The following is a 57,671-nucleotide window of genomic DNA, read 5'->3' as shown; positions in this document are numbered from 1 at the left end:
GATATTGGTGGCCTAGACGATGTTGCAGTAACGCGCATCGCAGGCGGACATTACCGCCGGATTACGACCGCGAGGCTCGCGCGGCCTCAACGTGCTAAAGGGATGCCGAGAATGATTGCTCTCACCATGCGTTGAAGTTGGTGACGAGTTGCTTATCCAAGGACAAGCTTTCCATGCCACTTGAAAGCAAAATACCGCTTCGGTTATGGTGTCCACTCCCGGGCATGTTTCGTTTGTGGTGCAAGAAGTGCCCGATCTCGTGCGCCATTACACCAATGAACGCTTCGCCAAGATCGAACACGGGTGGATTACCTTGGTCAACAACCACGAATACCTGCTCATCAGGCGGATACTCCCCAGCCGCCTCAGTATCCATTGCATCATAATCACCGACGAGAAAGCAGGTGAGATCGGCGCCGCGCCTCTTCAATGGTACGATATCCTTTCGAAAAACATCCCGCGAGATTTTTGGTGCTAAGGCTTTCTGGACCGTAATCCATTTGGCATCGACCAGCGTGAAAATGATGTTCGTCTGAGCCCCGAAGACCCAGTTCAGCCTGGTGAGGAATCAGGGCACGTCATCCGGCGTCCATTTCGTGGCGTTGATGACGTTGCCTGACTGATCGAGGTGCTTGAGGAATCTGAACGCGATCGTGAAGTCTTTGCGCTGCAGAATGGCGACCTCCAACTTGATGGCCGTGTTGCCGCGCGCGGCTTTGAGTTCCGGAATACCGACACCTTTGGCAACGACCTTGAGGCCGCGCGCACTGCCATCCAATCGCGCGGTGCCATACAGCGCTGTACGCAGGCGCAGCAATTGATCATCGCGCTCCTGGCTTTTTTGCTTTCCATAGCGGCTGTTGATGTATTCCTGAGCGACGCGTTCGACTTGCTCGAAGCGCACATCCTCAACCTGTAACCGGTTGCGATCATACGATAGATGAACGTCCTTGCTGTCGCGCAGGCAGACCAAGTTGAAGCCTCCCCGAGGAACGATCATGAAGCTTTGCGCCGCGTACACACCGGAATCCTGCAAGAACTGAGCGAAGCTTGCCATAGCTTTCCCAAACCTTAAATCACGATAGTGTCGCGCCCGGACCACCGCGCCCGGGATAACCATCCGTGATCATTGCTCGCCGGTTGAGCCAGCAACATACTGGAAATTAGCCATGCGGGGCAATGTGCTGGCGTCGATTTTGCGGTCTGGACTTCGTTGGCGGCTGCGAGGGCGAGCGAGTTGTACGTCGAGTGGAGGCTATTCTGACTGCGGATGTCGCTAGCTATTCACGCCTTATGGCGGTGACGGGCGCGGCGCGCTAGCGACGCAGAAACCGTCTGCCAAGACGTCGTAGACCTAACGATTGCGAGCCACGGCGGGCGCATCATGAAGAGCACCGATGACGAGTTGCGGTTCATTAGGTATACTGGAGATGCGTGCCGCCTGCTCTTCGACGGAACCATGCCTGGACACGCAGCAACACAACTGCCGATTTTCATCGGGGAGCATCATCCGCTTCCGGCTGGATGCCGGCCGCACGTGAAGGAGATCCTGGCAAATCTTCCCGACTACACCGACCGAAGTCCAGTTAGGAGTAACCTGCCGTTTCTTTTGCCGGAGCCTAGCCGGACGACTATTGCTCAACCACGCAAGGAAGGTAGGTCATGCCACTGACCGAAGGCGACGTCCTGGACACACTCAGTGACTCGGTTGCGCTTGGCATCGAGTTTTACGTCGACAAGATCCATATCAAGGGCGAATACTTGGCGACAGTTCGCGATCACATTCGTGCCGGTAATATATTGGTGAAGGGCGGCACTCAGGATCTCGCCTTCTACGATCAGGCCACGGATATTCTGTTGACGCAGAAGAAGTCGCCTCCCGCAAATGATGGCGATCGGGCGCTGCTCCTGCATGAATGCGTCCACGCCATGATCGACGTCTATGATCCTGACGGCACTGTTACGCGCCACATGGGCGAACTGGCGGCCTACCTCACTCAAACGACATATAGCGTTCGCAGGAATCCGTCGTCTAACCGCAACGGCACGGCCCCCTGGGACAAATTCTGGGGCGACCTCTACGCCACGGTGCGCGCCAACAAGCTCGACACCAGCGCGGGCAACGGCGTCCGGATCCCGTCGGCAACGCTCGAAAATCTGCGCAGGCAACTCGCTGCGCTGCCTTTTGTGAACTATGGAAAGTTCGCTAAAGAGGCGACCGGCGTATCGGATGGGCTGATCCGCAGGAACTTGTTTCTGTCGAGCGATGAACCCGTATCCATGCGATCATCGAGCGTTTCCCACGAAGCTTATGTTGATCCGAGCGATGACTATTTGATACGCACCCTGATGGAGGCCTACGCGAGCACCGATGTTAGAGGTTATGGCAGCCGCATGCGCCGGCTACGTCGTGATTTTCTCTATTGCTCGCTGTCTCGCGCCCATGAGCTCCGGAAGAGGTTCTCGGTGCGGAAGCGTGGAGACCGGCTCTCCGAACTGTTTCACGATCGCCTGTCGCATGGCGGCCGCGCAATTCTTCTCCGTGTGCTTGCGCTGCGAAGCTGACCAGCACGCTGGACAAGTCGGAAAAGTGCTCTCGAGAGGAAGAATGCGCTACCGCACCGCGTCGAATTCTCGGTGTGTTGGTGCATCATTAAGTAGACTCCCGACCACTCCTTTGCAGCGGATTCTAGTCCAGGTGCCTTGCGCGCAGATCTTGAAGGTCCTTTTTCAATGCGACCAGATCCAGCCCGCGAGGAAAAGTGAGGCGTCCAGAGCGGATCACGAGCCGGACATACGGATACCGTTCTTCGGCAAGCATCGGAGAACTGATCTTGTACTTGTGCCAATCTTCGACGATGTGTGCCTGTTGTTCGACGTTGTATGAGTCCCAGCTATCCCCGGGGGTGTAGTCGTAGCCGGCACCGATCGTCTGCGCCCAGAAGGAGCGCGCCATCGTCCAGTTTGAATCGTTGAACGCCTGCCACACGTGGGTCATTTCGTGCACGAAGAGGTCGCAAATGCGACCGAAGTTGTCGCACAAGAGGCCGAAGGTGGGGCTAGGCGATGCCAGATTACTGAACGCGACATTGCCAAGATTGATGGCATACCGCATGCTCGGCACCATGGGATTGCTTCCTCTAAAGAACGGTCCATCGTTCGTCCACGGTCTTCCGCCTGCTCCCAGGCCATTGGTAATCGCGATTGTCTCCCACGGCGGCAACGTCGGGCCAAAAACGTTGCGCGCGAAATCCCGTTCGCTGACGTCCAGCACGCGCGCGAAGTCGGGTCGGCTTCCTTCACATTCCGGCGGGGTCGGAGCCGCTGGGGTGGGCGCAACCGGTGGAGTGGGCGCAATCGGCGGGGGAGGCGGCGTACCTGGCGGCAGATAGATGAATCCCCCTCGCCATCCACCTTTCCCGCCGGTCATACCGGAAGAAAACGCAAAATTCTGCCGGTCGGGCGACATCGCGCGGCAGCCTACATACTCGGCCAGGTACCAGTTCACCTGCCGTGTGGCTTGTTGGAAATCGCGCTGTTTGACGAGCTTGATGCCCGGAAAATTGAACTCGATGAGGTCCCAGGGGTCGATGCCGATCCGCTTGGCGAGGGATATCCAGGTCTCGCCTGCCGTCACCGCATGCCGGATTCCTGCTGGCGGTACATAGCTTTCGACGACAGGCTTCAAGGGCCTTTCCTGGTTCGGCAATGTGAGACCTCCCCTGCTGATTCCTGCGGAACTACGCGTTCTCGCGACCAATATCTTGGTCGCCGCTACCTCGAGGCGGTTCGATAGTTCCATTCATTCGGGCCACGAACTGGCAGTGGCAAATCGAGGAGCCTCATTCGTAGCTTGGAGGCATAGACACGGAGCAATGCCGAACGAGCATTGTCCGCTTTAGCGCCTGCCTTTCGACTTCGAACCGAGCAGATCATGCGTTCCGCTGATGCTCACCGTTCCCGAGCACTCGAAACCACCGAAAATTCCGCAGGAGCCGGTGACCGTAACGCGCAAGTCTTTGCGTTGGTACATGTCGACCGAAATGCCCACGCGCGAAAAGTCGTTCGCGCTGTTGGGCAGGATCAGATCGATGTGCTCTGCGGCCCATTGCGGTATATGCTTGTTGCTCTTCCAGAACAGTTCATTGCCGGCGTGATGCACGAAGTTCGGCCCGACCGTAAGCGCACCGTCCACGCCCTCGAACACGAAGCCCGTTTCGTCGATGTGCACGTTCACCCGATCAGGTGCTACTGCGAAATGCAGCGAGGTGATGTCCTGGGGCTGCGGGTCCTTGCCGAATTGCGAGCTGTAGGCGTCGCTCCATTGTCCGCGGTCGCGCCCGAGCCCGAAGCCGTGGCGGCCCGGGAGATCCCGCGTTGAGAGCGGCCTGTCCGACAGCTTTGGGCGCCAGATCTCCCGAAACCCCTTGCCGATCGTTGCCGCCATCGACAGATCGAGGGCCCAATGCGACGCTTTCTCCGGGCTTTGCCCTTCGGCGAAGGCGTCGAATCCGTCCGTCGTCTTGGCAATGCGCAGCTTCTTGATCAGCTCTTCCCAGTCCTTGGGCAAGAAGGTGACGCCGTCGAGCGTGGTCGTCGCGGCAGCGACACCATACTTCTCGAGTTGGTGTCGGATGTAGGGCTTCTCGTCATAAAGGCGCACATCCGGGTTGGGGCCGGCAAAGTAATTCTTCAAATCGATCTGCGGCCGAAGCATGGTCAGTCGCGCCGCGATCTTCCGGTAAGTGTCGGTCGTCGTCGGATCAGTCGTCGTCATGGAACGCCCTCCGATCCTCCCCTCAGATTGGTCTCACCCGAACGGGCTCGGGTTCAATGCCGGCTCGTTCGATCAACCTGCCGCCCGGCCCAGGTCATTCGAATTCCTGTCGCGCCAGCGCAGTGACTGTTTGAACCTGCCGATCGGAAACGGCGACCACCATCCGTGGGGTAGTGTGAACAACGAGGACGATCAAATGTCACTGCGGAGCAGGGTGTTAGACGTACTCAATGGCCCGGCGGTCGCACGCATGCGGTTCCGGTTTCCGATCCGCGGCAGCCATGTGACGATTGCGCCGCAAACGTTCCATCACGTCGCCCGCGCTATCCGGTTGGGGCAGGTCACCGTCAGACCTCCGACGGATCTCGCGGCAGGCGTTGCTGCACAATACAACGATGTCGCGAGAACCAGGGCGGACGGCACAGCGGTTGCGGCGAACACGCTGGAGGTCGTGTCGGCGACGGGGCGGCTGGACGAGGCCTATATCGTCCACGAAAGCCTGCATGCGGCATATGATCTGTTGCGTACCGGCCTTGATGCCAATGCGGAAGAGGCGTCTGCCTACGTCTGCACGGCGCTCTATTGCCGCATGACAGGCCTGCCCCGCCCTCGCTGGGCCAACGGGCCGATCTACGCCAATGCCGCAGAGGTCGCCCGAACGCTGCTGTCCCAGTATCAGAAGGGCGATCCCGGGATTCCCTGGGTCGGCGAGCATGAATGGAAGATGCTGCGTGCAGGTGTTGGCCTCGATCCGGTCTATGCCGGCGGACCCGGCGGTATTCTCACGGGATGGCTCCTCGGCCAGCAATATACCCACGACGGCTAGAGTGACGGGGGCCGCATCCGTTTCAGGAAATGGCAGGAGCTTCCAACTCCTGCCGTTCATCGCCAACGGAGCCGACGCACTTGAGCGCGTCATGCGACCAGCAGGCCCAGCTTGCCGACCATCGCAAGCGAGCGTTGAACGCTTTCTCGCGTTGACAGCAACAACGGATCGGCAGGCTTCCCGGCACTATCCTTCTGGTCTACCTGGATGGTCGGGCCGAATTTTTCGGTCATTTCGGCCGTGATCTGGTCGATGGTCCGCGCACCGTCGAGCAATTGCAGGAAATCCCTGGTCCGGTCGTCCTCCAACTGTACCGTCTGGTGGAGGAGGTTGGTGACGAGCGGACCTGTTTGCGCTTGTCTTCGTGCGAGCAGGCTCGCCTGCGGATGCTCGGTAGCTTCCTTCAACAGAAATGGGCGCGACAGCAGGAAAGAAACCTCGCCGCTGCAAGCCAGGATGAACATTGCCTCCGTCAGCACCTTTTCGGCATCATCCGAGTGGCGGCCGCCCAGCAGCGCGCGGGCGCCATCGAGCAACTCGCCAAATGATAATGCGCGCGGCCAGGCCCGGCCGAGACATAGATACGCAGCCTTCAAGAGCGGATTGGTTACCGTGACCCTGCTGCCGTCCTGGTTCTCGAATTCCATCGCGGAATCGTCGGTCACGCAGGCGCCGGGGTCAACCGGGTTGGTCGTGCTCAGCAAATGGAACCTGGTGACGAAATCTAGGTCGATCTGGCGGGATAGCGAAATGCTGTCGTGGCAGAGCAAGGTGCGCCGAAAGCCGTTGCCGTCGATGAAGTCCTGATATTGATCGCGCGCCGTGAACTCGCTTTCCGGGAAGCGCTGCAGCGTCGCGCGAACCTCCTCGGAATAGCCGGCAAGATAGCGTCGTGAAAAATCAGCGTCGCTCAGATATTGCAAGCCGTGGTGGCTTGCGTCTTCGGCAACCTCATGCAGCAGGAAGGCCTCGGCGCCATCATCGAGATCGTCGTGAAATAAAAGTTCGTCGGGGGACTTGAGGACGCGGTTGTACTGGTCGCGCATAACTGCGCCGTGCACCGAGTTGGCCTTCGAGCCGTCGCTCAGGAACTTCAAGATCGCGCGGGCCTGTCCTACCTTCTCCTTCATGTCGGTGAGACGGCGGGTGTGATACCGCATCATGTCGCGGACCATGTCGCGAAGATGCGAGAACGGGTGCGCGTTGTAGCTGACGTAGCAGACCCCGCGCGGAGCCAGGTTCTGCTTGAAGATCATCATCATCTTGTCGCGCACCGCCGGCGGAACCCAGGAATACACGCCGTGCGCTATGATGTAGTCGAATTGCCCGAAGCTTTCGTCGACATTCATGATGTCACAGTGCAGGAGCTTGATGTTGCTGAGGCCCAATGTGGCGATATTTTGCTGGCCGCGCTCGATCGTCACGCCGCTCAGGTCGACACCGACGAATTCGCTGTTTGGATATTGAAAGGCCATCGGCAACAGGTTGCCGCCAACGCCGCAGCCAAGCTCGAGCACCCGGCAACGCTCGACCGGAGCCGCCTGCATGCCGTAGACGGCAGCAATGGTAGCGAGATGGTTCGGATGAGTGAGCCCGTAGACGTGGCCAGGGTAGTAGACCTCGTCGTATGGCGTGGGACCGGTGCTCGGGTGGCGATGCTCGGTTTGAATGTTCATCGTCCTCAATTCCACGAATAGGCGAACGTGTCGTTCTCGATCGAGACCCGTGCTTGCTTGACTTCTTCCTTGGCAAGCGACTTGCTGAGGAATTCGCGCGACAGCTCCGGGAGCAGGGTGTTGGTGATGATGTTGTCAATCATTCGCCCGCCGGAGTCCGGGTCGTTGCAACGTGACACAATGTGCTCCACGACCGCGTCATCGTAGCTGAATGCCGCGTTATGGTTGTCACGGAGGCGTCGTCCGATCCGGTCGAGCTGCAACCGAGCGATCCCGGCGAGCATCTCGTCCGATAGCGGGAAGTACGGTATCGAGACGATGCGTCCGAGCAGCGCCGCCGGAAACACCTTCAGCAATTCCGGCCTCAGCATCTTGGCGAGCTCTTCCGGCTCGTTGCGATACTTTGGATCGCGCGACAGGCCCATGATCAGATCGGTGCCGACGTTGGTGGTCAGGATGATCAAGGTGTTCTTGAAGTCGATCCGCCGCCCGTTGCCGTCCTCCATGGTTCCCTTGTCGAACACCTGGAAGAAGATCTCGTGGACGTCGGGATGAGCTTTCTCGACCTCGTCGAGCAGGATGACGCTATAGGGCTTGCGCCGGACAGCCTCGGTGAGGCGTCCACCTTCGCCATAGCCGACATAGCCGGGAGGCGCTCCCTTCAAGGTCGAGACGGTGTGCGCTTCCTGGAACTCCGACATGTTGATCGTGATCATGTTCTGCTCGCCGCCGTAGAGGGTCTCGGCAAGCGCCAGGGCGGTTTCAGTCTTGCCCACGCCGGATGGACCAGCCAGCATGAACACGCCGATCGGCTTCGACGGGTTGTCCAGTTTGGCGCGGCTGGTCTCGATTCGCTTGGCGATCATCGTCAGTCCGTGAGACTGGCCCACGACGCGGCGGTTGAGGATCTCCGGTAGCTTCAGCACGGTTTCGATCTCGTCGCGCATCATCCGGCCGACCGGGATGCCAGTCCAGTCAGAGACAACGGACGCCACCGACTGCTGGTCTACATGGGCGTAGACCATCCGCTTTTCCGGATTGATGTTCTCGAGCGTCTCGAACTTGCCGCGCAGCTCCGCGCGCCTGGCAGCCGGATCGTCGCCTTCCTTGGGTTCGGAAAGGATCTCTCGAATGCTGCGGATGTCCTTGACGAGCTCTTGCTCTGCGGCCCAATCGGCTTCGAGGTTCGTCAGCTTGTCCTTCAGTGCTGCGATGTCGTTGTCGATCACTACGATGCGCTCGTCATCCTCAATCCCAAGATCGCCGTCGCTGACGAGTGCCGATCTCTCAGCTTCACGGGCGGTAATCGCAACGCGTGCATCCTCGATCAGGGCCGGCGTCGCGCTCTGGCTGATCGCCACGCGCGCCGAGGCGGTATCAAGCAGGCTGACCGCCTTGTCCGGCAACTGCCGTGAAGGAATGTAGCGGTGGGACAGGTTGACCGCTGCGACGATCGCGGCATCCGAGATGCGAACGCCGTGGTGCTTTTCCATCGGACCGAGAAGTCCGCGCAGCATGATACAGCAGGTCTCCACGTCCGGTTCATCGATCTGGATCGGCTGGAAGCGTCGTGTGAGCGCGGGATCTTTCTCGATATACTGGCGATATTCTGCCCATGTGGTGGCGGCGATTGTGCGCAGCGTGCCACGCGCAAGGGGAGGTTTCAGGAGATTGGCTGCATCACCGGTGCCGGCCGCGCCGCCGGCGCCGATCAGTGTGTGGGCTTCATCGATGAACAGGATGATGGGGGTGGGTGAGCTCTGGACCTCGTCGATCACCGACCGCAAGCGCTGCTCAAACTCACCCTTCATGGAGGCACCGGCCTGCATCAGGCCGATGTCGAGCGCACAAAGCCTTACACCGCGGAGCGGTGGCGGCACGTCGCCGGCGGCGATACGCTGCGCGAAGCCCTCGACAACTGCGGTCTTGCCAACGCCAGCCTCGCCGGTGAGGATTGGATTGTTCTGCCGCCGACGCATCAACACGTCGATCAGTTGGCGGATTTCTTCGTCCCGGCCAAGGATCGGATCCATCTCGCCCGATTTGGCCTTGGCGGTGAGATCCTGGGAGAACCGATCGAGCGGCGTCGTCCCCTTGGGACCCGCTTGGGCCGCGCCTTCCGTGCCGGCGCCGACCAGGCCCGAACCGTCCATCGGCCGCATGGTCTCCTCGTCGGAGCCGGCCCAGACGGCGCGGCGCTCCGCGGCCAGTGCGTCGACGTTGACCTTGGAAAATTCCTGCGAGAGGTTGTTCAGCGTGCGACGAATATCGTTCGATTTCAGGCCTGCCACAAGCAGATGACCGGTACGGATCTGGGTTTCGCCAAAGAAGAGCGTGGCGTAATGCCAGCCCCGATCGAGCAGATCGATGACCGAATTGGCGACGCCCGGCATGTCGGTTTCGTTCTTACGAAAGCCATTGATCACGCCGGCAAGGTCCGACAACAAGCGTGCCCGGTCGAGCTTGTAATGATCGACCGAGAGGCTGAGATCGTTGCGTTCCTGCTGCAGGATATGAAACAGCCAGTGCGCAAGCTCGACGTTGCGATTGCCGGCGCTCTTTGCGTGGCGCAGGGCCTGTATGAAGGCATCATAGCCGGCCCGGTTCAGCTTGCCCGTTACAGCTTCAATGCTGATATCGGTCACGGCGGCTCCTCCTGCTCAATTCCTCCGCGGATGCGTGCCATCACGCAGAAATTGCTTCGAATTCCATAGCATTAGGCGATCAGCGCGATGGATAGGTTCAAATCGCCGCGGCATTGGCTGCGGCACTCCGGCGGGCTCTCAATCGTTCGCCGAGCTGAAAGCGGGCATCGCGGCGATATTCTTCCGTGGAGGCCCAGTTCGGCGAGACCCATGTGGTCCATCCAAGTCGCCCACTCTGTCCCAGCCTGACCGGCACGACCTCTCCCGCAGGAATGGCGAGCTCGACCTCCCATTCCAATTCGTCGCCGATATAGAAGAAAACGGCGTCGGCCAGTGGCGCCGACAGGTTGGGTGTTTCGGTCGGCAGGAATTGTTCGTACTGAGCAAAAGTTCTGACAAAGACCCGAACTCTGATCTTGTCCTCGACGCTGAACACACGCGAGCCGAGAAGGGCGTCCTGGCCGAGCCTCGCATGCGTTCCGCCGAGCCGGCTGCAGTGACTTGGGTCGAATGAGAGCCAGGTGCCGACGAATTCGTCGATCTCGACTTTGACGTCGAACAGTCCTTGCAGGAACCGCGTCAGCCGTGATGCACACTTCGCCCTGGGCGCGACCAGTCCAGCGAAGCTGAGCTTCGCCATGTCCGGAACCGCATCGCGATCGGCGAAAACATCGGAGCCCAAGCCGGCGAAGGAGCCGACATAGGCGATGAAGCGATCGTCCGCCGGGCGGTCATGCTGCGCGATCGGGCGCGCGTCGGCCCAGGCACGAAAGAAGAGTTGCAGGAAGCGTCCGTTGAGGAGGTCGAGAAAGCGCGGGAAGGCGTCATCCCGCATCAGCCACCAGCCGAGGCTTTCATCGGTGGTGGCAATGGGCAGGGCGCCCTGCGGGCCCAGGAGGCCGAGAAATTTGACGAGTATCCTGAGCCGGCCACCCTGGTCGTCCACCGCCGCGAGGTTTGAGGCGGGGAACTCCAGATAAGGCACCTGGCCGAGGTCGATATATTCGTCGCGACGCGCGGCACTGTCGCCGATCCGCGGTCGATCCGGGTTGGCGCGCTCGAACTGGCGTAACGTATGGAAGAAATCGAAGCGCCAGGGCTCGGCCTTCATCTGGTCGATCAGCGTCATAGCGGTCTCCGCGTGCCCATGCGCGGTGGCCACCGCATGATCTCGCCGCGCTCCGGCGTCGAGATGACCGTCTGAGTGAAGGTGTTGAAGCCCGAATAGTCGGCGAAGAAGCGCTCCAGTACCGCCCCGAGCAAAAACACGCCGCTGCCCTCAAATGCCTTCTCGTCGAGCGTAACGGTAATCTCCAAGCCCCGTGCTGCGCCGCTGCCCGTGCGCTCGCGCACGCGCCGCACGACAGGTCGGCTTTCTATGCTGCGCACGCCGCGGATCTTGCGCTCCGTGGCGTCGTCGAACTGATCGGCGAACAAGGCCAGCATCTCGCGCAGCGCTCCGGCGTTCTTGCCGCCACCGCGTTCGACGAGGCCAAGATAGTTGAGGCTGAGCATATTGATCAGCCGCCAGCTGACAATCCCACTGTTGGCGATTTCGCTGCGGCTGCGCAGTTGGGCGACCACCGGCTCGCGTGGTGGCGTGGGACCTGCGACGCACATCAGATCAAGGGAGGTATCGTCCAGCAGACGAAAGTCGGCGCCACCCTGGCCGACCGGCAAGTGCTCGGTGAGATGGCGATTGGAGCACAGAGCCCGGACGCTCAGTTCGGCGACGGAGCCTCCGCCACTCAGTTCACCGGGCTCGAGCAGTGAGAGGAACATGTCCGTCCCGGTGTAGTCGGAGGAAGCACCGTATGTCTTCTCCTCCACTGTGCGGCGCCGGGGCAAGCGGCGGACGGTGAAATAGAGCCCGTCGACCGATCCGCTGGTCCGGTCGACGGCGGCCGAATAGAGCGGGCGGACGGGCCGCTTGTCCTTCTCTGCCGGAAGGTGCGCGTAGACTTCGAGCACCTGGTGCGGTTCGTATTCCAGATAGCGGCTGCGATCTGGCACCACATGGTACTCGTAAGTATTCGACTTGACGGGAATGCGATCGCTCGTTTTCTCGAACAGATTGATCGCCGGTGCAGTATAGAGCCTGAAGGTCTCGGGGCGCACCGAGGCAGCCAGCCGCGAATTGTGTTCATCGAAAGCGAAGACAATATCGATCGATTTGCTGCGCAGTCGCGACATCACGCTGCGTAGTCCCGTCAGGTTGATGCCGAGGAACTTGCGTGGAAACATGAAATATTCTCGCAGCAGCTCCGAGCCGCGAAAGATCCGATTGTCGTTAGGAAACAGAGACTCGTTCTCGTCGAAGCCAATTTGCTGCACGCAATCATGGGGCGCACGGGTCACCACCGGATCGCCGAAGTCGTCGAGATGCCGGAAGTAGACTCCCCTGCAATTCGAGATCAATTGCTCGTAAAGCGCGATCGCGTCGGATTCCGCGCCTGACAGGTAGATCGGAAGTTCGCTCACGCGGCAGCCTGCAAACCAGGTTTCCGACTTGGTCCGGGCTTCTGCGTCCGACAGCTCCTCGTCAAGCCGGGCCGCACTACGATGGGTCAGCGACAGCCTCAGCCCGGCGATGACGTCGCCGCCGACCGGGATCCCGAGCGCCTGCAGAGCGCCCGCCGTCGAGAAATACTCGGCGCTGGTGACGTCAAACGGCCAGAGCACGATGTCGCGGCAAAGTCGAAATCGGCAGGAAAGACTTCGTTCTCTCTCGCGGTAGGTCGCGTCGAAATAGGCGCCGCGCGCGATCTTTCTGCCGTCGCGTAGCGCCGGGTCGGCATAGGGTGGCCGTGCGGTGACCAGCATGGCCGATGGTGTCGGCGCAAGATAGTTCGGTACCAGCTGCTCAAGCAGGTTTGCAGTGAATTCCGGAAACTCGTGCTTGAGCTTGAGCTGAACGCGGGCGGCAAGAAACGCGGCGCCTTCCAGCAGTCCTGTGATCATCGGGTCCGAGCGGTCCCGGATGAGGCCGCCGAGGCGCTCCGCGATGCCAGGATATTCTTCGGCGAAATCTCCCGCCTGCTCGTACAGCAATGACAGTTCACGATTGTAGAAATCGAGGAATTCGCGATTCATGCTAAAGTCGATTGATCTGGATATCGCCGCTGTCGAGGTCGACGTCGGCGATAAATTCCACGGGGACGTTGAGCGGCTCGGCCTTAAGGTCGGCATGAACGATGAAGCGCAGTTTGAGCTGCTCGGGACCGACGGAGCCGTCGCGGCGGACCCGGATCGTCTTGCGATCGAGCCTTGGTTCGTAGGTCGTTAGCGTCTCGCGCAGGGCGTCGGTGAGTTCGTCGTCCGTAACCTCGTCGATCGAACGGTGGGCGATATCGGGGAAGCCGTAGTTCAGGATCGAGGTTCGAACCCTATCCCGCCCGCTCAGATCCAGGGTCGATTCCAGAGCAATGGTATTGAGGAGCGTTTCAAGGTCATGGGAGACCTCCCGCCGCAACAACGCTTCCGAGATCGGAAAGCGGCCTGCGCTGCGCCGCCCGGCAATGATCCGCTCACCGAACTCATCGCGCAGATTGAGCTTCTTGCGCGCATCGCGTGCTTCATGAGCCGAGCGAAAGGCCAGCATCAATGGAGGAGAAAGCCGGTCCCTCTTTGGAGCAATAGTCATTTACGGTCCCCAAGATGGCCGCCCGACTCGCTATTCTATTCCGCGGCGCATCAGCTGGTCTCCAAGATGATGTCGTCTCGACAGGCGGTCGGGCCCACAAAGACGTGCGACCGCAATTGCGTCGCCTGGCGCCGGTTCGCGCTTATCGCAACCGGCGCCAGGTAGAGCCGACAATCAGGCCCACTCCTTGTTGGCGGGAACGTCCCAGCCAAACACCGGCGCAGCTCCAGCGCCGCCTTTTTCCGTCTGGGTCTTGTAGGTCATCTTGACCTTCGCGAAGTTCAGACTCACGTTTTCGGTGAGGCGATCTTCACCGTGCGATCCGCCCGTCGATACGCTGGTGACTAGGATGTGCTTCATCTCGATCTTGAGATACTCTAGCGGATTTTCACCCGCTTTGCGGACCGTAAGGATCGCCGTATCAATGTGCTTGCCGTTCGCGCAGACCTTGAAAAGCTCCGGCGTGGCCTTGTCGACGAAGTGTGTAAAGTGGAGATCCTGGACGCTGACCTTGCCGGCGCCGCCGCCCGAACCGCTGTGGAAAGTGCCTGACTGGCTTTCGCCGAAAGACCAGCTCAAAATATCGATTTCGTCCTTGTGCTTGTCGTCCAGCGACTCGCCCTTGATCGGATCGAGTTTCAAGAAGATGTCGACAGCCATAGCGTAGTCCTCTCAAATTTCTGCATGTTTACGGTTGCGATGTCGCGGCGTCAGGAACCGGGGCCGGGCAGGCGTGAAACCAGACTGAGGCCGACGTCCATCGCCTCCAATTGAAAGTGTGGACGAAGAAAGAAGCGCGCGTTGTAATATCCCGGGTTCTCCTCGTTTGCGATGACTTCAACCTTCGCAGCGGCCAGCGGCTTGCGCGCTTTCTGAGCTTCTGACGAGAGAGCTGGGTTGGCATCAACGTATTCGTTGATCCAGGTCTGCAGCCAAATCGTCAGCTCATCCTTCTCCTTCATGGATCCGATCTTGTCGCGAACCATGCACTTCAGATAGTGCGCAAAGCGAGACACTGCGAACATGTAGGGCAGTCGGGACGACAGGTTGTCGGACGCGGTGGCATCCACGCCCTTTTCGCCGAAGTACTTCTTCGGCTTGTAGAGTGACTGGGCGCCGATGAAGGCGGCCTTGTCGGTGTTCTTGCGATGGATCAGCGGGATGAGGCCCGCCTTCGCAAGTTCGTGCTCGCGGCGATCGCTGATGGCGATCTCGGTCGGGCATTTCAGGTCGACGCCGCCGTCATCGGTCGGGAACGTGTGCGTCGGCAGATTGATGACCTCGCCGCCGGACTGGACGCCGCGGATGCGCGTGCACCAGCCAAACTCCTTGAAGGCACGGTTGATGTTGACGGCCATTGCGTAGGCGGCGTTGATCCAGCCGTATTTGTCGCCGGTGTGTCCGTCCGTCTCCTCTTCGAAGGCGAACTCTTCCACGGGTTCCGATTTCGCGCCGTAGGGGAGGCGGCCGAGCGCGCGGGGCATGCACAGGCCGAGATAGCGCGAGTCGTCCTGATCGCGCAGCCCCTTCCATGCGGCATATTCCGGCGTGTCGAACACCTTACCGATGTCGCGAGGGTTGGACAGCTCGGTCCAAGAGTCCATTCCCATCAGCGTCGGCTCGGCGCCGCTGAAGAAGGGAGCGTGCGCGGCGCCGGCGATCTTGCTGAGATCGCGGAGCAACTGTACGTCGGTCGGGAGGTGGCTGAAATAGTAGTCACCGATCAGGCAGCCGAACGGCTCGCCGCCCAGCTGGCCGAATTCATACTCGTAGATCTGCTTGAACAGGGGACTCTGGTCCCAGCGCGCATCGGGGTAAAGCCGCAGATTCCGATACAACTCGGTCTTGGAGACGTTCATCACCCGGATCTTGAGGTTGGCGTCGGTCTCGGAATTGAAGACGAGGTAGTGGAGGCCGCGCCAAGCACTTTCGATTGCCTGGAACTCAGGTGTGTGAAGAATTTCGTTCATTTGCGCGGTCAGCTTCTGGTCGATCCGCGCGATCATCTCCTCGATGGTGTCGAGGACGTCCGACTTGATGACGCTCGTGTCCTTCAACGCCTCTTGAACGAGCGTGGATACCGCGTTTTCGACTTCGGTCGCTGCGCGTTCAGTGCGCGGTTTGAAGCTTTGCTTCAGCAGAGTGGCAAACTCGTCAGCTTCGACGGTCTTGACCTGGGTGGTGCTCTCTTTGTGAACAGCTTCTTTTGCCATGGTCCCCATTCCTTCCTTAGCTCTCGGTGCCAGGTTCGGTCGACTGGCTTGTCGCGCGTTCCCGAAGCGCCGCCATCAGTTGAGGATCGGCGAGAAGTTTTTTGAGCTGGTCCTCGGCGGCCACCTTGCCATCCATGTAGCGCAGCAGGTTGGCGAGTTGTTCGCGCGCCTCGAGCAGCTTGGCAGTAGCCGGCACCTGGCGGGCGACGGCCACCGGCGTGAAGTCTGCCATCTTGTTGAAGCGCAGGTTGACCGAGATCTTTTCGTCGGATCCATCGTTAAGGCGATTGGCGACACGCGCCGTCACGCCGGGCTGGATTGCCGCCATGCGGTTGTCGAAATTGTCCATGTCGAACTCGAGGAACTTGCGCTCCTCGACCTTCGTCTTCTCGACGCCGGGGTTATTGCCGGAGAGGTCGGAGAGGACGCCCATGACGAACGGCAGTTCGATCAGCCGCTCGGCGTCGTAAGGATCTTCGTATGTGATGTGCACGCGTGGTGCGCGGTTTCGCCGAATGAATTTTTGACCGCTGTCTGTAGCCATGGTTCCCTCACTACGAAATCGCATTAGACGAATTTGCGCGACGCAGATGGAGTAGGGCGCTTCAAGTTGCTGCGGTCGGCAAACATCCTTGTGTCAAGTTAGTGCCCTCGAGCGAAAGCTGGGTTCAATGCGATCTGTCGATTGTTTTGAGAGCACCCTCAGGCAGGACATCATTCAAAAGGCTGAGGAAATCTCGTTGTGCGAGGTCGCGCGCGCGATCGACCAAAAAGGGGATGGGGCTGGACGGCTCCGCGGTTCGGAAAAACGACGCCACCTTGGTCAGCAAGCCCAAGGCCTGTGCTCTATTTTCCACTGAAAACACAATATCTTGAGCGCTGTCATCGGTCGTCGATGAGAGCGAGGTTGCGAGCTCGGCCATCCGTTCGATCGGCAGGTCGAAGACTTTGTCGCGTCCGATGTTGATCGCGGCGCTCTCCACGTGGGACGGCACCAGCATCCGCATCACTTCAATGAATGATTTGCCGACCATCTCCTGCGCTTGACGCACCAACAACAGTGCCGGGTTGGATGGTTCCATTCGGGCGAAATAATCGGCCGCCGCTGCAAGCGCTGCAGATGCCTGTGCGGATGAAGCCACCACCCCGATCGTGTCCGACGGCACCTGTGTATCGACAGGACCGGCATCTTCCGCAGTTCCGGCGATTGCCGTAGGATCCCGCAACGCAACAAGACCCGCAAGCCAGGCAGCCATCCCGTTAACCAAGCCCGAGAGCCTGTCGAGGCTGATCGGTTGCCCCGAGTTCAACTTCTCACGCCAGGTCGCCTTGATGCCCGCGATTTCAGCCGCAACCGCGGAGCACCGCGCGCTGGCTGTCTTGAGAGTGTCGAGATCCGTCTCGCTGACGATGCGCTCGATGGTCGCGAGATCGAGCCCGTCGGCGTCGGCGTCACCGGCGGGAATTTCGCCCTGGGCGATTTGATAGGCACGGTAGTTGAGGTTGCCGTGTCTGCGGTTCTCGATCAGGGGAAGGAACTGGAGCGGGTTGATCACGGTCGGAAACACGTCGATTGCTTCGACCGTGACAGCCCGAAGCGCGTAGTCGCCGTCCTCGCCTCTCGGATGCACCGCTTCCCACTGCTCGCGCAGCAGCAAGTTGGTCGCCTTCAGGCAGCAGAGAAAGCCGTCGAGATCGCGGTTGAGGATTGAAAACTTGGCCAGCAGCAGGTTTAGGCGCAGATCGCGGGTACGCGCCAGGAGGGGCTGCGCGGCGGCGAATTGGCCGGCAAAATCGACTGCCTTTGGATCGAAGCGTCCACGCTCTCCGTTGGCATTGACGACCTCGAAGAACGACATCGGCAGCAGCGATTCCGCACCTGCGAAGAAGTTCAGATACTGGACGTCTCCGATGGCGTCGAGATCCGGCCCGCAGGGATCGTCAGCGGCAACGGGGTTCGTCAGGGAGGCGACATCAAGCATACGACGATCGTCCATCTGCTCGGTCACGGCCCCGCTGCCGAGCCCGTGGCGACTGCCGGATCGCGGGGGATCCATGATCCGAGTCTATATCCATGGGTCAGATGCCTGCTGGTGTTGGTTCATTCCCGAAGATCATGCCATTTTCGCGTGAACCGGCAAGCTCTTGGAGCCGACTACTTGATGACCGGGGCGGTTCTTTGGACCGCTGTTGTGGAACGTCCGGACCAGCCCTGGGGCGGACCTGCCGGCACTGCCGGCGGCAGGCAGGGTTTCCGTGGTTCTTGCATAACGTCTGATCAGCTCTTCGCAGCGGGTCATTCGATCGAAGGAGGGAGTTCAAGCCCACATGGGCCAGCTTACTCAGGATACCCGCCTCTGCGAACTCAAGACGCCTCTTGGCAAGGACGTTCTGGTTTTTGCCGGGTTCGAAGGCTCGGAAGGTCTCAGCGAACTGTTCGAGTATCGCATCGAGTGTCTCAGTGAGGATGCCGACCTCGACTTCGATCGTGCCATCGGTCAGCAGTGTACGCTGACCATAAAGCTGCATGAAAAGGAGCGCGAGTTCAGTGGCATTCTGACGGAGGCCCAATGGCTCGGGGTGAAGAACGACTATTTCAGCTACCGGATCGTGCTGAGGCCCTGGTTATGGCTGTTGTCGCGGACAACTGATTGCCGGATATTTCAGGACAAGAAGGCGCCCGACATCATCAAGGAGGTATTCAACGAACGTGGCTTCACCGACTATGAATCCAAACTGACCGAAGAGGGTTCCTGTCCGAAGCTCGAATATTGCGTTCAGTACCGCGAGACCGACATGAATTTCGTGTGCCGGCTGATGGAGCAGCACGGCATCTCCTACTTCTTCAAGCATGAGGGCGGCAAACACACGCTGGTGTTGGCGGACTCCAAATCGTCGCACAGCCCGATCAAAGGTCTTGCTACGATTCCCTACATCCCGCTGACGGGTGCCGATCGTCGAGGCGAGCAGCACATCTATGAATGGGTGTCGGAGCGCCGATTTCGTACCGGCAAGATCGAACTCAACGACTACAACTACCAGAAGCCAAACGCTCAGTTGATCAGCGATGCCAAGGGCTCCGAGCATTACACTCGGTCGGAGTTGGAGTATTACGACTATCCCGGGAAGTTCAAGGAGAAGTCCGACGGCGAGCGCTACGCGAAGATCCAGCTCCAGGCGGAGCAGGCGATGGACCGGCGGCGTCGCGGCAATGGTGACGCGGTCAACCTGTTCCCCGGTGGGCTGACGAAGCTCGAAAAGCACTCCAAGGACTCGCAGAACGTGGAATATCTCGTGGTGCGAGCCACGCACTCGTTCTCGCTCGAATCTTACCGCACTGGCGGTCCCAGCGACGCCGGGCAACATGTCTATTTCGGTAGCTATGAGTTTCTGCCAAGCGATCGGCCGTTTCGAGCGCTGATGATGACGCCGAAGCCAAGGATTAACGGCATCCAAACGGCCAAGGTGGTGACCAAAGACGATAATTCGAACGAGGAAATCGACGTTGAATCGTTGGGCGAAATCTATGTCCGCTTTTTCTGGGATCGGAAGAAGAAGCGGTCGTGCCGGTTGCGCGTGGCTCAGGTTTGGTCTGGCAAGCGCTGGGGCGGTCAGATCATCCCGCGCGTCGGACAGGAAGTGGTTGTCGAATTCCTGGAGGGGGATCCGGACCGGCCCCTGGTGATCGGCACCGTGTACAACGACGAATACAAGCTGCCCTATGATTTGCCGTCGAAGAAGACGGTTGCAGGATTGAAGTCCGACTCCACCAAAGGTGGTGGCGGCTTCAACGAGTGGAACTTCGAGGACAAGAAGGGATCCGAGAAGATCACGGTGCATGCTGAGAAGGACCACGACGTGACGGTCCGCGACACCGAGACACGGACCATCGGCGAAGCTGCATTCGGCGGCGACACCCGCAAAACCACGCTCAAGAAAGGCAATGATAAGCTCGATATCGAATTGGGCGGTCAGCACATCACGCTGGCCATGGACCAGTCTGTCAATGCGGGCATCAGCATCACGCTCACGGCCAATGCCAATATCACCCTACAGGTTGGTCCCAGCCAGATTATCCTGAGCCCGGCGGGCATCGTCATCAACGCGCCGACGATCGCCATGACAGCGCAGGCCGGCATGGCGCTTGCCGCCGGCGGTCCGCTGGTCGCGCACGGCACTCCAACTCTTGTCGGCTGACGGTCATGGTGCAGGTTCGGTTCGGCACGGTACGGGATCTGTTTCAAGCCTATCCCTTGGCGCGTTATGATGTCGGCAAAGCCGATGCCGACAAGCCTTCGCTGGATTTCCTTCAGGAGGCTGCCGATGCCCGCAACTGGCACCAGGCCGTATCTTACTGCGCCTATCTGCTTCCCAGGCGCGTGGCGATCGCCTGGGGATGCCGCTCTCTGCGACGGATGTTCGACCATTTCGACGCCTACGACAGCAGGTCGCTGAATGTTGTGGAGACCTGGGTCCGGCAACCGGACGAGCAGTCCCGGAACAAGGCGCTGGCTGTCGGCAATGCCAACGATCCTGAGCAGCCAGCGACATGGCTGGCGCTGGCGGCCGGCTGGTCCGGCGGAAGCGTGGTTCCCCCGGAATTTGCGCCCGTGGAAGCCAAGCCAGATCAGGCCGCACGGGCGGTGCGTGCAGCGCTGCTGATTGGCCTCTGCCGGCTCCCCCGTGACTCCCGGGACCAGATAATGACGTCATGCCTGGAGGATGGTATTCAATTGGCACGCGGCGAACCGCGCCCTCCGCGCTAACGAGACGATGTGATGGTGCTTCGCTTTAATATCGAGAACGAACTGAACCTTCCGGACGGCGGACCTGTATCGTTTACGGTCACCGGCAGGCGCTCGGTCGATATTGGCCGGGATCGTCACCTCGACTGGACGCTGCCGGATCCGGCGCGGACGATTTCCGGAAAGCACTGCGAAGTGCACTTTCGCGACGGCGGCTATTGGCTGCACGACGTCTCGACCAACGGCACCTTTCTCAATGGTGCCGACCAGCGCATGCGGGGGCCGCACCGCTTGCGCGACGGCGACCGACTGACGATCGGCCACTACATCATCGGAGTTTCGCTGGAGGATGAGGCTGGCGGGCGCAGCCCAAACCATGAGGCGCAACTGCACGAACCCTCGGTCCAGCAGCATGCCGATTACGGAGAGCTTTGGACGGCCGATCGTGACGTTCCGCCGCCGATCGATCCGCACCTGTTGAAGAAGCCACGCGAGGCTGCGCGGCCCGTTAATCCGGGGTTCCTGGATTGGGCGGCGAGCGTCCCGGCGCCGGGTGTAGACCCATTTCGACCGTCATCGCCGACGTCTCCGGACCAACCGTCCGTGCAGGACGACGACATGAACTGGGCAGCGGGTCCGGTCACCGCGCCGAAACCGCAAGTCGAGCGCCCCCCAGTCAAGCCGACTCCACGCCGGCCGTCGGTGTGGATCGATGATGAACCAGCCGGTGCACAGCAGCCGGCATCGCCATCACACCAAGAGGTTGCGACGCCGCGCCAGACGCAAGCAGCAGGCGAGGGGTCTGTCACGGCCAAGCCAGTCGGCGGTACCGAGTTCGCGCGACTGGTGGAGCGCGCTGCAGGATTGCCGGACAATTTCTTTGCCAACAAGTCCGACGCCGAACTCGCCGAACAGCTTGGCATCATCTTGCGTATGACCGTGGATAATCTCATGGCGCTGCTGCAAGCGCGAACCCAAGCCAAACAGCTGACCCGCAGCACCAGCCAGACCACCGTCCAAGCCCTCGAAAATAATCCGCTGAAATTCTCGCCGACCGCGGAAGAGGCGATGCGCATTCTCTTTGGGCCGCCGACGCGTAGCTACCTCGACGCACAGCGCGCCTTTGCACAGGGCTTCAGTGATCTCAAATCACATCAGTTGAAGACCTACATGGCGATGCAGCACGCTGTCCATGAGCTGATTGCGGACATAGATCCGACGCTGATGGCGCGCGAGCTCGAGCTTCAGCGTGGAGCAAGCTCCTGGTTCGGCACGAACAAGGGCAAACTCTGGGACGAGTTCTTGACGCGCTGGAAGGCACATCTTGGCCGCGACAACAGCGCGCCGATCGAAACCTTTATGTTGCACTTCTCGGACTATTACGACCGCGGCGACAAGCCCGGTTCAAAGTAAGCTATCGGCGACCATGCGGTCGCCGACATTTTCTAAGTGGATGTCGGAATGTCTTGGTACAGCAAGGTTTTCTGGTCGGAAGGTCTGTTTCTGCGGCCGCATCATCTGCAGCAGAACGACCGCTACATCGAACACTTGCTGGAAAAGCGCGTTCGCTACACGACACCATACCCCTGGGGCTTTGCCCAGCTGGAGATCGATAAGGATCTTACCGAACAAAGCAAGTTCGCGGTGCGCAATGCGTCCGGCGTCATGCCGGACGGTACGCCGTTCGATATCCCTGCGGACAGCCCAATTCCCGAAGCGATCGATGTGCCGGAGACGGCTGCAGGCCAGATCGTCTGGCTGATGATGCCTGTCGCGGCACCAAACACCCGCGAGGTCGACGAGGACCGCACCGACAGCGCCAGTCGTTATGTTCGTACTTCGGAAACCTTCATTGACTCTACCTCGGCGCTACGCATCGAGGAAGAGATCGACATCGCTTATCCGCGCTTGTCGTTCGAACTGCGCAAGACCAGCAAGCCCGGATACATGGGCCTCGGCATCGCGCGCATTCTGGAAGTGCGCGACAAGAACATCCTGTTCGACGACAAGTTCGTGCCGCCGATGCTGGTCTGCGCCGCGCATCCGATCATCGATGGTTGGCTCAACCGCATCATCGGCTGGGTTGAGACCAAACTCGACGAGCTGGCGCGTTACGCGGTCGATCCGTCATCCGGCGGTGGGTTGCAGAGCGTCGACTATCTGGTCCTGCAAGTGCTGAACCGTACCATTCCCGTGCTGACTCATTTCCAACGCTCCGGCAGCGTGCACCCCGAGCGCCTGTACGAGGAATTGCTGAGGTTCGCGGGTGAACTTGCGACTTTTTCCACGGCGGAACGGCGGGCGCGCAACTATCCGGCGTACGATCACGACGATCTCGAGAACGTCTTCACACCATTGGTGAGCGACATCCAGGACTTCTTGAGCGCGCGGCTGGGCCGGCGGGCGATCCGTCTGGAGATCATCGAGCGCGCGCAGAATGCGTTCGTATCGCCGATCCGCGATCGAGCGCTATTCCGAAATGCGACCCTGGTGCTGGAGGTTGCCGCACGGCGGCCACTCGTGGAGATCCAGAACGATTTCCCGCACCTGTTCAAGGTCGGGCCGAACACCAAGATGAACGAGATCGTGCACGCAAACTTGCCGGGCCTGACCTTGGTGCATTTGCCGACGCCGCCGCCGCATATCCGGGCCATCACGGATCACGTCTATTTCTATCTCGACCGCAAGTCGCCGCTGTGGCCCGAGTTCAGCACGGCGGCCTCGATCGGAATGCACTTCTCCGGCGACTGGCCGGAGCTTGAGCTGTACCTTTGGGCTATCCTGGAAGACAGGCCATGAGCGACAGGGACAAGCCGGTCAATCCTTTCGGTCGGGGCGAACGGACGATCATCCGTCCCAACCCCGGCGGGAAGTTGCCGCCGGCGCCGACCTCTCAGCCCCCGCCGGGCGAGGGGCCTGCAGCACGTCCGGCCTATTCGCCGTCACCCGTACCTTCTCCCGGCGCGCCAGCGCCACCATCATCCTTTTCGCCTGTTCCACAGGGCTCGAACTACGCCTCCGCGCCGGCCAGCCATCCAACCGAGGAATGGATCTCGACACCCGCGCAAGACCAGGTGCCGCAACCCATGCTGCCGGCAGGGCCGCCGTTACGCGTCGACGATCTCGTCGCGCCAAATGCCAATCCAGTGATGCGCGCTGCGGGCCCATTGCTGCAACTGCTCGGTCGGTTGCGAGTGGCGCTCATGCGCGCGTCATTCGCGAGCCTGATGGAGCAGGTCGCAGACGCTATCAAATTCTTTGAGAAGGACATCCGTTCAGCGGGCATTTCCGAGCACCAGGCCAACACAGCGAAATATATCCTATGTGCTACTGCCGACGATATCGTGCAGCACATCCCAACCGAGGAGCGTCACGTCTGGACGCAATACTCGATGCTGAGCCGGTTCTTCGGCGAGCGTGTCGGCGGCGTCCGTTTCTTTGAGATCCTCGACCATTTGAAGATTGATCCACTGGTCAATTATCCGGTCCTCGAACTTCAGCACGCCTGCCTGGCGCTTGGTTTTCAGGGCATTCACCGGACGTCAGGGGGCGGACTTGCGAACCTGCAGCTGATCCAGCGTAACCTCTATGAATTGCTGCGCCGGGTCCGGCCGAAGACGATGACCGACCTGTCGCCCAACTGGCGCGGGCAGGCGCTGGCGGGGCGCCGGCAGCGTTTGCGTGTTCCGGTCTGGCTCGTGGCGGCCGTCGTCGCCGCGCTGCTGACCGGGTCCTATTTCGTCCTGCGGACGCTCCTCGCCGGCCGGGCAGAGAATGCTGCCGAGGTGGCGCTCGCGCTCCATCCGGCCGGCCCGATCGAGCTCAAGCGCCAGGTCGTTGCACCGCCGCCGCCGCCTCCGCCTCCGCCGCCACCGGATCGCATCACCCAGTTGCAACGCATCCGCAACGCGCTCGCGAAGGAGAACACAGCCTGTGCCATGACCGCGGACCAGACCCCAAGTTTCATCGTGATCAGGGTCTGCGATCTGGCCTTGTTTGCATCGGGTCAGGCGACCATCCTCGACGGTTTCAAGCCGATCGCACTCCGCGTCGCAGCAACCCTCGACAAGGAGCCGGGACGGATCCGGGTCGTCGGCCATACCGACAGTTCGCCGATCCGCACAGTCCGCTTCCCGACAAATTTCGAGTTGTCGGTCGAGCGCGCCAAGGCGGTTGCCGCAGCACTGAAGCCTGGCTTGACCGATGGTTCGCGCGTCGACGTCGAGGGCAAAGGAGCAGATGCGCCAATCGCCAGCAACACGACACCCGAGGGACGCGCCAAGAACCGGCGCGTCGAGATCTTTATCGAACGCAGCGAATAGGCAGATTCCACCGGGTCAGGTGGTTTGCGACAGGTACGGTTAGATGCTTGCCAAGGACATTCTTCGCATCGTTCTCTACGGAGTCGGGCTCAGCTCACTCGGAGCGGTGATCTATTTCGCGGGTCCCTTCATTGCGTTCGGCGATTGGCGGCCGCTGGAGAACCATATCGTCCGGCAGATCGCTATTCTGCTGCTCACCACGATCGTGGCAGGCATCGTTGGCCTCAATCTGTTCAAGCGACGCAAGGGTGCCAAGGAGATTGCCGATGGCATCGCTGGTGCGGACCAGCCCGTCAGCGATGAACCGGTGCTCAAGGAGCGCATGAAGGATGCGCTCGCGACGCTGAAGACCGCCAGCGGCAACAAATCGGGCTTTCTCTACGATCTGCCGTGGTACGTCATCATCGGTCCGCCCGGCGCCGGCAAGACCACGGCGCTGGTCAATTCCGGGCTCAAATTTCCGCTCGCGCGCGGGGCGACGCCCGCGGCGATCGCGGGGGTCGGCGGTACCCGCTACTGCGATTGGTGGTTTACCGAGGAGGCGGTGCTGATCGATACCGCCGGCCGCTACACCACCCAGGACTCCAATAGCAAGGCCGACAAGGACAGCTGGCTGGCGTTCCTGGACATCCTGAAGAAAAGCCGATCACGCCAGCCGATCAACGGCGTCCTTGTCGCCATCAGTATCGAAGACATTCTAACGCTGCCGAAGCAGGAGCTCGCACTTCACGCCGATGCCATCAGGATGCGCCTGCTCGAGCTGCATCAGAGGCTCAAGGTCAGCTTCCCGGTCTATGCGCTATTTACCAAAGCCGATCTCGTTGCCGGCTTCACCGAGTATTTCGCCTATCTCGGGGATGCCGGCCGCCGCCAGGTCTGGGGTGCCACGTTCCAGACCGCCGACAAGACCCAGAATCTGGTGGGGCAGATCCCGGTCGAGTTCGACCGTCTGCTGGAGCGCCTGAGCGAGGAGACGCTCGACCGTCTGCAGGACGAGCCGACGCCCCAGCACCGCGTGCAATTGTTCGGCTTTCCGGCACAGATGGCGCGGCTCAAGCCGCAGATCCACGATTTCCTCAACCTGATCTTCGAGCCGACGCGCTATCACGTGAACGCGAACCTGCGCGGTTTCTACTTTACCTCGGGTACGCAGCAGGGCACGCCGATCGACCAATTGATCGGGTCGCTGGCGCGTACGTTCGGCGCTGAGGAGGTCGGTTCCGGATCCTATTCGGGCACGGGCAAGAGCTTTTTCCTCGCCGATCTGATTTCCAAAGTCATCATCGGCGAAGCCGACTGGGTCTCGACCGACCGTGCCGCGGTGCGCCGCGCGCTGATCCTGAAAACCGCGGCCTTGTCATTGATCGGCCTGGTCTCGATCGGACTGATCGCAGCCTGGCTGACGAGCTATAAGCGGAACTCCGATTTGATTGAGCAAAGCCTGCAGGCCGATAGCGAGTATGCAGCCGCCGGCGCACCACTTATCAAACAGACGCTGATTGCTGATCATGATCTAGACAAGGTGCTGCCGCTACTCTACCGGCTGCGCAACGCCCCGGCAGGCTACGGATCGCGCGGCGAGTCGGTGCCTCTGTCGGCTCGCTACGGGCTCAGTCAGCGCGCCCGGCTGCTGTCGCCCTCGAAGGCGGCCTATCATACGGCGCTTGAGCGCATGTTCCGGCCGCGGCTGCTGTATCGCCTGGAGGAGCAGCTCAATGCGCGCATAAACGAGCCTGCCTTCGTCTACGAGGCGCTCAAGGTCTATCTGATGGTCGGCGGCCTGCAGTCGCCGGACCGCGAGTTGATCCGCTCCTGGATGCAACGTGACTGGGCGGACAACCTCTATCCTGGCGCCACCAACGCGGAAGGGCGGCGTCTGCTCGACGAGAACCTCGTGGCAATGTTCGACCTCGAGACCGAACAGCAGCCGCTGGTCGAACTCGACGGCCGGTTGATCAAGCAGGCCCAGAGCTCCTTGGCGCGCCTGAGCGTGTCGCAACGTGCCTACGAGTTTCTGAAATCGGAGGCTCGCGCATCGACCGCTGGCGACTGGATCGCCAGCCGCCATGGCGGACCCGACATGGGTGTCGTGTTCGAAACCACGACGGGACAGCCTTTGGACGCCGTGCGGGTACCCGAGTTCTTCACGTATAATGGCTTCCATCAGAAGTTCGTTGCCCGGCTGTCCGGATTGTCTGAGCGGATGAAGCGAGAACGATGGGTTTTGGGGGATGCCGGCCAGCAGTCGGCCATCGACCAGCAGTACGATAATCTGGCCGGCGATCTGCTCAGCATCTATTCCAACGATTTCGTGACGACCTGGCGAACGGCGCTCGGGAGCCTGCGCCTGAAGAAGCTGCTCGCCGACAAGCCGAAATATGAGGTGCTGCGGGCGCTTTCGGCGCCGACCTCGCCGATGCGGCAAATTCTGGAATCGGTGCGCGACGAGACGGTGCTAACCAAGGAACGGGCGAAGCCGGCGAGCGCTTCGGCAGCAGCTGCCGCACCGGCGCCAGCACTCTTCACGAATGCCCAGGATGGACCGCCTGGCGCGATGATCGAGGCGCAGTTCAAACCTTACCACGCGGCGCTCGAAGGCGAGAGCACCCGCCGGCCGATCGACTCGACGGTCGCGAACCTGAACGACATCGCGCAGAACCTGACGCTGATCATCGAGAATCCCCAACTGACCGCACAGGCCACAGCTGCGCTTCAGACCCAGGTCGCAGCGCTCCGCAACAATGCCTCGCGCATGCCGCCGCCATTCTCCGACATGCTGCGAGCAGCCGCCGCGGAGTTCGAAGGCAGCATTGCGGCTTCAACCGCCGGGCAAATCCTTCAAACGTTGCGCGATCAGGTCACGCCGGTCTGCCAACAGACCGTGACCAACCGCTACCCGTTTATCCGCAGCAGCAGCCAGGAAGTTCCGCTGGCGGATTTTGCCAAATTGTTCAGTCCGAACGGCGTTATGGACAAGTTCTTCACCCAGTACCTGGCACCTTATGCCGACACGTCGCGATCGGACTGGGTTTGGCGAAAGGAGAGCCCCGTTGGTCGGTCGTTCTCGCCGGATACGCTCAAGCAATTCCAAAATGCGGCCTATATCCGCGACGCCTTCTTCCAGACCGGCGGCGGTGTGCCGGCGGTATCGTTCGCGATCCGGCCGCCTGGGGCAGCCGGGCCAGGCGTGACCGTCAAGACCGAGATCGGCGGCACCACAATTACAAGCCCAACCACACCTGGTCCAGCGACCTCATCCTTGTTCGGCGGTCCGCAACCTACGCCACCGCCACAGCCACAGAGCAACTCGCCAACGACCGTCCTATGGCCGGGCCCCGCGCCGCGAACGGCAATTTCAGTCAGTAACGACAACGGCCCGCCATCCGTGCTTGAGCGCATTGGTCCCTGGTCGTTGTTTCGGATGCTGGAGGCGGGCTCGTTAGTGGTGAAAGCGGAAACGGCCAGCGCGACTTTCATCGTCGCCGGGCGCGAGCTCAGCTATCAAATTTCGACTGGATCGTTGCGCAACCCGCTGAACCTGTCAGTGCTGCGCGAGTTTCGTTGCCCGACCGGGATATGACCATGCGTTGCGGGCTATTCGGCAAAATCGGCGCGAAGCGCGATTTCATCGCGATCGCAACCCCGCGCAGCTTCCTGGAAGCCTGGGAGCCGTGGGTACAGGCTGCGCTGTCAGCAAGTCGCCACCAGCTTGGCCCAGGATGGCAGCAGGCCTTTCTGACCGCGCCGGTCTGGCGGTTTTGGCTCGGTGCCGCAATCTGCGGAACGACGGTGGCGGGGGCGATTATGCCCTCGCTCGACGGGGTGGGGCGATACTATCCCTTGACCCTGCATGCGGTGACCGGCGAGGCCGTCTCGCTGCCGCCGCCGAGCATTGATCCGCAGGACGAATGGTTCGGGCAAGTGGAGGCGTTCCTGCTTTCGACCCTGGATCGGGCCGCGACCTTCGAGCAGATCTCCGATGGATTGGACCGGCTTGCGGTGCCACGACTGCAGGAGACCATCGCCAGCGGTCCGCCGATCACGTCGCTTGGTACTGCGGCAATGGGGAGGGCTTCGGCGGTCGACGCCTTCGCGGGGGCGTTTGCAGCACTTTGCGCCGCCAACCCACAGGTCTACGCCGCGGCTAGCTTCTGGTGGACCGCCGGAGGGGAAGGCTTTCCGCCAATGGCGCTGAGTTGCCGCGGATTACCAGATCCGTTTCACTACATTACGCTGCTGACCGGTGATCCCGGCCTCGCGGCATCCGGGAATGGATGACGCACGATGGTGCATACTCCATCCTTGTTCGATGTTGGTAGCGTTACCCATGCCGGAAGGGTGCGGGAGCGGAACGAGGATTCATGTTTGGTACGAACCGACGTTGGCCTGTGGGCCGTCGCCGACGGTATGGGTGGTCACGAGGCCGGCGATCTCGCCAGTCGCATTGTAGTGCAGTCGCTTGACGCGATCGGCACGCCAGAATCAGCCGCAGACCTGCTGGCGGAATGCGAGGAGCGGCTATTCAGCGCAAACCAGCAGATACTGGCGCTTAGTCATGAACGACAGGGTGCCACCGTCGGGACTACAGCGGCGGTTCTGCTCGTTCGCGATAGCTACTATGCCTGCATATGGGCGGGTGACAGCCGGGTTTACCTGATTAGTCGCGGCGCAATTAGCCAAGTGTCGCATGATCACAGCGAACTGGAGGAACTGATCGCCGAAGGTGCGCTGTCGCGCGAAGACGTGAATGATTGGCCGAGCAATGCCATTACTCGCGCCGTCGGTGTCGCCGATGATCCGGAATTTGAGGTGGTAACAGGCCCGGCCGAGCCGGAGGATATCTTCGTGATCTGCAGCGATGGCCTGACCAGGCACGTGCGGGACGACGAGATCCTGCAGCACGCGGCTACGCGACGCGCCCAGGCAGCTTGCGATGACATGCTCGCGCTGGCTCTTGATCGTGGCGGGCTTGACAACGTAACGATTGTGATCGTGCGACTGCTGACGCCACGATCTCAGGAGGCGACAAGATCTCCGCTTAATCGGGAGCCGCAACCATGACCCCGAACGATCCGTTCCGACCGTCCTATTACGGCGTGCCCCCCGGCACCCGTCTCAACGGTATCTACGAGATCGAAGCGGTGATCGGCGCGGGCGGCATGGGTGAGGTCTACAAATGCCGAGAGATCCAGACTGGATCGCCTGTTGCCGTGAAAATGCTATTGCCCGACATGGTCGATAACGAGGCGGCGCTCGCGCTGTTCCGTCGAGAGGCCGCGGCACTCCACAATCTTCCGCATGACGCGATCGTTCGCTACTTCCTGTTTACCGTGGAGCCGGTACTGCAGCGACCGTATCTCGCGATGGAGTTCGTGAATGGCCGCTCGCTCTCGAACATGCTCGACGATGGACCGTTGACTTTCGAGGCGCTGATCAAGCTGATGCTGCGCGTCGCATCGGGACTGGAGGCTGCCCATGAGCACGGCATCATCCATCGCGACGTTTCTCCGGATAACATCATTGTACCGCTCGACGACGTCAGGCGGGCTAAGATCATCGACTTCGGCATCGCCCGGTCGACCCAGGTGGGTGACAAGACCATCATCGGCTCGGGCTTCGCTGGCAAGGACAACTACGCATCGCCGGAACAGGTAGGGTTGTACGGCAATGACGTGACTGCGAAATCTGATGTCTACAGCCTCGGTCTTGTGCTGTTTCACGCGCTGACCGGACAGAAGCTCGACATGGGTGGCAGCCAGTTTCAACTGGTGGAGAAGCGCCGGCGTGTGCCCGATCTCGGTGCGGTGGATATGCGCATCCGGCCTTTGCTGGAGCGGATGCTGCAGCCTGATCCGGCATTGCGCCCGACCATGGGAGAGGTCGCCAGCTGGAAGCCGACCGGTTTGGTGCAGACGCCGGCCGCGCCGTTATATGGCTTCGATCCGCTGCGGCGGCCGGAAGGCGCGGCGCCGGTGCCGCAGGACAGGATGCCGTCGACCGCGCGGAGTCCGCGCGGCCGCTGGCTGGGGGCGGGCGTGGCGGCTCTGTTACTGCTGGTCGGCGGTGGTGGATATGCCTTCTACAAGCTGGTCTGGTCAGCGCCCGGCACCGCGGTCTTGCCGCCACCTCCAAAACTCGCTGGAACAATGGCGCCGCCGAAGGTCGAGCCCGCTGGACCACAGCCCGGGCGCCAAGAGCCGGAGAAGTTGTCCGCGCAGCCGACGGCGACGCCGTCTCCGGCACTCGATGGGGCGGGGCGAACTGACCGCATCCGCAAATACGTGGCCCAATATTCTGGCGGTGACTGCTTCTTTGTCTTGCCGATTGCCGTGAGCCCAAATGCCGCTGTCATCGAAGGGTTCGGTGCCTCGACCGCCCCATTCGACACCTTCGACAAAGCGTTTCGGCGTGAGCAGGGTTTCGAGGCTTCGATCGGCGTCAGGCAAGTGACCCAGGCGCAATGCCCCGCCGTCAAGTTCTTGAGTCAGGTCGGGAGCGATCAGGCGCGAATGCCACGCATCACCCTGTCAGCGACAGAGCTGAAGGGTGGTGAAGCCCTCAATGGGACCATTGAGAACTTTGCCAACCGCGTGGTGGAGCTGTTCATGGTGTCGGATCGCGGCGAAGTCCAGAGCCTGTCTTATCTTCTGAAGCCGGGCATCGACTCACTTTCGTTTACGCTCCCGACAGCGCGCGCGAGCGGTCCGCAATTGCTGTTGGTCGTGGCGGTCCCCCAGGTTCTGGACTCATTGCGCCAGCCGCGACCGATGGCTGCCGATACGTTCTTCCTGCAGGCGCTAAGCGAGGCTCAGCGCAACAAGGTGACTATCATCGCGGCCGCGCGCTACGTGCTACTCACCAATTGACCGGCACGCTCAGAATGTTCCGATTACCAGGATTTTCAGGTCGGCATCCGGCTTGAAGTCGTTTGCGGTATATTCAAGTGTGCTTCCGGTGGAGGATGCCTTGAGCCGTCCCGGACAGAAGCTGACCAGGCGGTCGCTGCCGCCTGGGTCGATGGTCAGCTTGAACGACCGGATCGGTCCTGCCCAATTCGCACCGGTCTTGAGCACGTATGATATACGCCGCTCCTGCAGCTTCGCGGTGTTGGCTTGGCTATTGCCCGCACGTTTGTCGATCTCGGCGAGGAACGTATCCTGGACGCAATACTCTTTCCGGTAACGAGCGACCTCCTGACTGAGAGCGTTGCTACGGCGCAGGCCCGAGCGCAGGATGGTGTCAGGGCTGGAGCCGACGCTTGGCCGATACTGGTGTTCGACCGTGACGGTGCGCGTCGGCGGAAACACCTGCTGGCGCACAGCCGAGGTCTTCGTGACCCAGCCTGGTGCATATTGCTGGCGACCGTTGTCGCTCATGCCAGCAGGCATCAAAAGGCCATTATCCACGAGCCGGGTTCTGGTTGCCTCGGGCAGGTCGGCCACGCGGATCTCGCGGCCGCCGATCGGCAGCAGCGGCAGCTTGAGCTCCCGGAGCAGGGCGGTGACATCCTTGTTGCCCACCATGGCACGCTGATCGATGGTCAGCGGCGCTGGGCTGCCGTCGACCTTAGTCTCGAAGTCGACGAAGTTGATCGGATCGCTTGACGGCAACGCAATGTTCTCGGCCTCCGACAGGTCGATGTCGGGCAGCGGAAAGGCAATAGTAAGCGTAACCGGCTTGCTGGTGACGTTGACGAATTGGTAGCGAACGCTGACCCTGTCGAGCGCGATACGAAGGTCCTCGCTCTCCATGGCCACGTCATTGGTGCGAACGAACTGGAGCCCGCCGATCGACAGCTCGGCGGCCGAGTCGTTGGCCCGCGCCGGCCAGCCGCTCGCAATCAACAGCGCGACCATTAAGGCTGGTACCCGGAACGACGGCCGGGTGGAGGGTCTACTCACCACGTTAGTCTCCATGTGGCGCCGCAGCATATGCCGGTTCCATCCGGAGCGCGTCATTCGATCGGCTGATAAAGATCGCCCCATTCGGACTTCCAGACCCCGTCTGGATCGCACACCACGATCGCGAGCTTTACGTCGTTCGCCAACCGAATCGCCCCGCGAAAGGCGTCCTGGGCCGGTAGCTGTGCGCTCACTTGGTCAGTTGTCAGCCGCCCCCCGCTCGCGGCTGCCGGCAGCACGATCGACCCGGAGGCGCCGTCATTATCGCGCTTGAGGACCAGCGTGATCGCGTCGGGCTGGATTTCATTGACCTGCTCAAATCTGTTCCGGGCCATGTTTTGCACCGCAAGCTGAAGAAAATTCGGACTATCACCGTCAAGTGATAGAATTGAACGTGATTGAGATTGCTCACCACTAATTGACGTGCCGCATCAACGGCATCTCGGATTAGTCGATCCGACGCGGCGATCGGTTCGGGGTACATTGAGGCGAACATGCTTCGTCCAAATCGTTGGATCTGGGTCTTCATCGTTGGCGCTGGCATTTTCGGAACCAAGGCGCATGCCGACGATACTGTCGTCCGCAGCTTTGCCAGCGGTTTGGCTGCTTCCATGGTCGGCATCGTTCCGGCCAGCGAGGACGTGGAACTCGCGGGACCACAAGCACTCAGCGCCGACGGGCAGGGTAACCTGTTTGTGCTCGATCAGGTCAACGGTCGCATCCTGCAGTTTGACCCAAAACAGCCGAACTTAGACCCTGACGTCCTCAAGATGCCGAAGGACGTCCAGCCGACCGATCTCGTGGTCCACAACGACGACATCATGGTTTGGGACGGCGGCGTACGGACGCTGAAGGCGGCGCCAGGGCAGTCCACGCGCGGAATCGGTGGTGACGTGATCCAGCTTGAGGAGGTCTCGAGCCGTAGCGCGGACGATCAGGTCGCCGTCTCCGCTTTCGCCCAGATGGGATCGCAGGCGCCCGGCAGCGCGGCCGACTTGCTCGACCAGAATACCCGCGCGGCCATCGTCAAGACGACGCGGCAGCCCGACCGGCAATATGTGGCGTCTCGAAGTAAGGGCTCGGTGATCGCCGATATCATTCCGGACAAGGGCAATGCCAGCGTAAGGGTCGAGATCCAGACCATGGTCACCAACGAGACGATCGGACAGCTAAGCTTGCGGGTGCGCAACCAGCTCGGAACGGTGGAGTTTCTTGAGATCGACAACGGCGATCGCTTCTACGTGCTTGCCGAGGACGTTCCGCCATCGGGAAAGAACGCCTCCACGTTCGTCGCACGCTATGCTGCGAACGGCCGTCTCGAAGGAATCTATGAGCTTCCTTTGGAAAATACGCCGCTGACCCGGCGGTTCGTCACGGTTTCGGGCGATGGCGATGTCTATTTCCTCCGGACCAAGCCGGACGGCATTGAAGTGGTTGGCGTCGGCTTCCGGCCTCTGACCAACGCTTCGATTATCGACGTGCGGCCGTCGCGAACGGCAGCCGCGCCGGCACCGCAATCCGGCGTCAAATTCGACGCGTCGGCCGCTGTGAGACCTTCCAATCGCCAGCAGGCGATCGAGACCGCGTTTGCGTTCGAGGGCATCCAGTGGAAGCTGACGCAGGCCAACTACGGCAGCGATCCCGACAGCCAATGCAGCGGCTTCAGCCGTGTTCGTCGGCCGTGGTATCTGCAGGGAAAAGTGAACCAGGAGGTGCGCGGCGTACCTTATTGCTGGGGCTGCCACGGATCGCTCGCGAACTTCCGTCAGCGGATCGAGAGCGGAACGCTGGCTGGCAATGTGTGCACTCGCAATGCGCCACGGCCGGATGTGGCTGGCGTCGACTGTTCGGCATTCGTCAGCGCCGCGTGGGGGCTCTCCGTCCACTACACGACTGCCGCTATTCCTGCGATCGCAGCCCCCGTGGCAAATCCCTGGGACCTGAGGCCCGGCGATGCGCTGAACAAGCCGGGCTCGCATGTGATGTTGTTCCTGCGGTTCACGCCCGATCGCAAGGCGGAGGTGATGGAATCCTCGACCGGTGGCTGCAACGGCCGCGTCTGCCGCAACGTCTACCCGTTGGCGAGCCTGCTTTCGCGTGGCTACGTTCCGGTCCGCTTTCGGGCGTTCGCGGATGACCAGGCGACAGTTTCAGCGAGCGCCTACCAAGAGGCCGAACCGCAGGCGGGCCGCAAGACGGCAAGCAAAAGGCGCTGAACCCGGTGTGTCGCTGGCGCTACAGAATGGATAGGCAGGATGTCGAGGTGGATCACGATGTGGATGCCCAGGGAACTTGATTGCGGGATCAAGCGGCTATGCGCCACCATCGGGCTCGCTGCGTTGATCGGGCTGATACCCCCGCACGCGCATGCGGCAGGAGGATTGTCGATCAGCAATCCGGACGGAGCGGCGGTGCGCGCGCTCGTGATCGGGATCGATGACTATCAGCACGTGCGGAAATTGAAGGGCGCGGTCGCCGACGCCACTGACATCGTGACCAGCTTGACGAGCATGGGGGTTGGCGACGTCGTCGTACTGACTAACGCCCAGGCCGACAGGGCAAGCGTCTTGCGCGAGATCAGTGCACTGGTGGAGCGGACCAAGAACAACGACCTCATCTTTCTGTCGATCGCAGGTCATGGAACCCAGGAGCCGGAGCGCGTCAAGGGCTCGGAGCCGGACGGGATGGAAAACGTGTTCCTGCTGCCAGGCTTTGAAACCACGCCAACCGGGTCCGTTGAACGTGTTCTGGGCAGTGAGTTCAACCATTTCATCCGGCAGTTCGAGCTTCGCGGAGCGAAGGTGATCTTCGTGGCTGATACCTGCCACGGCGGCGGTATGGTGCGCGATATCGATCCGCGTGCCGCTGAGATGAGCTTCCGGCAGGTCCCGCGTTACACGTTGCTGGTCGACGAACTGAAGCCGGTGTCGGACAGCAACGATCCGAAGTCAGAACTCGATCTTGACCACACGGCGTTCCTGGCTGCGGTGGACCGCTACACCAAGGCGCCGGAAGTCCGCATCCCTGGCATCGATGGCCTGCGCGGGGCACTCAGCTATGCGGTCGCGCGGGCGGTGGAGGGGAGCGCGGACATCAATCACGATGGGAAGGTGACGCTCAAGGAGCTCTTCAGCAATGTTCGACAGGTGGTCTATCAGCTCTCGGACCAGCGCCAGAACATCGTGACCATATCATCGCCGCCTCAGACGCCGGATACCGACATCGCCTTCGAATTGACACGCGGTGTCGTGCTGATTCAGGGGCCGGCCGCGAGAGCGGCCTCCGGCCCGGCCGGATCCGGGGCGCCCGTCGAGGGACAAGCGCCCGGGCCGCCGGCTGTCACGGCCAAGGCACCAAACATTCCCACCCTTGCCGCGGCGGCGACCAAGGAACTTCCGACCGGCGACGCGCCGGCCCCCCTCCGTCTCGCTGCGCCAATCCGGTTGGCGGCGCTCGACGGCAAGACGAACTATTTTGCGAGCGTGGTGCCAAAGGATGTTCCCGTGCAGGCTGTTCAACCGACGGACAATCCCGACCTGATCTGGGATCCCGTGTCGCACGACGTGATCGCGTGGGGCGACGTAGTCGCCTACGGGATCGACGTTGCCAGCCTGCCGACGGTCGTTGACCGGACAGCGGCAATTCGTGAACTGAAGCGCATTGCGACCCGGTCGCCGCAGATCATGCGCATCTGGCCAGACGATCGTCAACAGCGTGCTGGCCAGACCGTCGAAGTTGATCTGTCTGATGTGGGGTCAAGAGCGGTGTTGCTGTTTAATGTGTCCGGCGATGGCACCATCCAATTGTTGTATCCGGTAGGTTCCGATGCGGCGTTGGCCCGATCGGCGAGTTTGCGCCTACCGCTCAGGGTCGGCGAGCCGTTCGGTGCGGAACAGATCGTCGCTGTGACCTCGCAGCAGCGTATGGTCGATCTTGAGACGGTCCTGATGCAGCTCAACCGGCGTCGCGCCTCGGGGCAGGTGATCAAGAGTCTCGAACGTTACTTGCCTGCGGACGCACGAATCGCCTCGATCGGCTTCTTCAGTGCTCCCTGACTTTTAGGGAGAGCAGGCCATGCCGTCATCGCAGCCGATCCGCCAGGAGCGACCATGGCTCGCATTCCTGCTGCTGCTGGCGGGTAGCGGAGCTGCGTCCGCAGCACCGTTGCCGTCGGCATCGCTGCATGTCGGCACGACGTATGCACCCTGGCTTTGGCCCGTACAAGCGACGCGCAGGCAGGCCAATACCGCCAGTGTGTCCCTTCAGATCCTGCCGGGTCAGACCGTCAACCTCGGCGGCAAGGTTTCGTTCGGCGTCACCGCGAGGAAGCCGGGATATCTCATTCTCGTCGACGTCGACGCGGAAGGGCGGATGTCCCAGATCTTTCCGACTCCGGAACTATTGGCACAGTCGGACGGACGCGACATCAATCTCGTCAAGCCCGGCGTCGAATTTGTCGTTCCGACCCCGGCGGCAAGGCAGCGTGGTTTTGAATATGCCGTCTCACCGCCAACCGGATCAGCAGTGATGATCGCCATCCTGAGCGAGCGGCGGGTGCAGTTGCTCGATTTGCCAGACTTGCCGCGCAAGCTACAAGATCAGGCCGAGGCGTTGAGCTATCTATCGGCCTGGACCAGTGAGCTGCGAGTGCTGGACAACGGCAGCGGAAAGCTGGTGACAAACAATTGGTCGTTCGACGTCAAGTCCTACACCATCAAGTGAGCCCGTCAGGCTAAGGCATTGTGAAGGCTAAAGTTTGCTTAGCCGGCTGAAGAAGCCGCCCCGGGCGATCATGTAGTGAATGTCCTTCGGAAAGGGAAAAGCGCTGCGAACGTTGGAAATCGCATGCTGGAGGAATTCCCCGCGCTGCGGCGCGGGCTTATTGTTCACCCGGGGCTGGTCGGCGACCTGCGGAATCATGAAGCGATCCACGAAAGCCGGGTCCAGATCGTTGACCCTGACCATCTGGCCAAATGCCGGGAATAGATCGTAGTGGCCCAAGCTCACGGTGAGGTTCTTGAGGGCAGGGCGCTGCGGCTGAGCTTGATTGCCATCGGTCGTCGCCAGCCCGCGTCCGATCAGGTCCAGCTTCACGGATTGCGGGAGAGTTGACGGACCATACACGATCTCGAGCGCGCGGCCGTTCTGTCCCGACAGCCACTGGTACCAGAACGTCGCATCGTCGGGCTGCGCTCTGGCGCCGTAGAGGCAGTCAAATCCCCAACATGCCGTCAGCTTTGACTGATACTTTCCGAGGCTTCCTACGAGGTTGCGCATGCCGTTACCGCCACCGGAGTGGCATGCGATGATGAGCTTGCCGATCTGCAGCTGCGGAATGGGCGTCGAGGAAGCGCCCAGGAAGTTGGCGAGAGCTCGAAGGATCTCGTCGAGGTAGCGCTCGCCCCATGTCGGGGCTGCCAGGTCCTTCACGTTGTAGTCTCCGGCAAAGCTGTCGCCGACGGCATATTCGTAGCCCAGAAATGGCGCGATGAGCACCACGTCCTTGCCGGAATCCCGGACCTGTTCGCGCAGCCGCGCTGGATCGTTGTGGAACAGAAATTCATGGTTTTTGACGTAGAAGCCGTGAAGCCAGATCACGACATCGAACTTGGTGGCGGCTGTTGGGTGCTTTGGCGGAAGATAAACCGCCGTCGGCTTCATGCCGGGCGCCTGCCGCTTCGTGAAGAGCGTCACCCCTGGAAAGGCGTTGGCGTCCTTCTGCTCGAGCTCACACGCCACCACGCAGGTCGCTCCGCTTCGGCCAAGTCAGACACAAGGTCGTCGACCGAGCCGAGGTTAGGCTCGGCGGCTCGGCACACTCGAGATAATCCGGCGTCCCGATAGCTCCTGACGACGCCAGCGTGGCGTCTCGCCGCGCTAGTTGCAGACCTCGGCATTGGGATTGGCGTAGGGGCCACCTCCGCCGCGATATTCGAGATGGCAGCCGCGCCTGACGGGGCGGCACAAGAGGTCATTGCAGTAGATCTGTCCCCCCGCGCCTGATGCGCTGCGCCTGGCACCATCCGCCTGCGGCTTCGGGCTCGCCTGTCGCGGCGGAACGTCCGCTGTCGGCTGCCGACTCTGGCGGGCCGAACGATCCGCGCGCGACGGACGGTCATCCGTATTGCTCTTGGCAACCGGCTTCTTCCCGCGCTGCTTCTCGCATTCATTGTCGTCGTTGAGGAACGAGCCCTCGGCACAGGTGATCTTGCTGCACTGGTCGCCGTCGGGCCTGTAGCCGCGATCGCAGATCAGCGGGCAGACCCGCGATGGCCTAAGTTTGATCGCGTCAAGAGCATCCAGACTTGCAAGCTTGACGTCCAGTTTGGTGCCTGCGTGCCGGTTGAAGAGAGCCAACGAGCGCTGTGAGGCCGCATTCCATTGGCCATCGACGGGGCCGGCGAAGCAGCCGACGCGGCTCAATTCGCCTTGTACGGACTTGGCGATATCGGCTCTTGCGACATCGGTCTGGCGCGGCTCGTCGCTCAGTGCCGCAAGCTTGGGCGTCTTGCTGTCCTCACCGGGCGCAGCGGCCGTAGGGTTGTCCGCGACGGTACTCTCAACGGCCGGCTTATTCCCGGAGAGTGCAGCGACGATTGTAGATTCGGATGCAGTCCGTTTCCGTTCCGCCTCGGTGGCCTGCTCCTGCGCCGCTTGCTTCGTCCTCTCGGCGGCAATCCGGGCCTCTTCCGCAGCCTTCAGATCCGCGGCCGCCTTCTCCTGTTCGGCACGCTGGGCGCCCTGGGACATCAGGCGAGCTTGTTGCTGCTCGGCCTGCTGCGCTTTCGCCGTCGCCGCGACGCGTGCGTCCTCGGCCTCGAGCTGATTAAGCTGCAGCTTGGCCAGATTTGAGTAGTATCCGTCCGGATGCTGGGTCAGGAACGCGTTCAGAGCGGGCTTGTTGCGGAGCTGCAAGGCCAATTCGTAATCGCGACGAATTTCCGACTGGGGGTTGGCTGCTTGTATCGGCTCCTCGGCCTTGGCAGCCGGAACAAGTGCAACGTCTTCGCCGCCCAGCGAGCCGTAGACATAGGGCTCCTGTCGGTTGCCCGTGGCTTGCAAGACATCGTCGCGGACGAAGCCGAAAGCCCTGCGCAAGTCGAGCCCCGGCTTTGCAATATACTTCACGAGAGCCGTCGCGTACGGACTATTCTTGCTGTTGCCATCGAGTGCGGTTAGTCCGGCTTTCGCGGCAAACGCGATCAGTGTGTTGGAGACGGCAGGTTCGACCCTGGCCAGCCCGCGGCTGATTGATCGCGAGGCAACTGTACGCTTCATTGAGTCGGCAAACGGATTGTTGCGGCACGCGTCGACGATCACAACGCGCAGCTGCCTCGCAGGCTCGATCGCCAGCAGGACACGGTCGAGCGAGAATGCTTCGTCATAGATATCCGTGTCACGCTCGAGTCGGGCGTCTGTCGGGATCAGATAGTTCGTTCCGTCGATCTCGATACCGTGGCCAGCATAGTACACCAAGGCAATGTCGGCATTGCGGGCCTGATCGGCGAATTCTCTCAGGGCCCGCCGCATGTCGGTCGCGGCGAGGTTGAGCCTTGAGTCAACCACATCGAAACCTGCGCCCTTCAAGGTCGCGGCGATGGCCGCAGCGTCATTGGCCGGGTTTGGAAGCAGTGGGGCGTTTTGATAGCTGGAATTGCCGACCACCAAAGCCACGCGCTTTGTCGCCCAGGCTGGCTGAGAGGCCAGGAACAGCGAAGCGGCGAGAAGAAGACAAACCCGGAGGTGCAATCTCATGGCGAACACCCAACCTATGCCCGTAGAATGGTAACGTCGCGAGTACGGCCGCGTAAGAAATAATTCCTGAATCCGTACGCTACTGGCGGCTGCCTATCTGCATACAATACCGATCTCGAGCCCGATCCATTCCTATGTGTTGTTTTGAAATGCGGAGGCGTTCAAAAGGTGCGGAGGATTATTGCGGTCGGGCGTTGTGCGCCGATTCATGTGGATGATGGGCGCCCGCCAGTGCTGTCGTGCGAGCTCGGTATAAGATGTTGATCTAAAACAGTTATTGTATTCTTGCTGGCATGTTCGCGGCAGCGCACCAGAAGGCTCTGGCGTGGTTCAAACGAAAGTTCCGCTGACGGCAATCGAGGGGACGTGAAGTCCAAGGACGGGCTCGCGGATCGACCGTCTCGGTCGCAGCTTGCATTCAGGTCAACAGCGCGGAGCGAGGCCGTCAGTTCGGCTTCGGGCAGTGATGGACTTTGCGAAGAATTCGACTCGTCCATCGAGCCATGGCTTGGCGACTACGAAGCCGTAGGAGTTCTCCAGGAGCTGATCCTCCGTGAGAGAGGACGTTCTTGTGGCCTTTGTACTCTTCATCTCCCCAAGTGAAGACCGTCATTTTCAAGTTCCCGCCGGAGCGCTCGATCTTCGAGCGCAGGACGATCCAATGACGAGCTTGAGCCACATCGAGCCCGACGTCGCCTGATCCGACGCGTCGAGCAAACTGGGCGTCGATAAGCAAACAGACGCGGTAGCCCGCGGCAAATAGCCGGCTCGCCCTGTCTATACTGCCGGTGCCCGACGGTGAGACACGAGATCGGCGTCTTCTTGGATGTCGGTGTAGCCGGCGCGGTGAATCTCCATCGGGGTCATGTCCCCCGGACATTGTTCCTTCGGTAGAGTCGAAATGAAACCAGTCCTCCGAATTGCGGAGGACAGCGCGCGGAGATACAATCGCAAATTCCGAACTTCGGAGAAACCAATGCCAATTCCCTTGAGGATTTACATCACGCCATTTGCCGAGAGAGGGGTCGTTGAGCCCAGGCAATGGAGCAGCGACACGGCCAAGAAGGCGCTCGACGTGGTCAATACGATCTGGTCAAAGGCCAAGATCGCGTTCGTGATCAGCGATTGCTTGATGGAGAAGCCGCTCGACATGGCAAAGAGCGCACGCAGCAATGATCAGCGATTGCTGGGTGTTCTTACCTCTCGGCACGATCCGGACAATGCCGTCCACATCTACCTCGTCAATTCGATTGAAAATCTGTCCGCTGGCGGAGGCTCATACCCCAATAGCGAACCCGAGCCGGCAAGCTTCGTCCAGTGGTATGGCAATGACCACGCCAATGGACGCGCCTGGGCTCACGAGCTTGGTCATCTGATGAGCCTTGATCACGTCGAGATCGATTATTCCAATGAGAAGCAGGCGGCACAGCGCGTCAAGAACCTCATGACGATAGGATTGAGCGCTGGCTCCGACTTGACTGGCCAGCAGATCGATGCAGCCAAAGGCTCAAAGCTGGTCAAGCGATTTGGCGGATAAGTCGTCGGCCGACCGCAGAAGTCGTCGCCTCCGTCGTCCTGCAGATCGCGCGTCCGCGCGAAACGGTCCGAACGTCCTCTGCGCGAGGCGGCCTCCACTGAATTCAGCCAAACGATTACATTGTGGCAATCGACGTAGTCGTGTGCTCCCGGCCCGACGTCGAGGCGGCCGGACTTACGGCAAGTTCCATCGCGCCAGGCCTCGTAGGTGGAGCCCTTGGCGAGCCCCTTGTCGGAAATCGAAAAGCAATTGAATGACTGCGTTTCGCGCATGGCAGCGACAGCCTTAGTGAGAGTAGATCGAGGAAACGACGCCAGGTTCCTGTTCGCGAGAACCTCGTCGCTCCAGTTCAGACGTTTAGCGCGAGAGTCCATGATTGCGATCACAGGACTGGCGACCACTTCGCCTGCTTTGCGCAAAGCCATCCGCAATTCACACGCAATGCCCCCAAATCACCAACGAGCACACCAAGTGCTTCCGCGATATTGCGCTGCGGTTGCTGGGCGACGCCTACCGTTTCGCTCTGTTTTTGATGGGGATCAGGCAGACGCAGAGCAAGCCGGCAAAAGTCCTATCTAGATGCGCTGCCGTTTTGACAGCGGTTGGGTAGGGGCTTCCAAGTCTAGGGAAATTCCTCGAAGCCGTCGTGCTGTACGAGTTCCACGGCCTGTCCTACCGCGACCCCTCCTAGGTCGTCGCTGCTCCGATCGCGACAATGATGTCGCGTTGCACAGCGCACACTGCTTCGGCGCCAGATCGAAATGGGAAGAAGATCACAACCTTCGTTGTAGCTGCCGATTTCATGAACTTCTCTTCTCTTGCCCGCGCTAAAGACAAGGCGGTCCTGCGCCGTCCGGCCGATCGCCGACGAGTTGCTATCTGTTTACTGCAGGTCGAAGAGACATGTTTCACAAAACTGGTCCGGGCAAGGTTGACGTCGATCTGGAGTTTTCAGGAGTGGGGGTTCTGCACGCGCGGCTCTGGAATTTCGATTTCGATGACTTTGCCGGCTACCAGTTTCGGGGCTTGAAGAAAGAGCATTCCGAATTTCTGAAGAGCAAAGTGGCCCCCCTACTCGAGGACGACGCCGGTCAGATCTGGATGACGGGCTCCGCGAGCCGGATCGGTGCGGCCGATTGGAATATGACGACATCAGCCAACCGCGTGATTACAGTCGCGCGGTCTCTGTCCGAGATGGGCATCCACCCGGAGCAAATGCAGACGCACGCCATCGGCAATACACAGACGGCAAATCATAGGCTGGACGAAGACAACGATAGATCAGTGGTCCTTTGGGTGCTGCCGAAGGTCTATTTCGAACCGATCATAAAGCCAGACTTGCCGCGACCCGTTCCGCCGAAGCCAAAAGTCAGTCGAAATTTCAAGATAGCCATGCTGCTTGAGGTCGACGGTTCGATCTCGTTCGCCGCGAGGGCGGCCATCAAGCGCATCGTGAAGGGCAGGGCTGGAGCCGGGATTGCGTTTGCCAGCGCCTTGTTCTCCATATGGGACACGGAAAACAATTTGAAGTGCACCTACGTCTATGCGGCGGTCGGCCTGGGCTTTGGCTTAAGCCTTCCGAAGACCGGCGGTAGATCGGGTACCCTGCATGGCCCCTGGAATTCGTTTACGACTGAAAAGCCAATCTCCTGTTCGCAGTTCGGCAGGTCGATGCGCTTTACGACTATCGGCATAGGCGACGTGAGCAAGAACTGGATCCTGCTGGAAACGCCCAAGGGGGGTGAAGGACGTCTACTTGAGCATCAGCACCGGCACGACGATAGGCGGCGGCGCGTCGACATACCCAGCCCATCTGAGCGCTTTCGTCCCGCTGGAGAGACCAAAGCCGTTTGGCGGGCCGTGAGCATGCCGAGGCCGACAAAGCCCGCATGCAGCGGTTCATGTCCCGAGCTAGCTTTTGTTGGCTGGACCTAGTTCAAACTTCCCCATGATGGATTGGAGCGAGAGTTCAGGTTTTTCAACCGGTTAGATGGCGTCGTGTGCACGACGTGTGCACCGGGAGATCAAGAAAAATCTATCGTCAGCAAGGGTGGGGTATTCGCTCTCTGAAGGGATGCAGGGTCTAGAGCTGGGTGCTTGCGTGAAGGTGGTTGATGCGCGTTACCAACGAGAGCTCGGCTTGGCGTGTTGTCGCGACCATTTTGCGGTGAAGACAAAAATCGTATTGGGGGGCGAGTCACGCCCCTCTACCGTGGACCACGATTTTGCGCGCCGGACTGCGATTTTATGCGATGTTGCACTTCTGACGATCGCGGACGAATCCCACTAGTACGAATTGCGTTGGCTTGGACAAAGGGTGAAGCCGTCGAGAGCTGACTGCTTCTTGGTGAAGTCGCTTCGAATTCCGGCCACATGTGCAGAAGCGGTGGTTTTTCCACTACGTCGAGACGCCGAACAGCTTGCGCACTGCTGGCAGCCACTCGCCAGTCATCGTGAACTCAAGCCCGAGCCGCGCTCCGACGGCAATCGCCAGCATTGTGATCGGCGCCGAGAGAGCGAGTGTTGAGAATGCGGTCAATCCCTGACCGATGGTGCAGCCCATCGACATGATGCCGCCAATGCCCATCAGAAGCGCGCCGCTCATGTGACGCTTCAATTCACGGGCGTCGTCGCAAGCCTCCCAGCGAAAGCCGCGCCCGAGCATGGCGGCGACAAACGAGCCGGCGACGACGCCGGCGACCGAGCCGATGCCAAAGTTCAACCGCGCGCCGGAGAAGGTGGCGATGTAAAGGATGGTGTCGCCAAGCGGGGCAACGAAGGTGAGCGAGGAGACGCGTACGGGATCGAATTCGTCATCCGCGAGCCATCCAGTCGCGAACCATCCGAATGCAATCGCAGCGCCGACGGCAAGACCGGAGATCAATAGTCGCGGCGACCGGATCAGCCGGCCATCAGCGAGCGCCCAGAAAGCGAGTGCGGCGGCAATCGACGCGACGAGGATTGCGCGCGTCGTGCTGCCGGCCCCGAGCAGCGAAGTCAGCGTCTGGTTGTTACCTTCGGTGAGGCGTACCGACAATGGCTCGATCAGCTTCACGCGGAGCATGCCGGTGATGCCGCGCATAGTCGCGAGCGCGGACAGACCGAGTACGAGAAAGACTACGATGGCACGCAGATCGCCACCGCCGATTCGCACCAGCGTGCCGAAACCGCAGGTGCCGACCAGCGCCATGCCGACGCCGAACATCAACCCGCCTATGATCGCGCCGCCCAGGCCGATCGATGCCGTGAGATAGATCGACCGCGACAGGTCTACGATGCCGAACTCGGCCAGCGCTTGGGTCGTGAGCAGGGCGACCGCCGCGGCCAGAGCAAAGGATCGGAGCCGGCGAAAATCCGATCCGAAGAACGCATCCTCGAGCATCGCGAGCGTACAGAAGCGGCCCGCACGGCCGGAAACGCCGAGCACGGCACCGGCGGCAAGCCCGCATGCAAACGCTATGGTCGAAGGGCCCAGCATTCCTCCCGGGGATGTTCGTTCTTCTTGTCAGGCAGTCTGCGCCGGGAAGGCGCGAAAATCCAGAACGGAAAACTACCGGCGGCGCCGACGCACTGGTTCGCAGAACACGTCGTAGACGGCGGTAAGAATCTTGCGGACGTCCTCGTTGGCGAGGCTGTAGTAGATCGCCTTGCCGTCGCGGCGGGTCGTCACCAGCCGGTCAAGTCTCAGTCGCGCGAGCTGCTGCGAAACTGTGGACTGCCGCTCGCCCAGGAACTGCTCGAGCTCGGTCACCGATTTCTCGCCCTCGGCAAGGATGCAGAGTAGCAGCAGACGGGACTCGTGCGACAACGCCTTGAGCATGTCGCTCGCCTCGCGCGCCTTCTCGATCATCTGCTCGAGCTCGGCGGAGCCCTCGATCTCCTTCAGCTTTGGCAATGGCATCGCGTCAAATTCTCCTGACCAAAATCCCTCGAGAGCGGTTACGACCTACCCGGTTCCGAACCTGTGCCGGACAGGATCCGGTCCAGGAGGCCGAAGAAGAAAGCGTTCCCCGGATAGCCGCGAATGCGTCCGATCTCACGGCCCTCTTTTACCACGACGAAGGTCGGCGTGAAGGCGCCGGGGTCGATTCCAGCGAGATCGGCGGGCAGTGGGCTGTTCAGGTCGACTCGGCGAAGCGGCGCGGCCTGGCTTTCCCCGGTCTTGCCGTAGATCGGCGCGATCTCGGCGTCAAAGCGCGCGCACCACACGCAGCCCGCCCGCTCGAACATGACGAGCTCGGCCGCGCGCGATCCCGCCGCGGGAAGCGCGAGGGCGACAATGGTTGCGAGCAAGGTGATGATTCGATTCATCCTGGGCAAAGGACCTCTGGACTTCGATGGCCCTTTATATCATTAAATTCGTATATGTGATAGGGATGAGATGCAATGACCTTGGACGTCACGCTGGGCGCGGCCTTCGTCGCGGGTCTGTTGTCGTTTCTGTCGCCCTGTATCCTGCCCCTGGTGCCGCCCTTCCTCTGCTACATGGCCGGCGTCTCCGTCACGGATCTGTCGAGCGAGAGGCCGGAGCTGCGGCCACGCATCCTGGTCTCCGCCCTGGCCTTTGTGGCGGGCTTTTCCCTGGTGTTCGTCGCGCTCGGCTCGACCGCGTCGATCGCGGGACGCTTCATCTCCGCACATCTGTCGACGCTCGGCATCGTCGCCGGCGGCCTGATCATCGTCATGGGCCTGCATTTTCTGGGGCTGTTCAGGATTCCGCTGCTCTATCGCAGCGCGGCCGTGCAGGTCGACAAGCGGCCGGCCGGTCTCGCGGGTGCCTTCGTCATGGGGCTGGCCTTCGCATTCGGCTGGACGCCCTGCGCAGGCCCCATTCTCGCCGCGGTGCTGCTGATGGCAGGCTCGGAGGAGACCACGGGACGAGGCGCGCTGCTGCTCCTGGCTTATTCGATCGGGACCGGCATTCCCTTCCTGATCGCGGCCGCCTTCACCGGCAGATTCATTGCGGCGCTTGGGCGTGCGCGGAAGCATCTTGGCCTGGTCGAGAAGACGATGGGCGTCTTTCTGGTCGCGACCGGCCTGATGTTCCTGACCGGCCTAATGCCGGCGGTCTCTGAGTGGCTGCTGGAGCGTTTCCCGGGGCTCACCAGCATCGGTTGATGCTCAGCCGTAGCGGAAGTCGAGGAGCTGGGCATAGGACTGGAGCTCGATCAGGTAGCGATGCACGAGCGGTCCGTCGCCGGACATCGCGGCATGGGCGATCTCGCCGCTGCTGGCAATCGCGCCGTCGATGAGGCGGCGGAACTCGCCATGCCCGGCGATCTCGGCACTTGCCCAATCGTTGCAGCGCTCCAGACGTTCGCGGAACGCGCTTGCCGCGGCAACGGTCTCCTCGGCATTCCCATGCGCGGGCCGTTCGCCATATCGCGTGGCCGCCACGCGCAGCTTCTCCATCGCCGGCGCGATCTCGAAGACACAGTCGCCGAGATCGTAGAGGCCCGCATGACGCCTGAGCTCATGAAAGGAGTAGCGAAGCGCCAGCAGTTCGCGGCCGGCCGCGACATTGTCTCCACCATCCAGCGCGCGCGTTGCTGCCGTGAGCCGCTCGGCGCCGCGACCGAGAAATTCCGCCAGCGCGGCCGGAGCATAAGCGGGCAGGGGACCGGGCGCGTTTGGCGCGAGCCGTTTCCACGTGGCCACCGCCTCGTCGGTCTCCATCTGTGCCAGCGCGATGTTCCCGGTGCGCGCATAGCTCGCCGCGCTGCGCAGGTTGGCCATGATCGGCCTCATCGCCGATGCGAAATCCGCAGGCTTGCCGGCCTCCGCACCGAAGGCGAGCGCGTGCGAAGCCAGCCATGCCAACAGGACGATGATGCACCGCAAGATCGGAAATCCTTGTCATATTCGTGTATCTGAATATCATAATAAGAATGACCGATGTGCAAGATCTTCCAACGTACGAATCTCGGATGTCGCTTCGCATGCCCACGCGGCGCGGCTTTCTCGCCCTTGCGTCGGGCGCTGCCCTTGCCGCGGGTCGCGGCGTGGCGGCCGCCGAGCCGGCGCTCGGGGAGGACGGGCTCTATCACGAGCCGTGGTTCTTGCAGAGTTTCCTCGATCTGCGCGAGGATATCGAAGGTGCAGCCGCCGGCGGCAAGCGCCTCGCCATCATGTGGGAGCTGCGCGGCTGTCCCTATTGCCGCGAGACGCATCTGGTGAACTTTGCCGATGCAGACATCACCACATACATCCGCGACAATTTCGAGGTATTGCAGCTCAATCTGATCGGCTCCCGCAAAGTTACGGACGTCGACGGCCAGGAATTGTCAGAGAAGGATCTCGCGCAGAAATACGGGATCAGGTTCACCCCGACGTTTCAGTTCTTTCCGCCATCGTCGGCCGGTATTGAAGCAAAGGAGCCGATGGCGAGGGAAGTTGCGCGGGCGCCAGGCTATCTCAAGCCGCAGCATTTCCTGGCGATGTTTCGCTTCGTACGGGAGCGCGCCTATGAGCGCGGCTCGTTCCGCGACTTTCTCGCCGCGAATGGATAGCTGAGAGCGCCTCGCGAATTTCGCTTGACGGCGTTATTTACATGAACATATCATGATAACTGAATTTGATGGACTGTGAGTCCGTCGTGATCAAAGGCGGGCGTCACCCCGTCACAAGGGTAGGGAACATGCGGCGTCTGCTTGCGGCTGCGTTTGCACTGTGTCTGTCGGCCGGGGGCGCCTTCGCCCAGGAGCCGATGAGGACGCCCATCAAGCTAGATATCGTCAACGAGTCCCTGCCGAAATCGTTGACCGGCACACCCGGCAATGCCGAGGCCGGCAAAAAGGTGTTCCTGACGCGCACGCTCGGCAACTGCCTGGCCTGCCACCAGGTCACCAGCCTGAAATCCGAGGAATTCCACGGCGAGTTCGGTCCGTCGCTTGACGGCGTGGCCGACCGCTACACCGAGGCGCAATTGCGCCTCATCGTCGCCGACCCCAAGCGCATCTTCACCAACACGGTCATGCCCGCGTTCTTCAAGAACGACGGCTTGAGCCGGGTGCGCCCGGAATTCGTCGGCAAGTCGATTCTGACGGCCGCGCAGGTCGAGGACGTCATCGCTTTTCTCAAGACGCTGAACTGACGGCGAGGAGGATCAGGAATGAACGTCATCAATCGACGGCAGGCATTTGCGCTCGGGGGCGGCTTCGTCATGCTGACCCTTCTGCCCATGGCGGCCGATGCCGAAGTGACGAACGACGCGTCGAAGTGGATCGAGAAGTTCACCGGCGGCAAGCAGCCGGCCAAGGGCAAGATTTCCCTCGACCTGCCGGAGATCGCGGAGAACGGCAACACCGTGCCGCTGTCGATCAACATCGAGAGCCCGATGACCGCGGAGTCCTACGTCAAGGACGTCATGATCATCGCGGACGGCAATCCGAATGCCGGCGTCGCGACGCTGTCGTTCACGCCGCTATCGGGCAAGGCGGAAGCCTCGATCCGGATCCGGCTTGCGACCACGCAGAACGTGGTCGCAATCGCGAAGATGAGCGACGGCTCGCTGTTCACGGAGCAGAAGACCGTGAAGGTCACCATCGGCGGCTGCGGCGGTTAGGGGATTAGGAGAGATAAAGATGGCAGACAAACCGCGCATCAAGCTTCCCAAGGAAGCGGCCAAGGGCGAGGTCCTCCAGATCAAGACCCTGGTCTCGCACGTCATGGAATCGGGTCAGCGCAAGGATGCGCAGGGCAAGACCATTCCGCGCAAGATCATCAACAAGTTCGCTTGCGAGTTCAACGGCCAGCCGGTGTTCGCTTGCGCCCTCGAACCGGCGATCTCGGCCAATCCCTACATCCAGTTCGACGCCAAGATCGACGAGGCCGGAACGTTCAAGTTCTCCTGGACCGACGACGACGGCACCGTGATCACGGCCGAAGAGAAGATCGCGCTCAAGGCATGATGCGTATCGCTCATTGAGGGAGGCTGGGATGGCGCCACGACATGTTGGGTTAGCCGCTGCGATCGTGGCCGCCGCATCCGTTACGACGTTCGCGTTCGCACAGGACGCCGAACGCAAGGGCATCGCGGCGCCGCCCGGCCACGTCTTCAAGACCATCATCTCCGGCTACGAGTTCCGCAGCAAGGAGACCCGTGCGTTGCAGGACGACGATCTCGAAAATCCGGGCTTCCTCGCCGTGGAGCGCGCCGCCGACGTCTGGAAGAAGGTCGAGGGCAGTGCAGGAAAGTCTTGCATGAGCTGCCACGGCGAGGCCGAGACCAGCATGAAGGGCGTCGGCGCGGCCATGCCGAAGTGGGACGACAAGCTGAAGAAGCCGGTCAATCTCGAGCAGCGCATCGACATCTGCCGCAGCGAGCACATGAAGGCCGAACCCTGGAAATTCAAATCCCAGGAGCTGACCGACATGACCACTTTCGTGCGCTACCAATCGCACGGCATGCCGGTCGCGGTGAAGACCGACGGGCCGATGTCGTCCTGGTTCGAGCGCGGCAAGCAGATCTATTACACGCGCTACGGCCAGCTAGATCTGGCCTGCGAATCCTGCCACGAGCGCAACAACGGCAAGTTCATGCGCGCCGATTTCCTGAGCCAGGGCCAGACCAACGGCTTTCCGACCTATCGGCTCCGCGACCAGCGCCTGGTGCCGCTGCACGAGCGTTTCGAGGGCTGCATGTTCGACGTGCGCGCCGAGCCATTCAAGCCGCTCTCGGACGAGTTCCTCGCGCTCGAGCTCTATGTCGCCTGGCGCGGCATCGGACTGCCGGTCGAGACGCCTTCGGTGCGCAATTGAAACGATGAGCACGCAGGAGCATTGCGCATGATCTCTCGCCGCGAGTTCATTCAGGTCGCCGCGGCAACGGCGGCACTCTCGACCGGTGCGGGCGCCGGCCTCACGCGGGCGGTCGCCCAGCAGCGCCTGACCCAGAAGGAGCTGCTGGCCTTCGAGCCGCTCGGCAACGTCACGCTGGTGCATGTGACCGACATCCACGGCCAGCTCATGCCGCTCTATTTTCGCGAGCCTTCGACCAACCTCGGCGTGGGCGAGGCGAAAGGCCTTCCGCCGCACGTCACCGGTAAGGAATTCCTCAGCCGTTTCGGCATCGCGCCCGGCTCGTCGGCGGCCTACGCCCTGACGTCGGAGGATTTCGAGGCGCTCGCCAAGAGCTATGGCCGGATCGGCGGCCTCGACCGCGCCGCCACCGTGATCAAGGCCATTCGCGCCGAGCGCGGTGACAAGGTCGCGCTGCTCGACGGCGGCGACACCTGGCAGGGATCGTGGTCCTCGCTGAAGACGCGCGGCCAGGACATGATCGACTGCATGGCGCTGCTGAAGCCAGACGCCATGACCGGACATTGGGAGTTCACCTACGGCACCGAGCGCGTTAAGCAGGCGATCGAGGGCCTCGGCTTCCCGTTCCTCGGCCTCAACATCCGTGACACCGAATGGAACGAGGCGGCGTTCGATGCCTCGACCATGATCGAGCGCGGCGGCGTCAAGATCGCGGTGCTCGGCCAGGCCTTCCCCTATACGCCCGTCGCCAATCCGCGCTGGATGATTCCGAGCTGGTCGTTCGGCGTGCGCGAGGAGGACGTGCAGGCGCAGGTCGACAAGGTGCGCAAGGGTGGCGCGCAGCTCGTCGTGCTGCTCTCGCACAACGGTTTTGACGTCGACCGAAAGCTTGCGAGCCGCGTCAAGGGCATCGACGTCATCCTGACCGGCCACACGCATGACGCGCTGCCCGAAGCCGTAAAAATCGGCAAGACTCTTCTGATCGCGTCGGGCTCGTCCGGCAAGTTCGTGTCGCGGCTCGATCTCGACGTCCGCGACGGCGAGGTCAAGGCCTACAGCTACAAGCTCATCCCGCTATTCTCCGACGTGATCGCTGCGGATGCCGAGATGGCCGCCAAGATCGCCGAGGTGCGCAAGCCCTTTGTATCGGATCTGGCCAAAGTGCTTGGCAAGACCGATTCGCTGCTGTACCGGCGCGGCAATTTCAACGGCACGTTCGACGATCTGATCTGCCAGGCCCTGTTGCAGGAGCGCGACGCCGAGATCGCGCTCTCGCCGGGCTTCCGCTGGGGCACTAGCGTGCTGCCGGGGCAGGACATCACTTTCGAGGACGTCACCAACGCGACCGCGATCACCTATCCGGCCGTCTATCGCATGGGCATGACGGGGGCGCGTCTGAAGGAGATCATCGAGGACGTCGCCGACAATCTCTTCAACGTCGATCCCTATTATCAGCAGGGCGGCGACATGGTGCGGATCGGCGGTCTATCTTATGCGATCGATATCGCGAAGCCGCAGGGCAGCCGCATCTCGGACATGCAACTGCTCAAGACCGGCGCGCCGATCGATCCCGCGAGGGAATATCAGGTCGCCGGCTGGGCCAGCGTCAACGAAGGGACCGAAGGGCCGCCGATCTGGGAGGTCGTGGCCAATTATCTGACCCGACAGAAGACGGTTCGCCTCGAACCCAACAGAGCGGTCAAAGTCACCGGAGCGTGAGAAGCGATGTCTAAGTTGGACAGTCCCCGGCAATCCCGACGCAGTTTCCTGGCCGCTGGCGCCGGCGTTGCGGCATCGGTGCTCGCCAAGCCCGCTTTGGCCGGCGCCGGCAATCCGGCGAACCAGCCGCCCAACGTGCCGGAATGGACCAGGTCGCTCGGCGAGGGCGTCGCCGTGCGCCCCTATGGGAAACCGTCGAAGTTCGAGAAGGACGTCATCCGCCGCGACGTCGAATGGCTGACCGCCTCGCGCGAATCCTCGGTGAGCTTCACTCCGCTGCATGAGCTCGAAGGCATCATCACGCCGAACGGCCTCTGCTTCGAGCGGCATCATGGCGGCATCGCCGAAATCGATCCGGCCGATCACCGCCTGATGATCCACGGGCTGGTGGAGCGTCCGCTGATCCTCACCCTGGAGGAGCTGAAGCGCTATCCGCGCGTCAACCGGATCCACTTCATGGAGTGCGCGGCCAATTCCGGCATGGAGTGGCGCGGCGCCCAGCTCAATGGCTGCCAGTTCACCCATGGCATGATCCACTGCGTGCAGTACACCGGCGTGTCGCTGCGCACACTGCTGGAAGAAGCCGGCGTCAAGACCAGCGGCAAGTGGCTGCTCGTCGAGGGCGCCGATGCGGCTGCGATGGATCGCAGCCTGCCGATCGAGAAGGCGCTCGACGACTGCATCATCGCGTACAAGATGAATGGCGAGGCGCTCTATCCCGAGCAGGGCTATCCGATGCGGCTCGTCGTGCCGGGCTGGCAGGGCAATCTCTGGGTCAAGTGGTTGCGCCGCATCAAGGTCGGCGACCAGCCCTGGCATACCCGCGAGGAGACGTCGAAATACACGGACCTCTTGCCCGGCGGCAAGGCGCGCCGCTTCACCTGGGCGATGGACGCCAAATCGGTGATCACGAGCCCGAGCCCACAGGCGCCGATCAAGCACGGCAAGGGCTTTACCATCGTCTCCGGTCTCGCCTGGAGCGGCAACGGCAAGGTGAAGCGCGTGGACGTGTCGCTCGACGGCGGCCGCAACTGGTGGCCGACCCGACTCGACGGGCCGGTGCTCGACAAGGCGCTGACACGCTTCTACTACGAGTTCGACTGGAACGGCGAGCCGCTGCTGCTGCAATCGCGCGTGCAGGACGAGACCGGCTATGTGCAGCCGAGCAAGGCCGAGTTGCGCAAGATCCGCGGCGTCAACTCCATCTATCACAACAATGGCATCCAGACCTGGCATGTGCAGGCCAATGGTGAGGTCGAAAATGTCGAAGTCGCCTAAGTTCATTGCAGCCGCGCTGCTCGCTTGCGCGCTGAGCGCGCCAGCACTCGCGCAGCAGAAGGCAGACGCCAAGAGCGGTTCGCGCTATCACATCGGTCGTGCGCCGACCGCGGATGAAATCCGCGGCTGGGATATCGACGTACGGCCCGACGGACAGGGCCTGCCGGAAGGCAAGGGTTCGGCCGCACAGGGCGAGAAGCTGTTCATGGACAATTGCTCGAGCTGTCACGGCGAGTTCGGCGAGGGCAACGGCCGCTGGCCGGTCCTGGCGGGCGGCAAGGGTTCGCTAACTAGCGACAATCCGGTCAAGACAGTGGGTTCGTACTGGCCCTATGCCTCCACCGTGTTCGACTACGTCCGTCACGCCATGCCCTACGGCAACGCCGAGTCGTTGTCGGTCGACGAGTACTATGCGGTGGTCGCCTATGTCCTGTATCTAAACGACGTCATCACCGACCAGAATTTCGAGCTGACCAACAAGAACCTTGCCACGATCAAGATGCCCAACGAGCAGGGTTTTGTGATGGACGATCGTGCCGCGAGCGAGAAATCCTTCTGGCAGAAGGACCCTTGCATGAAGGATTGCATCGCGCCGGTGAAGATCACCGCGCGCGCTGCCGTCATAGACGTGACCCCTGAGGATACCAAGAACGGAAAGCCGCGGGGCGTAGAGTGATCCGCGGTCGGGCGAGCCGCCGTGGGTTGCTTCGCAGTTTGTTCGCTGCGGCCTTCATCGTGACAAGTCCGGCCGCCCCGTCTCGGGCGGCCGAGCCGCACAGGCTCGCGCTGCAGATCAGCGACGACGACCCGGCCAAGATGCGCGCCATCCTCGATGTTGCGGCCAACGTCTCGCGGCAATATTCCGGGCAGGGTGAGGACGTCGAGATCGTTGTGATCGCCTTCAATGGCGGCCTCGACATGCTGCTCGACGACCGCTCGCCGGTGAAGGAGCGCCTGCTGAATTTCCTGAAATCGATGCCGAATGTGAGCTTCATCGCCTGCGGCAATACGCTGGAGACGCTTGCGGTGAAGGAAGGCAGGCGACCGCCGCTGATCGAGGGCGTCAGCGTCACCCAGGTCGGCGTCGCCGCGCTGATGGATCTCGCGGAGAAGAACTGGACGATCGTTCGTCCCTGAGGAGTGCGCCGCCGATGCGATGGTTGATGGGACTGGCTGTCTTGCTCGCTCTCGCGCGGCCCGCCTGCGCCACCGAGCAGGAGCTGGAACTGTTGGTCGGCGGCCGCGCGACGCTCGCGACGCTGCGTACCCCGGCTTCGATGGGGCCGGATACGCCGCTCATCGTGATGACCCACGGCACGCTCGCGCACAAGGACATGGAAGTCATTCAGGGCGTGGCGAAGGCGCTCGAGCAGCGCGGCATCGCTTCACTCGCCCATACGCTCTCGCTGGGGCTCGACCGGCGCAAGGGCATGTATGACTGCGCCACACGGCACGATTATGTCGTTGACGATGCGGTTGCAGAGATCGGCGCCTGGGTGACCAAGGCCAAGAGCATGTCCCGGTTCGTCTTTACCTTCGGTCATTCGCGCGGCGGCAATCAGGTCGCGCGCTACCTGGCGGCGGGTGAAACCCCGCCGGTCGCGGGTGCGGTGCTGCTGGCGCCGGTGACGGCAAAAGCCGAGACAGACTTGCGCGCCTCCTATGCGCAGACCTACGGCAAGCCGCTCGAGCCGCTCCTCGATAAGGCGAGCAAAGCCGTCGCGGCGGGACGCGGTGGTGAATGGATGGATGCGCCGGGCTTTATCTATTGCCGCAACGCCGTGGTGACGGCGCGGGCCATCAAATCCTTCTATGCCGCCGACGCCGGCCAGGACACCGCCGCGCTCGTGGCGCACCTCAAGTTGCCGGTGCTGGCGCTCGCCGCAACAAAGGATACGGTCGTGCCCGATGTGGCCGCGTCCTTCGCATCGCTGGCCGCATCGAGCGGCGGCGGGGTACAGCTGGACAAGATCGAGGACGCCGATCATTTCTTCCGCGACCTGTTCGCGGAAGACGTCGCCGACCGCATCGTCGAATTCATCAAGCAGACACGATAGGAGGGACCATGCAGCGTCGATCCATGCTTCGCGCGAGCCTTGCCGGACTATTCGGCGCCTTTGCAGTGCGTGAGGCGGCCGCGGCGACGGAAGCGCCCGCGCGGCAGCGCGTCGTCTATCACCTGGCCGATGCTGACCGAGCCGTCTTCGTTCTGGGCAACCTCCAGAACCACGTTGATGGCGTTGGTGGACCCGGCAAGGCCGATATCAGGCTGGTCGTGCATGGGCCGGCGCTGCGCGCCTTCCACGCGCTCGCCGCCGAAGATCATACCGTTGACATGATGAAGAAGCTCACCGACGCCGGGGTCGGCTTTGATGCCTGCGCTAACACGATGAAGGCGCAGGGCGTCAAGCTCGACGACCTCACGCCCGGCTTCGTGGTGGCGGAGAAAGGCGGCGTGGTGCGGCTCGCCGAGCTGCAACAGCAGGGATATGCCTATCTGCGGCCCTGAACAGGCGTGGCGCCCATGCGGCCGGGCCTTGATTTGGCTCATATGGCGCGGCCGCAGCGAGAGATAGATTGGCAGACCTCAAAGGAACACTGAGGCGGCCGTGCTGATGACACTCATCGATCTTCTGGGCGAAGACCGGCTGTCATGGCTCGGCGGCCTCTTGGTCGGCGGCGTCTTTGGATTCTTCGCCCAGCGCAGCCGCTTCTGCCTGCGTGCCGCGGCGGTCGAATTCTCCCGCGGCGATGGTGGGCCGCGCCTCGCGGTCTGGCTCCTGACCTTTGCCGCGGCGCTGGTGGGCACGGAAGGCTTTGTCGCGCTCGGCTGGCTCGATGTCTCCGAGGCGCGGCAGCTCGCGCAGCAGGGCAGCATCTCCGGCGCGCTGGTCGGCGGCGTGATGTTCGGCTGCGGCATGATCCTCGCCCGCGGCTGCGCCAGCCGGCTGCTCGTGCTCTCGGCCAACGGCAATCTCAGGGCGCTGCTGTCGGGCCTGGTGTTTGCGGTGACGGCGCAGGCTTCCTATCGCGGCCTGCTGTCGCCCGCGCGCGAATGGGTGACCAATCTGTGGCTTGTCGACGGTGGGCCGTCGCGCGACATCATGGCGGTGTTCGGCGGCGGGACGCCCGAGAAGCTCGCTTTCGGCGGATTGTGGCTGATCGCGGGGCTCGCCTTCGCCCTGCGCAGCCATTTGCCGCGCCTGCTGATCCTCGCCGCGCTGGCCGCGGGCGGGGCCGTCGTCGCTGGCTGGCTCTTCACCTACCAGCTTTCGCAGGCCTCTTTCGCGCCGGTCACGCTGAAGAGCCTCACCTTCAGCGGACCATCGGCCGAACTGCTGATGCTGGTTCTGAACAGCTCGCAGCTCCGGCTCGGCTTCGACCTCGGCATCATCCCCGGCGTGTTCCTCGGTTCGTTCATCGCTGCGGCAAGCGCGCATGAATTGAAGCTCGAGGGGTTTTCGGACGGGCTCGGCATGCGCCGCTATCTGCTCGGTGCGATGCTGATGGGGTTCGGCGCGATGCTCGCCGGCGGCTGCGCGGTAGGCGCCGGCGTGACCGGCGCATCCGTGTTTGCGCTCACGGCCTGGCTCGTGCTCGGCGGCATGTGGCTGGGGGCAGGGCTTACCGATCTCCTCGTCGACCGCGCCGGCATGCCGCAACCGCAGCAAGCGGTGGGTTCGCCGGGCACCTAGTATTTTAGAGTTTGCTAAATTTCAATTCTTGAATATGATTTTCTCTGGTGCGGAACCGGTCGCGCCGCTGTCGGGGGAAACACACATGACCACCATCACGGAAAGCTACGTTCGCGAAGCGCCGCGCGCTGCGCGCATCGACTGGTCGCCCTACCTCGTCGGCGCCGGGATCGGGCTGT

General features: G+C 61.6%; 51 protein-coding genes (1 of these 51 running past the window's edge). 30 read left to right on the top strand and 21 right to left on the bottom strand.

Features of this window, described 5'->3' with window-relative positions:
• Positions 1 to 121 precede the first annotated feature (121 nt).
• Positions 122 to 430, bottom strand: a complete 309-nt coding sequence (locus BM118_RS41260; protein WP_177234087.1) for a hypothetical protein — start codon at positions 428 to 430, stop codon at positions 122 to 124.
• 138 nt (positions 431 to 568) lie between these two features.
• A complete protein-coding gene (locus tag BM118_RS41255; protein WP_177234086.1) occupies positions 569 to 1,057 on the bottom strand; it encodes a hypothetical protein in 489 nt (162 codons plus the stop codon).
• A 605-nt stretch (positions 1,058 to 1,662) separates the two neighbouring features.
• Here BM118_RS41255 and BM118_RS07665 point away from each other — a divergent pair.
• Positions 1,663 to 2,565, top strand: coding sequence for a hypothetical protein (locus tag BM118_RS07665; RefSeq protein ID WP_092183649.1), 903 nt, complete (start codon positions 1,663 to 1,665; stop codon positions 2,563 to 2,565).
• A gap of 124 nt (positions 2,566 to 2,689) precedes the next feature.
• Here the strand turns inward: BM118_RS07665 and BM118_RS07660 are convergent, their stop codons facing one another.
• Complete coding sequence (locus BM118_RS07660; protein ID WP_244550082.1) at positions 2,690 to 3,688, bottom strand: hypothetical protein; 999 nt, start codon at positions 3,686 to 3,688, stop codon at positions 2,690 to 2,692.
• Between the two features lie 210 nt (positions 3,689 to 3,898).
• Positions 3,899 to 4,777 (bottom strand): hypothetical protein, encoded by an 879-nt coding sequence (locus BM118_RS07655; RefSeq protein WP_167770483.1) that lies wholly within the window; start codon positions 4,775 to 4,777, stop codon positions 3,899 to 3,901.
• Between BM118_RS07655 and BM118_RS07650 the strand changes: the two genes are divergently transcribed.
• Positions 4,776 to 5,603 (top strand): hypothetical protein, encoded by an 828-nt coding sequence (locus tag BM118_RS07650; protein WP_244550081.1) that lies wholly within the window; start codon positions 4,776 to 4,778, stop codon positions 5,601 to 5,603. The genes BM118_RS07655 and BM118_RS07650 overlap by 2 nt on opposite strands.
• Positions 5,604 to 5,692: 89 nt before the next feature.
• Here BM118_RS07650 and BM118_RS07645 read toward each other — a convergent pair whose 3' ends face one another.
• The 9 genes from BM118_RS07645 to BM118_RS07605 form a co-directional block, all read right to left on the bottom strand.
• Positions 5,693 to 7,279 carry a class I SAM-dependent methyltransferase gene (locus BM118_RS07645; RefSeq protein ID WP_177234085.1) on the bottom strand — a complete coding sequence of 529 codons (1,587 nt, stop codon included), beginning with the start codon at positions 7,277 to 7,279 and terminating at the stop codon, positions 5,693 to 5,695.
• 5 nt (positions 7,280 to 7,284) lie between these two features.
• Positions 7,285 to 9,924 (bottom strand): type VI secretion system ATPase TssH, encoded by a 2,640-nt coding sequence (gene tssH / locus BM118_RS07640; RefSeq protein WP_092183641.1) that lies wholly within the window; start codon positions 9,922 to 9,924, stop codon positions 7,285 to 7,287.
• A 97-nt stretch (positions 9,925 to 10,021) separates the two neighbouring features.
• A complete protein-coding gene (gene tssG / locus BM118_RS07635; RefSeq protein ID WP_092183639.1) occupies positions 10,022 to 11,086 on the bottom strand; it encodes a type VI secretion system baseplate subunit TssG in 1,065 nt (354 codons plus the stop codon).
• Positions 11,050 to 13,017 carry a type VI secretion system baseplate subunit TssF gene (tssF, locus tag BM118_RS07630; RefSeq protein WP_092183637.1) on the bottom strand — a complete coding sequence of 656 codons (1,968 nt, stop codon included), beginning with the start codon at positions 13,015 to 13,017 and terminating at the stop codon, positions 11,050 to 11,052. The genes tssG and tssF overlap by 37 nt, the downstream gene beginning before the upstream one ends.
• A 1-nt stretch (position 13,018) precedes the next feature.
• A complete protein-coding gene (tssE, locus tag BM118_RS07625; RefSeq protein ID WP_092183635.1) occupies positions 13,019 to 13,567 on the bottom strand; it encodes a type VI secretion system baseplate subunit TssE in 549 nt (182 codons plus the stop codon).
• A 174-nt stretch (positions 13,568 to 13,741) separates the two neighbouring features.
• Entirely contained in the window at positions 13,742 to 14,227 is a 486-nt protein-coding gene (locus tag BM118_RS07620; protein ID WP_011086373.1) for an Hcp family type VI secretion system effector, read from the bottom strand.
• A gap of 50 nt (positions 14,228 to 14,277) precedes the next feature.
• Positions 14,278 to 15,780 carry a type VI secretion system contractile sheath large subunit gene (gene tssC, locus BM118_RS07615; protein WP_027548754.1) on the bottom strand — a complete coding sequence of 501 codons (1,503 nt, stop codon included), beginning with the start codon at positions 15,778 to 15,780 and terminating at the stop codon, positions 14,278 to 14,280.
• A gap of 16 nt (positions 15,781 to 15,796) precedes the next feature.
• Positions 15,797 to 16,324 carry a type VI secretion system contractile sheath small subunit gene (tssB, locus tag BM118_RS07610; RefSeq protein ID WP_177234146.1) on the bottom strand — a complete coding sequence of 176 codons (528 nt, stop codon included), beginning with the start codon at positions 16,322 to 16,324 and terminating at the stop codon, positions 15,797 to 15,799.
• Positions 16,325 to 16,448: 124 nt separating this feature from the next.
• Positions 16,449 to 17,762: a type VI secretion system protein TssA gene (locus BM118_RS07605; protein ID WP_177234145.1), complete on the bottom strand. Its 1,314-nt coding sequence runs from the start codon at positions 17,760 to 17,762 to the stop codon at positions 16,449 to 16,451.
• A 346-nt stretch (positions 17,763 to 18,108) separates the two neighbouring features.
• On the opposite strand from BM118_RS07605, the gene BM118_RS07600 reads away from it, so the two are divergent.
• Genes BM118_RS07600 through BM118_RS07560 form a run of 9 tightly spaced genes read left to right on the top strand, consistent with a single transcriptional unit; the run spans position 18,109 to position 31,713 of the window.
• Complete coding sequence (locus tag BM118_RS07600) at positions 18,109 to 19,977, top strand: type VI secretion system Vgr family protein (protein WP_092183629.1); 1,869 nt, start codon at positions 18,109 to 18,111, stop codon at positions 19,975 to 19,977.
• Between the two features lie 5 nt (positions 19,978 to 19,982).
• Positions 19,983 to 20,546: a DUF6931 family protein gene (locus BM118_RS07595; RefSeq protein ID WP_092183627.1), complete on the top strand. Its 564-nt coding sequence runs from the start codon at positions 19,983 to 19,985 to the stop codon at positions 20,544 to 20,546.
• 12 nt (positions 20,547 to 20,558) lie between these two features.
• Entirely contained in the window at positions 20,559 to 21,938 is a 1,380-nt protein-coding gene (gene tagH / locus BM118_RS07590) for a type VI secretion system-associated FHA domain protein TagH (protein ID WP_177234084.1), read from the top strand.
• 48 nt (positions 21,939 to 21,986) lie between these two features.
• Positions 21,987 to 23,324: a type VI secretion system baseplate subunit TssK gene (gene tssK, locus BM118_RS07585; RefSeq protein WP_027548748.1), complete on the top strand. Its 1,338-nt coding sequence runs from the start codon at positions 21,987 to 21,989 to the stop codon at positions 23,322 to 23,324.
• A complete protein-coding gene (tssL, locus tag BM118_RS07580) occupies positions 23,321 to 24,847 on the top strand; it encodes a type VI secretion system protein TssL, long form (protein WP_092183623.1) in 1,527 nt (508 codons plus the stop codon). Before tssK ends, tssL begins: the two co-directional genes overlap by 4 nt.
• 43 nt (positions 24,848 to 24,890) lie before the next feature.
• Entirely contained in the window at positions 24,891 to 28,427 is a 3,537-nt protein-coding gene (gene tssM / locus BM118_RS07575; protein ID WP_092183621.1) for a type VI secretion system membrane subunit TssM, read from the top strand.
• Entirely contained in the window at positions 28,424 to 29,125 is a 702-nt protein-coding gene (gene tagF, locus BM118_RS07570) for a type VI secretion system-associated protein TagF (RefSeq protein WP_011086383.1), read from the top strand. Before tssM ends, tagF begins: the two co-directional genes overlap by 4 nt.
• Positions 29,126 to 29,131: 6 nt before the next feature.
• A complete protein-coding gene (locus BM118_RS07565; RefSeq protein WP_092183619.1) occupies positions 29,132 to 29,908 on the top strand; it encodes a PP2C family protein-serine/threonine phosphatase in 777 nt (258 codons plus the stop codon).
• Positions 29,905 to 31,713 carry a serine/threonine-protein kinase gene (locus tag BM118_RS07560; protein ID WP_092183616.1) on the top strand — a complete coding sequence of 603 codons (1,809 nt, stop codon included), beginning with the start codon at positions 29,905 to 29,907 and terminating at the stop codon, positions 31,711 to 31,713. The genes BM118_RS07565 and BM118_RS07560 overlap by 4 nt, the downstream gene beginning before the upstream one ends.
• A 9-nt stretch (positions 31,714 to 31,722) precedes the next feature.
• Here the strand turns inward: BM118_RS07560 and BM118_RS07555 are convergent, their stop codons facing one another.
• A complete protein-coding gene (locus BM118_RS07555) occupies positions 31,723 to 32,703 on the bottom strand; it encodes a DUF4424 domain-containing protein (protein ID WP_177234083.1) in 981 nt (326 codons plus the stop codon).
• Between the two features lie 98 nt (positions 32,704 to 32,801).
• Positions 32,802 to 33,083, bottom strand: coding sequence for a hypothetical protein (locus BM118_RS07550; protein ID WP_177234082.1), 282 nt, complete (start codon positions 33,081 to 33,083; stop codon positions 32,802 to 32,804).
• A gap of 159 nt (positions 33,084 to 33,242) precedes the next feature.
• Here BM118_RS07550 and BM118_RS07545 point away from each other — a divergent pair, with 159 nt between their 5' ends.
• Genes BM118_RS07545 through BM118_RS07535 form a run of 3 tightly spaced genes read left to right on the top strand, consistent with a single transcriptional unit; the run spans position 33,243 to position 37,470 of the window.
• Positions 33,243 to 34,964: an NHL repeat-containing protein gene (locus BM118_RS07545; protein ID WP_092183609.1), complete on the top strand. Its 1,722-nt coding sequence runs from the start codon at positions 33,243 to 33,245 to the stop codon at positions 34,962 to 34,964.
• Between the two features lie 39 nt (positions 34,965 to 35,003).
• Positions 35,004 to 36,803, top strand: coding sequence for a caspase family protein (locus BM118_RS07540; RefSeq protein WP_092183607.1), 1,800 nt, complete (start codon positions 35,004 to 35,006; stop codon positions 36,801 to 36,803).
• Between the two features lie 19 nt (positions 36,804 to 36,822).
• Positions 36,823 to 37,470, top strand: a complete 648-nt coding sequence (locus BM118_RS07535) for a DUF4384 domain-containing protein (protein WP_092183605.1) — start codon at positions 36,823 to 36,825, stop codon at positions 37,468 to 37,470.
• Positions 37,471 to 37,497: 27 nt separating this feature from the next.
• On the opposite strand, the gene BM118_RS07530 is transcribed toward BM118_RS07535, so the two are convergent.
• Positions 37,498 to 38,490 (bottom strand): alpha/beta hydrolase family protein, encoded by a 993-nt coding sequence (locus BM118_RS07530; protein ID WP_092183603.1) that lies wholly within the window; start codon positions 38,488 to 38,490, stop codon positions 37,498 to 37,500.
• A gap of 135 nt (positions 38,491 to 38,625) precedes the next feature.
• A complete protein-coding gene (locus BM118_RS07525; protein ID WP_177234081.1) occupies positions 38,626 to 40,503 on the bottom strand; it encodes a caspase family protein in 1,878 nt (625 codons plus the stop codon).
• A 976-nt stretch (positions 40,504 to 41,479) separates the two neighbouring features.
• On the opposite strand from BM118_RS07525, the gene BM118_RS07520 reads away from it, so the two are divergent.
• Together BM118_RS07520 and BM118_RS07515 are read left to right on the top strand one after the other, a co-directional pair.
• Positions 41,480 to 42,040, top strand: coding sequence for a hypothetical protein (locus BM118_RS07520; RefSeq protein ID WP_092183599.1), 561 nt, complete (start codon positions 41,480 to 41,482; stop codon positions 42,038 to 42,040).
• A gap of 903 nt (positions 42,041 to 42,943) precedes the next feature.
• Complete coding sequence (locus BM118_RS07515) at positions 42,944 to 43,975, top strand: OmpA family protein (RefSeq protein WP_244550079.1); 1,032 nt, start codon at positions 42,944 to 42,946, stop codon at positions 43,973 to 43,975.
• 463 nt (positions 43,976 to 44,438) lie between these two features.
• Here BM118_RS07515 and BM118_RS07510 read toward each other — a convergent pair whose 3' ends face one another.
• From BM118_RS07510 to BM118_RS07500, 3 genes are all read right to left on the bottom strand, one after another.
• The gene (locus BM118_RS07510; protein WP_092183597.1) at positions 44,439 to 45,518 is read right to left on the bottom strand and encodes a YeeE/YedE family protein; all 1,080 of its coding nucleotides are present in this window, start codon (positions 45,516 to 45,518) and stop codon (positions 44,439 to 44,441) included.
• 72 nt (positions 45,519 to 45,590) lie between these two features.
• Positions 45,591 to 45,941: an ArsR/SmtB family transcription factor gene (locus tag BM118_RS07505; RefSeq protein WP_092183595.1), complete on the bottom strand. Its 351-nt coding sequence runs from the start codon at positions 45,939 to 45,941 to the stop codon at positions 45,591 to 45,593.
• A 38-nt stretch (positions 45,942 to 45,979) separates the two neighbouring features.
• Complete coding sequence (locus BM118_RS07500) at positions 45,980 to 46,351, bottom strand: thioredoxin domain-containing protein (protein ID WP_092183593.1); 372 nt, start codon at positions 46,349 to 46,351, stop codon at positions 45,980 to 45,982.
• A gap of 75 nt (positions 46,352 to 46,426) precedes the next feature.
• Here BM118_RS07500 and BM118_RS07495 point away from each other — a divergent pair, with 75 nt between their 5' ends.
• Positions 46,427 to 47,158: a cytochrome c biogenesis CcdA family protein gene (locus tag BM118_RS07495; RefSeq protein WP_092183591.1), complete on the top strand. Its 732-nt coding sequence runs from the start codon at positions 46,427 to 46,429 to the stop codon at positions 47,156 to 47,158.
• Between the two features lie 3 nt (positions 47,159 to 47,161).
• On the opposite strand, the gene BM118_RS07490 is transcribed toward BM118_RS07495, so the two are convergent.
• On the bottom strand, positions 47,162 to 47,881 hold the full coding sequence (locus tag BM118_RS07490) for a hypothetical protein (protein WP_177234080.1): 720 nt from the start codon (positions 47,879 to 47,881) through the stop codon (positions 47,162 to 47,164).
• A 98-nt stretch (positions 47,882 to 47,979) separates the two neighbouring features.
• Here BM118_RS07490 and BM118_RS07485 point away from each other — a divergent pair, with 98 nt between their 5' ends.
• From BM118_RS07485 to BM118_RS07425, 13 genes are all read left to right on the top strand, one after another.
• Positions 47,980 to 48,549 (top strand): SoxW family protein, encoded by a 570-nt coding sequence (locus BM118_RS07485; protein WP_177234144.1) that lies wholly within the window; start codon positions 47,980 to 47,982, stop codon positions 48,547 to 48,549.
• A 128-nt stretch (positions 48,550 to 48,677) separates the two neighbouring features.
• Positions 48,678 to 49,133, top strand: a complete 456-nt coding sequence (gene soxX, locus BM118_RS07480) for a sulfur oxidation c-type cytochrome SoxX (protein ID WP_177234079.1) — start codon at positions 48,678 to 48,680, stop codon at positions 49,131 to 49,133.
• 18 nt (positions 49,134 to 49,151) lie between these two features.
• Positions 49,152 to 49,604: a thiosulfate oxidation carrier protein SoxY gene (gene soxY / locus BM118_RS07475; protein ID WP_092183585.1), complete on the top strand. Its 453-nt coding sequence runs from the start codon at positions 49,152 to 49,154 to the stop codon at positions 49,602 to 49,604.
• Between the two features lie 19 nt (positions 49,605 to 49,623).
• Entirely contained in the window at positions 49,624 to 49,950 is a 327-nt protein-coding gene (gene soxZ / locus BM118_RS07470; RefSeq protein ID WP_092183583.1) for a thiosulfate oxidation carrier complex protein SoxZ, read from the top strand.
• 28 nt (positions 49,951 to 49,978) lie between these two features.
• Positions 49,979 to 50,800 (top strand): sulfur oxidation c-type cytochrome SoxA, encoded by an 822-nt coding sequence (gene soxA, locus BM118_RS07465; protein ID WP_092183581.1) that lies wholly within the window; start codon positions 49,979 to 49,981, stop codon positions 50,798 to 50,800.
• 27 nt (positions 50,801 to 50,827) lie between these two features.
• Positions 50,828 to 52,519, top strand: coding sequence for a thiosulfohydrolase SoxB (gene soxB, locus BM118_RS07460; protein ID WP_092183579.1), 1,692 nt, complete (start codon positions 50,828 to 50,830; stop codon positions 52,517 to 52,519).
• Between the two features lie 6 nt (positions 52,520 to 52,525).
• Positions 52,526 to 53,797 carry a sulfite dehydrogenase gene (gene soxC / locus BM118_RS07455; RefSeq protein WP_092183577.1) on the top strand — a complete coding sequence of 424 codons (1,272 nt, stop codon included), beginning with the start codon at positions 52,526 to 52,528 and terminating at the stop codon, positions 53,795 to 53,797.
• Complete coding sequence (locus BM118_RS07450) at positions 53,781 to 54,473, top strand: c-type cytochrome (RefSeq protein WP_177234078.1); 693 nt, start codon at positions 53,781 to 53,783, stop codon at positions 54,471 to 54,473. The genes soxC and BM118_RS07450 overlap by 17 nt, the downstream gene beginning before the upstream one ends.
• A 26-nt stretch (positions 54,474 to 54,499) precedes the next feature.
• Positions 54,500 to 54,934, top strand: coding sequence for a DsrE family protein (locus tag BM118_RS07445; protein ID WP_177234077.1), 435 nt, complete (start codon positions 54,500 to 54,502; stop codon positions 54,932 to 54,934).
• 14 nt (positions 54,935 to 54,948) lie between these two features.
• Positions 54,949 to 55,854, top strand: coding sequence for an alpha/beta hydrolase (locus BM118_RS07440; protein WP_092183571.1), 906 nt, complete (start codon positions 54,949 to 54,951; stop codon positions 55,852 to 55,854).
• 8 nt (positions 55,855 to 55,862) lie between these two features.
• Positions 55,863 to 56,306, top strand: a complete 444-nt coding sequence (locus BM118_RS07435) for a DsrE family protein (RefSeq protein WP_092183569.1) — start codon at positions 55,863 to 55,865, stop codon at positions 56,304 to 56,306.
• A 100-nt stretch (positions 56,307 to 56,406) separates the two neighbouring features.
• On the top strand, positions 56,407 to 57,492 hold the full coding sequence (locus BM118_RS07430; RefSeq protein ID WP_092183567.1) for a YeeE/YedE family protein: 1,086 nt from the start codon (positions 56,407 to 56,409) through the stop codon (positions 57,490 to 57,492).
• Positions 57,493 to 57,577: 85 nt separating this feature from the next.
• A protein-coding gene (locus BM118_RS07425) for a YeeE/YedE thiosulfate transporter family protein (RefSeq protein WP_092183565.1) crosses the window boundary here: on the top strand, positions 57,578 to 57,671 show its start. The gene runs 458 nt beyond the window's last position; 94 of the gene's 552 nt are visible here — the first part of the coding sequence; its start codon is at positions 57,578 to 57,580; its stop codon lies off the right edge, out of view.

Origin of the sequence: Bradyrhizobium sp. cf659 (assembly GCF_900113725.1) — a bacterium.
Classification (GTDB): domain Bacteria; phylum Pseudomonadota; class Alphaproteobacteria; order Rhizobiales; family Xanthobacteraceae; genus Bradyrhizobium.
The sequence above is the reverse complement of the archived record's forward strand: the minus strand, read 5'-3'. Positions and strand labels throughout refer to the sequence as shown.

Bases quoted from the DNA above. Each gene is read 5' to 3' on its own strand.
- BM118_RS41255 (WP_177234086.1), bottom strand. From the start codon at position 1,057: ATGGCAAGCTTCGCTCAGTTCTTGCAGGATTCCGGTGTGTACGCGGCG.
- BM118_RS07665 (WP_092183649.1), top strand. From the start codon at position 1,663: ATGCCACTGACCGAAGGCGACGTCCTGGACACACTCAGTGACTCGGTT.
- BM118_RS07650 (WP_244550081.1), top strand. From the start codon at position 4,776: ATGGAACGCCCTCCGATCCTCCCCTCAGATTGGTCTCACCCGAACGGG.
- BM118_RS07655 (WP_167770483.1), bottom strand. From the start codon at position 4,777: ATGACGACGACTGATCCGACGACGACCGACACTTACCGGAAGATCGCG.
- BM118_RS07645 (WP_177234085.1), bottom strand. From the start codon at position 7,279: ATGAACATTCAAACCGAGCATCGCCACCCGAGCACCGGTCCCACGCCA.
- tssF (WP_092183637.1), bottom strand. From the start codon at position 13,017: ATGAATCGCGAATTCCTCGATTTCTACAATCGTGAACTGTCATTGCTG.
- tssE (WP_092183635.1), bottom strand. From the start codon at position 13,567: ATGACTATTGCTCCAAAGAGGGACCGGCTTTCTCCTCCATTGATGCTG.
- BM118_RS07620 (WP_011086373.1), bottom strand. From the start codon at position 14,227: ATGGCTGTCGACATCTTCTTGAAACTCGATCCGATCAAGGGCGAGTCG.
- tssC (WP_027548754.1), bottom strand. From the start codon at position 15,780: ATGGCAAAAGAAGCTGTTCACAAAGAGAGCACCACCCAGGTCAAGACC.
- tssB (WP_177234146.1), bottom strand. From the start codon at position 16,324: ATGGCTACAGACAGCGGTCAAAAATTCATTCGGCGAAACCGCGCACCA.
- BM118_RS07605 (WP_177234145.1), bottom strand. From the start codon at position 17,762: ATGCTTGATGTCGCCTCCCTGACGAACCCCGTTGCCGCTGACGATCCC.
- BM118_RS07600 (WP_092183629.1), top strand. From the start codon at position 18,109: ATGGGCCAGCTTACTCAGGATACCCGCCTCTGCGAACTCAAGACGCCT.
- BM118_RS07595 (WP_092183627.1), top strand. From the start codon at position 19,983: ATGGTGCAGGTTCGGTTCGGCACGGTACGGGATCTGTTTCAAGCCTAT.
- tagH (WP_177234084.1), top strand. From the start codon at position 20,559: ATGGTGCTTCGCTTTAATATCGAGAACGAACTGAACCTTCCGGACGGC.
- tssK (WP_027548748.1), top strand. From the start codon at position 21,987: ATGTCTTGGTACAGCAAGGTTTTCTGGTCGGAAGGTCTGTTTCTGCGG.
- tssL (WP_092183623.1), top strand. From the start codon at position 23,321: ATGAGCGACAGGGACAAGCCGGTCAATCCTTTCGGTCGGGGCGAACGG.
- tssM (WP_092183621.1), top strand. From the start codon at position 24,891: ATGCTTGCCAAGGACATTCTTCGCATCGTTCTCTACGGAGTCGGGCTC.
- tagF (WP_011086383.1), top strand. From the start codon at position 28,424: ATGACCATGCGTTGCGGGCTATTCGGCAAAATCGGCGCGAAGCGCGAT.
- BM118_RS07565 (WP_092183619.1), top strand. From the start codon at position 29,132: ATGGTGCATACTCCATCCTTGTTCGATGTTGGTAGCGTTACCCATGCC.
- BM118_RS07560 (WP_092183616.1), top strand. From the start codon at position 29,905: ATGACCCCGAACGATCCGTTCCGACCGTCCTATTACGGCGTGCCCCCC.
- BM118_RS07555 (WP_177234083.1), bottom strand. From the start codon at position 32,703: ATGGTCGCGCTGTTGATTGCGAGCGGCTGGCCGGCGCGGGCCAACGAC.
- BM118_RS07550 (WP_177234082.1), bottom strand. From the start codon at position 33,083: ATGGCCCGGAACAGATTTGAGCAGGTCAATGAAATCCAGCCCGACGCG.
- BM118_RS07545 (WP_092183609.1), top strand. From the start codon at position 33,243: ATGCTTCGTCCAAATCGTTGGATCTGGGTCTTCATCGTTGGCGCTGGC.
- BM118_RS07540 (WP_092183607.1), top strand. From the start codon at position 35,004: ATGTCGAGGTGGATCACGATGTGGATGCCCAGGGAACTTGATTGCGGG.
- BM118_RS07535 (WP_092183605.1), top strand. From the start codon at position 36,823: ATGCCGTCATCGCAGCCGATCCGCCAGGAGCGACCATGGCTCGCATTC.
- BM118_RS07525 (WP_177234081.1), bottom strand. From the start codon at position 40,503: ATGAGATTGCACCTCCGGGTTTGTCTTCTTCTCGCCGCTTCGCTGTTC.
- BM118_RS07520 (WP_092183599.1), top strand. From the start codon at position 41,480: ATGCCAATTCCCTTGAGGATTTACATCACGCCATTTGCCGAGAGAGGG.
- BM118_RS07515 (WP_244550079.1), top strand. From the start codon at position 42,944: ATGTTTCACAAAACTGGTCCGGGCAAGGTTGACGTCGATCTGGAGTTT.
- BM118_RS07510 (WP_092183597.1), bottom strand. From the start codon at position 45,518: ATGCTGGGCCCTTCGACCATAGCGTTTGCATGCGGGCTTGCCGCCGGT.
- BM118_RS07505 (WP_092183595.1), bottom strand. From the start codon at position 45,941: ATGCCATTGCCAAAGCTGAAGGAGATCGAGGGCTCCGCCGAGCTCGAG.
- BM118_RS07500 (WP_092183593.1), bottom strand. From the start codon at position 46,351: ATGAATCGAATCATCACCTTGCTCGCAACCATTGTCGCCCTCGCGCTT.
- BM118_RS07495 (WP_092183591.1), top strand. From the start codon at position 46,427: ATGACCTTGGACGTCACGCTGGGCGCGGCCTTCGTCGCGGGTCTGTTG.
- BM118_RS07485 (WP_177234144.1), top strand. From the start codon at position 47,980: ATGCCCACGCGGCGCGGCTTTCTCGCCCTTGCGTCGGGCGCTGCCCTT.
- soxX (WP_177234079.1), top strand. From the start codon at position 48,678: ATGCGGCGTCTGCTTGCGGCTGCGTTTGCACTGTGTCTGTCGGCCGGG.
- soxY (WP_092183585.1), top strand. From the start codon at position 49,152: ATGAACGTCATCAATCGACGGCAGGCATTTGCGCTCGGGGGCGGCTTC.
- soxZ (WP_092183583.1), top strand. From the start codon at position 49,624: ATGGCAGACAAACCGCGCATCAAGCTTCCCAAGGAAGCGGCCAAGGGC.
- soxA (WP_092183581.1), top strand. From the start codon at position 49,979: ATGGCGCCACGACATGTTGGGTTAGCCGCTGCGATCGTGGCCGCCGCA.
- soxB (WP_092183579.1), top strand. From the start codon at position 50,828: ATGATCTCTCGCCGCGAGTTCATTCAGGTCGCCGCGGCAACGGCGGCA.
- soxC (WP_092183577.1), top strand. From the start codon at position 52,526: ATGTCTAAGTTGGACAGTCCCCGGCAATCCCGACGCAGTTTCCTGGCC.
- BM118_RS07450 (WP_177234078.1), top strand. From the start codon at position 53,781: ATGTCGAAGTCGCCTAAGTTCATTGCAGCCGCGCTGCTCGCTTGCGCG.
- BM118_RS07440 (WP_092183571.1), top strand. From the start codon at position 54,949: ATGCGATGGTTGATGGGACTGGCTGTCTTGCTCGCTCTCGCGCGGCCC.
- BM118_RS07435 (WP_092183569.1), top strand. From the start codon at position 55,863: ATGCAGCGTCGATCCATGCTTCGCGCGAGCCTTGCCGGACTATTCGGC.